Origin of the sequence: Pseudoalteromonas sp. 3D05, from assembly GCF_002723455.1 — a bacterium.
GTDB lineage: Bacteria > Pseudomonadota > Gammaproteobacteria > Enterobacterales > Alteromonadaceae > Pseudoalteromonas.
On the sequence record NZ_PDUS01000026.1, the window covers coordinates 1 to 40,622 of the forward strand.

Annotated in this window: 33 protein-coding genes and 2 pseudogenes; 23 read left to right on the forward strand and 12 right to left on the reverse strand. The window is 38.6% G+C overall.

What is annotated here, in order from left to right:
* Nucleotides 1-132 precede the first annotated feature (132 nt).
* The 3 genes and pseudogenes from CSC79_RS18525 to CSC79_RS18535 form a co-directional block, all read left to right on the forward strand.
* Nucleotides 133-418: pseudogene (locus CSC79_RS18525) on the forward strand (helix-turn-helix transcriptional regulator); the annotation flags it as partial.
* 233 nt (nt 419-651) lie between these two features.
* Nucleotides 652-1,455: an alpha/beta hydrolase gene (locus CSC79_RS18530; protein WP_099297400.1), complete on the forward strand. Its 804-nt coding sequence runs from the start codon at nt 652-654 to the stop codon at nt 1,453-1,455.
* A gap of 43 nt (nt 1,456-1,498) precedes the next feature.
* Nucleotides 1,499-2,353: a GGDEF domain-containing protein gene (locus CSC79_RS18535; RefSeq protein WP_180270456.1), complete on the forward strand. Its 855-nt coding sequence runs from the start codon at nt 1,499-1,501 to the stop codon at nt 2,351-2,353.
* A gap of 62 nt (nt 2,354-2,415) precedes the next feature.
* On the opposite strand, the gene CSC79_RS18540 is transcribed toward CSC79_RS18535, so the two are convergent.
* The 4 genes from CSC79_RS18540 to CSC79_RS18555 all read right to left on the reverse strand — a co-directional run bounded on the left by CSC79_RS18540 (nt 2,416) and on the right by CSC79_RS18555 (nt 5,924).
* Complete coding sequence (locus tag CSC79_RS18540; protein WP_099297404.1) at nt 2,416-2,739, reverse strand: hypothetical protein; 324 nt, start codon at nt 2,737-2,739, stop codon at nt 2,416-2,418.
* A 545-nt stretch (nt 2,740-3,284) separates the two neighbouring features.
* Nucleotides 3,285-3,806 (reverse strand): DUF6436 domain-containing protein, encoded by a 522-nt coding sequence (locus CSC79_RS18545; protein ID WP_099297406.1) that lies wholly within the window; start codon nt 3,804-3,806, stop codon nt 3,285-3,287.
* Nucleotides 3,790-5,256: a methyl-accepting chemotaxis protein gene (locus tag CSC79_RS18550; protein WP_099297408.1), complete on the reverse strand. Its 1,467-nt coding sequence runs from the start codon at nt 5,254-5,256 to the stop codon at nt 3,790-3,792. The genes CSC79_RS18545 and CSC79_RS18550 overlap by 17 nt, the downstream gene beginning before the upstream one ends.
* Nucleotides 5,257-5,369: 113 nt before the next feature.
* Entirely contained in the window at nt 5,370-5,924 is a 555-nt protein-coding gene (locus CSC79_RS18555) for an isochorismatase family protein (RefSeq protein WP_099297410.1), read from the reverse strand.
* 161 nt (nt 5,925-6,085) lie between these two features.
* Between CSC79_RS18555 and CSC79_RS18560 the strand changes: the two genes are divergently transcribed.
* Complete coding sequence (locus CSC79_RS18560; protein ID WP_237114061.1) at nt 6,086-10,594, forward strand: EAL domain-containing protein; 4,509 nt, start codon at nt 6,086-6,088, stop codon at nt 10,592-10,594.
* On the opposite strand, the gene CSC79_RS18565 is transcribed toward CSC79_RS18560, so the two are convergent.
* Complete coding sequence (locus CSC79_RS18565) at nt 10,591-13,122, reverse strand: response regulator (protein ID WP_237114062.1); 2,532 nt, start codon at nt 13,120-13,122, stop codon at nt 10,591-10,593. The two genes, CSC79_RS18560 and CSC79_RS18565, sit on opposite strands and share 4 nt — an antisense overlap.
* A gap of 334 nt (nt 13,123-13,456) precedes the next feature.
* The gene (locus CSC79_RS18570; RefSeq protein WP_099297414.1) at nt 13,457-14,344 is read right to left on the reverse strand and encodes a cation diffusion facilitator family transporter; all 888 of its coding nucleotides are present in this window, start codon (nt 14,342-14,344) and stop codon (nt 13,457-13,459) included.
* Nucleotides 14,345-14,627: 283 nt separating this feature from the next.
* Here CSC79_RS18570 and CSC79_RS18575 point away from each other — a divergent pair, with 283 nt between their 5' ends.
* The 9 genes from CSC79_RS18575 to CSC79_RS18615 all read left to right on the forward strand — a co-directional run bounded on the left by CSC79_RS18575 (nt 14,628) and on the right by CSC79_RS18615 (nt 23,650).
* Nucleotides 14,628-16,022: a diguanylate cyclase gene (locus CSC79_RS18575; protein WP_237114063.1), complete on the forward strand. Its 1,395-nt coding sequence runs from the start codon at nt 14,628-14,630 to the stop codon at nt 16,020-16,022.
* A gap of 140 nt (nt 16,023-16,162) precedes the next feature.
* Nucleotides 16,163-17,116 carry a slipin family protein gene (locus CSC79_RS18580; RefSeq protein WP_099297416.1) on the forward strand — a complete coding sequence of 318 codons (954 nt, stop codon included), beginning with the start codon at nt 16,163-16,165 and terminating at the stop codon, nt 17,114-17,116.
* A gap of 16 nt (nt 17,117-17,132) precedes the next feature.
* Nucleotides 17,133-17,585: an activity regulator of membrane protease YbbK gene (locus CSC79_RS18585; RefSeq protein WP_099297418.1), complete on the forward strand. Its 453-nt coding sequence runs from the start codon at nt 17,133-17,135 to the stop codon at nt 17,583-17,585.
* Between the two features lie 257 nt (nt 17,586-17,842).
* Nucleotides 17,843-18,517, forward strand: coding sequence for an ABC transporter ATP-binding protein (locus CSC79_RS18590; RefSeq protein ID WP_099297420.1), 675 nt, complete (start codon nt 17,843-17,845; stop codon nt 18,515-18,517).
* Nucleotides 18,511-19,479 carry an HlyD family secretion protein gene (locus tag CSC79_RS18595; protein WP_099297422.1) on the forward strand — a complete coding sequence of 323 codons (969 nt, stop codon included), beginning with the start codon at nt 18,511-18,513 and terminating at the stop codon, nt 19,477-19,479. The genes CSC79_RS18590 and CSC79_RS18595 overlap by 7 nt, the downstream gene beginning before the upstream one ends.
* Nucleotides 19,472-20,644 (forward strand): HlyD family efflux transporter periplasmic adaptor subunit, encoded by a 1,173-nt coding sequence (locus CSC79_RS18600; RefSeq protein WP_099297424.1) that lies wholly within the window; start codon nt 19,472-19,474, stop codon nt 20,642-20,644. The genes CSC79_RS18595 and CSC79_RS18600 overlap by 8 nt, the downstream gene beginning before the upstream one ends.
* Entirely contained in the window at nt 20,641-21,840 is a 1,200-nt protein-coding gene (locus CSC79_RS18605; protein ID WP_099297426.1) for an efflux RND transporter periplasmic adaptor subunit, read from the forward strand. Before CSC79_RS18600 ends, CSC79_RS18605 begins: the two co-directional genes overlap by 4 nt.
* A complete protein-coding gene (locus tag CSC79_RS18610; RefSeq protein ID WP_099297428.1) occupies nt 21,837-23,072 on the forward strand; it encodes an ABC transporter permease in 1,236 nt (411 codons plus the stop codon). The genes CSC79_RS18605 and CSC79_RS18610 overlap by 4 nt, the downstream gene beginning before the upstream one ends.
* Nucleotides 23,073-23,224: 152 nt before the next feature.
* On the forward strand, nt 23,225-23,650 hold the full coding sequence (locus CSC79_RS18615) for a GNAT family N-acetyltransferase (RefSeq protein WP_099297430.1): 426 nt from the start codon (nt 23,225-23,227) through the stop codon (nt 23,648-23,650).
* Between the two features lie 8 nt (nt 23,651-23,658).
* On the opposite strand, the gene CSC79_RS18620 is transcribed toward CSC79_RS18615, so the two are convergent.
* Nucleotides 23,659-25,284, reverse strand: coding sequence for a methyl-accepting chemotaxis protein (locus CSC79_RS18620; RefSeq protein ID WP_099297432.1), 1,626 nt, complete (start codon nt 25,282-25,284; stop codon nt 23,659-23,661).
* 137 nt (nt 25,285-25,421) lie between these two features.
* On the opposite strand from CSC79_RS18620, the gene CSC79_RS18625 reads away from it, so the two are divergent.
* Nucleotides 25,422-26,228, forward strand: coding sequence for a transporter substrate-binding domain-containing protein (locus CSC79_RS18625; protein ID WP_099297434.1), 807 nt, complete (start codon nt 25,422-25,424; stop codon nt 26,226-26,228).
* A 10-nt stretch (nt 26,229-26,238) separates the two neighbouring features.
* Nucleotides 26,239-26,706 carry a DM13 domain-containing protein gene (locus CSC79_RS18630; RefSeq protein WP_099297436.1) on the forward strand — a complete coding sequence of 156 codons (468 nt, stop codon included), beginning with the start codon at nt 26,239-26,241 and terminating at the stop codon, nt 26,704-26,706.
* A gap of 2 nt (nt 26,707-26,708) precedes the next feature.
* Here CSC79_RS18630 and CSC79_RS18635 read toward each other — a convergent pair whose 3' ends face one another.
* From CSC79_RS18635 to ahpC, 3 genes are all read right to left on the reverse strand, one after another.
* Entirely contained in the window at nt 26,709-27,113 is a 405-nt protein-coding gene (locus tag CSC79_RS18635; RefSeq protein ID WP_099297438.1) for a GFA family protein, read from the reverse strand.
* 138 nt (nt 27,114-27,251) lie between these two features.
* Nucleotides 27,252-28,826 carry an alkyl hydroperoxide reductase subunit F gene (ahpF, locus tag CSC79_RS18640; RefSeq protein WP_099297440.1) on the reverse strand — a complete coding sequence of 525 codons (1,575 nt, stop codon included), beginning with the start codon at nt 28,824-28,826 and terminating at the stop codon, nt 27,252-27,254.
* Nucleotides 28,827-28,979: 153 nt separating this feature from the next.
* The gene (gene ahpC / locus CSC79_RS18645; protein WP_099297442.1) at nt 28,980-29,549 is read right to left on the reverse strand and encodes an alkyl hydroperoxide reductase subunit C; all 570 of its coding nucleotides are present in this window, start codon (nt 29,547-29,549) and stop codon (nt 28,980-28,982) included.
* Between the two features lie 240 nt (nt 29,550-29,789).
* Here ahpC and CSC79_RS18650 point away from each other — a divergent pair, with 240 nt between their 5' ends.
* The 7 genes from CSC79_RS18650 to CSC79_RS18685 all read left to right on the forward strand — a co-directional run bounded on the left by CSC79_RS18650 (nt 29,790) and on the right by CSC79_RS18685 (nt 36,537).
* The gene (locus CSC79_RS18650) at nt 29,790-30,209 is read left to right on the forward strand and encodes a DUF3429 domain-containing protein (protein ID WP_099297444.1); all 420 of its coding nucleotides are present in this window, start codon (nt 29,790-29,792) and stop codon (nt 30,207-30,209) included.
* A gap of 64 nt (nt 30,210-30,273) precedes the next feature.
* Nucleotides 30,274-30,636: a hypothetical protein gene (locus CSC79_RS18655; RefSeq protein ID WP_099297446.1), complete on the forward strand. Its 363-nt coding sequence runs from the start codon at nt 30,274-30,276 to the stop codon at nt 30,634-30,636.
* A gap of 55 nt (nt 30,637-30,691) precedes the next feature.
* On the forward strand, nt 30,692-31,531 hold the full coding sequence (locus tag CSC79_RS18660) for a GGDEF domain-containing protein (RefSeq protein WP_099297448.1): 840 nt from the start codon (nt 30,692-30,694) through the stop codon (nt 31,529-31,531).
* Between the two features lie 37 nt (nt 31,532-31,568).
* On the forward strand, nt 31,569-32,378 hold the full coding sequence (locus tag CSC79_RS18665) for a class I SAM-dependent methyltransferase (RefSeq protein ID WP_099297450.1): 810 nt from the start codon (nt 31,569-31,571) through the stop codon (nt 32,376-32,378).
* On the forward strand, nt 32,375-33,364 hold the full coding sequence (locus CSC79_RS18670) for a Gfo/Idh/MocA family oxidoreductase (RefSeq protein ID WP_099297452.1): 990 nt from the start codon (nt 32,375-32,377) through the stop codon (nt 33,362-33,364). Before CSC79_RS18665 ends, CSC79_RS18670 begins: the two co-directional genes overlap by 4 nt.
* A 167-nt stretch (nt 33,365-33,531) precedes the next feature.
* Nucleotides 33,532-35,193 (forward strand): methyl-accepting chemotaxis protein, encoded by a 1,662-nt coding sequence (locus CSC79_RS18675; protein WP_099297454.1) that lies wholly within the window; start codon nt 33,532-33,534, stop codon nt 35,191-35,193.
* Between the two features lie 483 nt (nt 35,194-35,676).
* Nucleotides 35,677-36,537: a DMT family transporter gene (locus CSC79_RS18685; protein ID WP_099297458.1), complete on the forward strand. Its 861-nt coding sequence runs from the start codon at nt 35,677-35,679 to the stop codon at nt 36,535-36,537.
* Nucleotides 36,538-37,011: 474 nt separating this feature from the next.
* Here CSC79_RS18685 and CSC79_RS18690 read toward each other — a convergent pair whose 3' ends face one another.
* Nucleotides 37,012-39,036 (reverse strand): ATP-binding protein, encoded by a 2,025-nt coding sequence (locus tag CSC79_RS18690; protein WP_099297460.1) that lies wholly within the window; start codon nt 39,034-39,036, stop codon nt 37,012-37,014.
* 439 nt (nt 39,037-39,475) lie between these two features.
* Between CSC79_RS18690 and CSC79_RS18695 the strand changes: the two genes are divergently transcribed.
* Complete coding sequence (locus tag CSC79_RS18695; protein ID WP_099297462.1) at nt 39,476-40,165, forward strand: VC0807 family protein; 690 nt, start codon at nt 39,476-39,478, stop codon at nt 40,163-40,165.
* A 102-nt stretch (nt 40,166-40,267) separates the two neighbouring features.
* Here CSC79_RS18695 and CSC79_RS18700 read toward each other — a convergent pair.
* Nucleotides 40,268-40,471: pseudogene (locus tag CSC79_RS18700) on the reverse strand (hypothetical protein); the annotation flags it as partial.
* Nucleotides 40,472-40,622 lie beyond the last annotated feature (151 nt).

The window sequence follows — 40,622 nt, forward strand, 5'->3', positions numbered from 1 at the left end:
ACGTTTTCTTGCAGTAGCCACATTTCACCCTGATTAATTTTCATACTAATTAAACGTTAGTAAAAAATTGGCGAAATACAAACTTTATGATGGGTGTCTACGTTATTGTGTTTAAGGCAAGAGTTGCTCATCTCTGACGATAAACTAAAAAATATTTCAGCCGAAATGAAAATAGCGCGTCATACATACAGTGCAATGATCCACTCTCAATTTACACAATGGTCACTCACTCCCAGTGAGCAAGAGGTCGCCCATGCTGTTATTAAAGGGATTAAGCTTTAAAGAAATAAGTGCAATAAGGCATACCAAGGAAAAAACTGTTCGCCAGCAAGCATCGGTCATTTACAGCAAAGCAAACGTTGAGGGGCGCCATGAATTTGCAGCTTGGTTTTTAGAGGACTTTATTGAAGTTGTGTGATCCTCAATTTTTAGTTAACTAGTTGCACTATCATTTAATATTACTGTTTACGTAGGCAGCTGTGCCTTCTTGGCCTATACTTTAAGCATCGCGACTTTTACGATCATGCGCGTTCCTTTTACTTAACCAATTGAATAGGCAGATTTTATAGAATTTGGTTGGATTATTTTTTTACTTGCAGTGGTGACTTAAAATGCACATCATACCCACACATTTTGTACTGGATTTAATTTATGCCTAAAGACATATTAGCTCGTAACAACGTCAAAATAATTGGCGATGGTGATACAACAATTATGCTCGCGCATGGGTTTGGCTGTGACCAAAATATGTGGCGATTTATCCAGCCTATGTTAGCCCCAAACTATAAATTGGTGCTATTTGATTATGTAGGGTGCGGTCAATCAGACACATCTGCTTTTAGTAAACAACGCTATCAATCACTAAACGGTTATACACACGATGTAATCGAGATTTGTGAAGCATTAAAACTCAAAGATATTGTCTTCATTGGTCACTCTGTTAGCAGCATTATAGGAATGCTCGCAGCTATTGAATCACCGAGTTTGTTTAAAAAAATTATAATGGTTTGCCCCTCCCCTTGCTTTCTTAACTTACCACCAAACTATTTTGGAGGCTTTGACAAAAGCGACTTAGAAGAACTAATTGATTTAATGGATAAAAACTACATTGGCTGGGCTAATTATTTGGCACCTCTCGTAATGGGGCAAAATAATAAAACTGAGTTAATTAACGAATTATCTGAAAGCTTTTGCTCAACCGATCCTAATTATGCCAAACCTTTTGCCAAAGCCACTTTCTTCTCTGATGACAGAGCAGCACTTGAAAAGCTCACACTGCCCACTTTGATATTACAAAGCAAAGAAGACAATTTAGCATCTGTTGAAATAGGCCAATATATGCATGAGAAAATAACAGACTCAACTTTAGAGATCATAAACGCCCATGGCCATTGTTTACATATGACGGACCCTGAAACCGTATTTAGTTTAATTAATCAATTTTTAGATGAATAAACCGACGCTTGACTCGTTTCCTTGCTTATTGATTGTAACTGACATGGAAACTAATAAACTCGAATATAGCAATCAATATGCAAACGATCTGCTTGGGTTAAATGTGAATGCTGAAAATAACTTATTTGATATTCTTTCAAAGGCTAGTTCTATTTTATTTGAAAGCTATATTAGACCCGCTATTTTTAGTGTCGGCTCTTGCGAAGAAATACAGATATCTTTACTTTTAAGTGATAAAAAGAAAGCACCAGCAGTTGCTCATATCAAGCTTTTGGATTCAAAACTATACTGGTCAATTTACGTTGCGGCGGCTCGTGATAAGCTCTATCAAGAGCTGCTGGCCGCAAGGGAACACCTAGAAAGTAAAACTGAAAAGCTAACGCTTCTTACCAGAATAGACCCGCTGACTAGTTTACATAACCGACGAGCTGCTACAGACGATTTAGCTAAAATCATTAATCAGCTAAAAAGGCAGTTTATGCCGGTGTCGTTTTTAACCATTGATATTGATTGGTTTAAAAAAATTAATGATCGCTTTGGCCATAACCGAGGGGATGAAGTGTTAACTGAACTATCATGTATTTTAAAACGGGTTACACGTGCTAGTGATATTGTTGCACGCTGGGGTGGAGAGGAGTTTTTAGTTGTACTATATAAAGCAAACCTTGAAGATACTCGCGCTTTTTGCAAACGCTTGCACGAAGAAGCCAGAAAAGTGAAACCAAGCTCAGACAGTACATTGTCTATTTGCATTGGTGTATCCGTTTTACAACCTGAGGATTTAGTTTATCCGGACGTAATCGACATGCAGATCAATAAAGCTGACGAAGCGTTATATAGAGCTAAAAATAGTGGCCGTAATAGAACTGAATTTTATGAAGAGGTAGTCCCTGATTGACTGTAACGTTTTATAAATACCTTTATCGGCACACGATCCGAAATTATTAAAAATAATGAAAGTTACATTGATGGTTGCTTTTTTCCCAGCTGTGCCTGCAATTTTTTTGCTCTAATAATAATTTGCTTGTCATATTGTGAGGGGGAAAGCCAAATCGAAGCCTCACTTTCATCAGCTAAGTATATATACCGTTCTAATGAAGATGCTATTGAAGCTTGCGTTAGCGCTGATTGGCCCTTTTCTATTTGCTGATAAAAAATTGTATTATCAGCCAACTTACTAATAACTGTTTGATACCCAAGTTCCATCATGAGCTTAAACCCGATAAATCCACTCACAGTTGCACCAAGTAAAAATGCAATAACCGCTATACTTGCTTTGTTCATTTTTACCCCGAGATATTTCAAGCTTTTGTGATGGATGCATCAGCCCTAAAATGTATTATATAAAGTAGACTAAACTATTTTACTTTTTAAACTCTCCATACAACCAGCTAAAAAACTTAATAAATGGGTAATAGAGTAAACTAAACATAATCAAATGCATTAATAAAGGGATTACATTATAAGTCCCTATATGAAAGCGATAAGTCACCTCAAGCCTATCTATAACAAACGATGCCAATAGAATGACACATACACTGGTTATGAATCTTACAAAATTGTATTCTTTTTCCCTACTCAATTCCAATAATCCTTTAATAACACCAAATAGTGCTTTGTTTTTTGAATTAATTGTACATATTATAGTTAAAACTAATTGTATTAACTACACACCACGCTAACAAAGAAAGTCAAGGTTGAAGGTCGATAATTAAGCAAAAAGAGCATTTTAAAGGGAATCAACATCTCGTTATGGTTTGAAGGGTAAACGGTTTGCTGATCATATTTAATCAATGCTTAAGCAACGGTTCTAAGCATTGAAACAATTATTAACTTCCTCGACAATAACACCCCTGCGCTTGTGTAATGGTTAAGCGTGAATTAAACCCCGCTTGCAAATTATTCATTACAAGTTCCACAAAACCATTGGAAGATGAGCAAGCAACACCTTCTGAAAGTGGTCCCGCATAGGCAAGTTCTCCTGCAGAATCGACAAGTACAGCACCAGGCCTATTTGGCAACAGTTCTTTGCTCATTTTAGCGGCATCTAATACCTTTACTTTAACATCGTAATTATTTGCTAATGAGGTTAACTGCTCTACATGGTCAGCTGAACGTTTAGAACAACCACATTCGGAATCAATAACAATAGTTAAAATAGCATCGCTTGGGTTTTGCCATTGAGTTTGTTTTTTAAAGTCATCAAGCCAACCATTTTTTAACAGTTTCTGTTGCGGATCAAAAGTACTGATTGATGAAAATTGAAAATAGACAAGCCCTGCTACAACGCTGATGAACCATATAAGAATAATGGCGTAAAGCTTGATGTTTTTCTTACTTGAATTTTGCAATGCTTTGCTCTAGAACATCGATGCTTACATCAATCATTTGCACTTTAGCCGTTAGCTTAGCAACAATCGCTGAATCTTGCTCCTGACTCATACGTAACGCGTCTGCACTCGCTGATATCTGTTCTGTATTACCTACTTGCTCAGCGACAACTTTCGCCACAGAGGTCGTACTGCTAGCAACCGTTTCAATTTGCTGCGACATGCCTAAAATATTCTCTTTCATAGTGAAGCTAATATCTGTTAGCTCTTCTACCACACTCATACATTGGTTCATCGACTGAGTTGATGTTTGACTATTACTTACTAAATCTTTAAGTGTATTTGAAATTTTATCTGTAATTTTTTTGCTGCTATTTGCGAGCGAGCGCACTTCATCCGCAACGACCGCGAAACCTCTCCCCTGTTCCCCGGCTCTAGCCGCTTCGATCGCTGCATTTAAAGCAAGTAAATTAGTTTGCTCTGCAATGCCTGATATCTCATTGAGGAGGTTAGATATTACATCCCCAGCTGCAACAAGTAATTTTATTTGTTCATCTGTATGATTTAAGTGACCACGTAATTCTTGGCTTTTGTCATCTGTTTTTTCAACATCACTTAACGTGTCTCCTGCGGCCAATGTAATTGCGTCAACCTGTTGTTTCAATACATTGCTTTCGTGCTCTACCGACGTAAAACCATGAGCAACGGAACTGCCTGAATGCGCTATATCATTAGTTTGCTGGGCACGTTTATCGGCAGCAGCGGCAAGTTCATCATGGACCTCAACCAATTCTTTGGAATTACTCTTCAACGAAAAAGACTGCATCTTAACTTGTTCAATCACTGTATTTAAAGACTCCAAAAGCGAGTTAAACCCTTGAACTGTAGTATTTTTTGTTTCATCGGCGCGGGTTGAAAGTAGAACATGCTCAGGATCATTCATTATTTTATCAGTGGCTGCGGTAAGTGATAGTCCTGCACGGCGCTCTCTTTGCAAAGTGATAGCAATATAGCCAGCAACTAAAGCCTCAACAATAGCGTAGGCAGCATGAATGATAACCGTGCTAAACGCTAAACGGTCTGGATCAAAAACGTAAAAGCCTGAGTTTTGAGTCTGCAAGAAATAAAATGAAAGGTGATGAATGGCTACTAATACAATGGCAGTTATGAATACCTGCCATTGCACAAACATAATTAAGACAGCCATTAAAATAAATATTTCAAAGTGCACCTCAATTAAGCCAAACGATTGTTGAATGTGCAAAAATGAAAACATAATAAGCGCAGCGCTTGCTACATGTGCCGTTAACTTGCGTTCAGGGTGTGTCCTTAGCAACCAAATAGGCAATATACACAGGGGAAGACCTATTAAAAAAGCAGGCATCAGAGTTGAAAAATAAATGCCTAGAGCGACTGACTCAACAAAAAGCAAAACAAATAAAACTGTAAAAAGACGGCTTCTATCAGTCATGTATACCCCTAAAAATAGTAGTTTAAACGTTTATTACATTCTGTTAGATCATTTGATGATAAAAAATTCGAGGTACCCTACTGCGCACAGCAAAGTTACTTTAGTATTATAGGTTACTTTACGATATTAAGTATTTTTTTAAAGGTTGCAGAATTTGCCACTTCTGCCCATTGAAAAATAATACTTTCTGCACTTGTAATCACCGCACCAGCACTTTGCATTTGATTGAGCGCAATATCACGATGGATTTCTTTGCGTGAACAAATACCGTCAGCAATCACAAACACCCTGTAGTCATGAGCAAGTAAATCTAAACATGTCTGGAGTACACACACATGTGCTTCCATTCCAACAACAATAATCTGGGGTTTATTGTAATCTGCAAGAAGCTGTTTAAATCCATTTTCTTTAAAAGCACTAAAATGCGTTTTATCAAAATAAGTTGCCCCCTTTAACACTGCTTTTAATGCCTCATCCGTGGTGCCTAACCCTTGTTTGTACTGCTCTGTTACAAGCTGTGGAATATCATACAGCTTAGCAGCGCTAGCAAGCTGTTCGGTCACATGTTTAATTTGCTCAAACTGAGCCATCACAGGACTTAACTTACTTTGAATATCAATTACTAACAGAAGGCTTTGTGAACAACTTACTGAGAATGTTTTTTTCATGTTAGTTCCTTATTATAAGCGTAATTTATTGACGCATTTTTTTTACACTTGTTAAAAATACACTTATAATTCACTCATTAATACACTATCGCTATGCTATATTAGTCTGTAGTAACGAATTGAGCAGGGTCAACTTATACGTGCGCTTCAGTACTTTTTTTATGCTAATCTTAGCTATGATGTATGCTATTTGTTGCCAAAAGGCATATGCTAACAACTATGCCCAACAATTGCAGCGCTTGTCGCCTGATGAAGGCCTTTCACAAGGTTATGTCACTGATATTATTCAAGATGATTTAGGCTACATTTGGGTTGGCACTCGCCAAGGGCTTAATCGTTTTGATGGCTACAAAGTCAATATCCTCCCTGCTTTTGATCAATACTCTATCGTTTTACTTAAGAAAACACGCGATAACAAGATTCTTGTATCTACAGAATTTTCTGGTGCCTTTATAATAGATCCAATCACATTGGCCGCAGAACAGATTTATTCAGGTAAATTAAATAAGGAAGATAAAGCGTTTTCACCTATCCTAGCGGTGACTCAAGACGAAAATGCATTTTACTTTGCAATTAATCACCACGTTTATTTTTATAACACGACCACAAAGTCAATGTCCCGCGAGTTCTCAATTAACAAAGAAGATCATATTGTAAGAGCGCTCACTGTTAATAAAAATTATCTGTACATAGGCACAACTAACGGTCTTTACTCTAAATCAATCATTGATGATTACACAACAAAAATCCCATTTCTGCCCGAATCAAAACAAAATGATTACAACACAAACGTTAAATATCTATCCATCGATGAACAGCTTAGTTTGATAATCGGAACTGTTGAAGGACTTTACTCCATCGACTTAATCCAAGGTACAAAGCTTGACTTAGCAAACGTTAAAACACTGGTGAACGACAATAACATTTGGGACTATACAACAACACAATACGGCGACTTCATTGCAACTGAAGCAGGCCTTTACCAATACCACAGCCAAAGCGGCCAAAAAGAGCTAATCCTTAAATTTGACCAAAGTAAGTTTCACTTTACAGATAACACAATACTTAAAGTATTAGTCGATAAATCTGGGGGTATGTGGTTAGCATCACGCTCTCAGGGTGTTTTTACGTGGCCAACACTCGCTCGACGCTTCAGTAATATTCAAATAACCCATAATGGGAAGTTACACAACAACGTTATTTATAGCGTGTTTCAAGATGAACAGAATTCAATTTGGTTAGGTACAGAAAATGGGATATCTCATCTTGATAGTGATTATAAAAGCACTACTTTTTTAGATACCCTAGATGAGAAAGCATTCTATGGTGAGTTTAGTGTGTATGGCATTACAAACGCAGATCTAGGTGAACCTACTCGCTATTTATGGCTGCTGTTGTATGAAGGCCTAGCTCTTTTTGATAAACAAACTAAACAGCTTGTGCCTCTTCCCTCACAAGGACTAACAAAAGATGTTATTAATCAACCGGGTGTATATGGTTTTCATCAAATAACAGCTGACACTTTCGCATTCTTCAACAGTGATAATTATTACCTATATGATGGAAAAACAGGGAAAACTCGCATTATTAAAGGTCTTCGAGACCTACTTGACCCTGAAACTTCTTATGCATTTTTAAAGCCCCTTTCAAATAAGCCTGATGAGTTACTTATAAGTGTTTCCGGTGCGCTATACCGCTATAACGTGACAACACAAAAACTGACCTTAATCTATGAAGTTGAGAACTATAACCCCCTTTCATATGTTGTCACCTACGACACGGTTATCGACTACAACAATACACTATGGCTTGCCTCTTCGCATGAAGGACTCATTGCATTAGATGCAACAACATATGAAGAAAAAACTCGCATTAATTTTGCCCAAGGTATTAATACTAAGTCTATTTTTGCATTACAAATAGATCAGTTTGGCTTTCTATGGGCAAGTAGCCAGAATGGTTTATATCGCGTAAATCTAAACACACTGCAAATAAACGCTTATTCCGTTAAAGATGGGTTAACAGTTAATGAGTTTAACCTTGATTCACATTCTTTACTTAATGATGGCCGCATTGCTTTTGGCACTACTTTGGGATTGTTGACATTAGCACCGCAGGATTTTTTAAGTGTGCCATATTCTGAAGAAAATTTAAAAACACAGATCACTGCAATTGAATTATTTTCGAGGGATCTTAATTATCACCCTGAACAATATAAAAACGACGTATTACAATTAAGTGCTGACGATATGGGCTTGGAAGTTAGCTTCTCTAACTTTGATTTTTTAAATATCGACAAAACAAGCTACAAGGTAACTTTGAAAGGCCCTACTTCGTTTACTTATGATAAGTACAAAAAGAATAAAGTCTTTTTTACAAAGCTTGCACCAGGAAACTATCAACTCTCTATTGCTGCTTACCTTAACAATAGCAATGGTATGAGCAAACCCACAAAGCTTAATTTTAATGTTGCCTATGCACCATGGCGTTCCCCATTGGCATTATTTGTATATGGATTAATTTCTTTATCTATTGTTTTTATTATTGTTTGGCAATACAGAACAAAACGCAACACAATCGAAAACTCCCACAAGCGAGTTTTACTATCTCAACAACAAACAGACTTGGCACTAAACAGTAGTAATAGTGGGGTATGGGAGGTCAATTTAAGCACAAGTTCAGGCTCACAAAACCGTTTAACCCAAGAGCTTGGCTATCAGGTGACTAGTCATGAAGTCGGTGTTAAAGAATTTGGTCAACTAATACATCCAGATGATAAAGCACATTTAATAAAAGCATGGAACGAATTCGTCTCTAATAATAGTAATAATCAATGGCAAGCTACATACAGGCTTAAACATGCAAAAGGGCATTGGCTTTGGTATCAAGATACAGGCCGTGTATCACAAAGAAACGAACAGGGCGAAATAACCAAGGTCTCTGGTATTTACACCAACATTACCCAACACAGAGCCAACGCCCAACTTGCTGCAGTTTTAGGTGAGGCCTTTAGCCAAATAAATGATTGGCTACTCATTTTAGATAATAATTATCAGCCTATTTCTGTTAATAACAGCTTTTCAGATGCATTTTCTATTAATTCAGATGCAGATAAGCTCAATATAAAACGATTTTTATCCGCTTTAGGTAAACGTCAATATGTTGAATATATCAATGTACTACGAACCTTAAAGGCAAAAGAAAACTGGCGTGGTGATGCATATATAAAAAGTAAAACAAACCCGTCACACCCTATCCATATCAGTATTACTGCTATTGCAAAGGAAACCAAAGCGATCAGTTATTACGTGATTGTTATTTCAGACTTAACAGAGCAAAAGCAAGCAGAGAACGAGTTACGCTATTTAGCGAATTACGACCCTTTAACAAAGTTACCTAACCGTACTTTGATGTACCAGAAAATCAATGAAGCCATTCAAGATGCCAATAAGAATGAAACTCTAGCAGCCTTACTATTTATCGATTTAGATAAATTTAAGCCTGTAAATGACTCCTTTGGGCATGCAGTAGGAGATCAGCTTCTTTGTAATATAACCCAGCGTATAAATAATATGTTGAGTAAAAACTCTGTCTTAGGCCGACAAAGCGGCGATGAGTTTTTATTATTGATACAAAACTTAAAATCACCTCAATCATTGAGTACTTTGGTTAAATCCGTTTCCGAAGAATTAGGAAAAAGGGTCGAAATTAATGACTTTGCTATTAATATTTCAGCAAGTATAGGTGTTGCTCTCTACCCTTTTGATGCCGACTCTGCGGATATGTTAATTCGCCACTCTGATATTGCCATGATGCATGCTAAGCAAGCAGGTAGAAATGGCTTTAAGTTTTTCACAGAGCAAATGAATGACAAAATCACCCAAAAACTCCTGTTAGAAAATGCTTTGAAGGATGCGTTTAAAGATGATTTATTATTCAACTATTATCAACCCATAGTTAATAATAAAACTAAAAAAATCAATGCGGTTGAGTTATTGATGCGTTGGAAACACGAGGACAACTTTGTATCTCCCGCTAAGTTTATTCCTATCGCAGAGGAGGCAGGCTTAATTGATGTGTTGACTGAACAAGCGTTAGACAGAGCTTTAAGTGAGCTCTCTTCGTTACTGCGCTCAAATCCTCGATTTTATCTTTCGCTAAATTTATCACCGGTACACATTTTGAAATCTAATCTAAGTGAGCGACTGCTTCTAATTTTAGCCCGTCATCATATTAAGCCATCTCAACTGCGGTTAGAGATCACTGAAAACACCTTGCTAGAAGACAAAGAAAAAGCATCAAAACAATTACATTCACTGAGAAATGCAGGGTTTAAGTTATTACTTGATGATTTTGGTACTGGCTACTCTTCATTGACTTATTTAAGTCAATTTCCAATTGATGTTATTAAGATAGACCAGAGTTTTGTCAGAAATATCGGCTCTGACGCTTCAAATGAATCAATTATCAAAACAATTTACTTGCTTGCTGAGAACTTGGGGCTTTATTGTATTGCTGAAGGTGTTGAGACGCTTGAGCAGATAGAGTTTCTAAACAAACTTGGCTGTCACGATTTTCAAGGTTATTACTTTGCCAAACCGATGCCAGCAACTGAACTCTTAAAAGAGTCGACGCTAAATCAAGTAATAAAGCAATTAGACTGCATTTAATTGTTCGCCCACTTAACTAAGCAATTATATAATTGAGCTCTATCAACGGGTTTTGATATGAAGTCGTTCATACCTACCTGTAAGCATTTTTTCTTATCTTCTTCAAAGGCATTAGCAGTGATAGCAATAATTGTGACTGGGCCGAACTGTTGCGCATTTTTGCGTATTTCTCTGGTACATTGATAACCGTCCATATTCGGCATCTGACAATCCATCAATATCAGATCAAATTCGTGCTTGCGCATACACGAAAGCGCTAATTCACCATCCCCAGCAGTTTGCAAAGAACACCGAGTGTCTGCCAGCATTTTCGATATTACAATTTGATTAATAGGGTTATCCTCTACTAACAGAATACGAAAATTGGACAAGTCAGGTATTGCCATCTGCTTTTCTTCAATTTCAGCTGACTGCGCAAGCTCAATTGGTAATGATAAAGAAAAACAGCTCCCCTCGCCTACCACACTGCTTACCTCAAGCTTACCACCCATCAAGGTTAAAATACGCTGACAAATGGCTAACCCTAGCCCTGTGCCACCATAGTGCCGAGTTGTTGATATATCAGCCTGAGTAAACTCCTTAAACAAGGAAGCTTGTTGCGATTGCGAAATACCTATACCAGTATCTTGAACTGCGACTAGTAAATTCCCGTCTTTATGATCAACCTGTAATTTAATTTTACCTTTAGCTGTAAACTTACCTGCGTTGCTTAATAGGTTGTTGATGACTTGGCTTAAACGCAACCCATCAACCAATATAACTTTGGGAACATTAGGCGCAATAAGTAACTCAAAAGTCACGCCTTCTTTAACGCCTGTATTACTAAACACTTGTCCAGCTTGATTAAGTAATTGACGCACGTTCACACTTTGGTCATCAAGCTTCAGCGCACCCGCCTCTATCTTAGAAAAGTCCAAAATGTCGTTTAATATCAATAATAGATTGTTTGCGCTCTGCTGGATCATTTGCAGTTGCTCGCAACTTTCATTTTCAAGCGTATTTTCGGTCAATAGAATATCCGTTAAACCAATAATGCCATTGAGAGGTGTTCGAATTTCATGACTCATATTGGCCAAAAATTGTGACTTAGCCTGACTTGCCTTATTAGCAAGAGCCACCGCTTTTATTAATTCGTTTGTTTTCTCGTTTACCTGCTCTTCCAGTTTATAATTGAAGTCTTTTAGCTTTGAATTGAGGGCTTTGTTTTCAATGTTTGCTTGTTCAAGTTCATTAAAACTATTACTGAGCTTAATCGCCATTACGCCAAATTGTTGTTGAAGATTGTGCACTTCTAGCCATGAGCGATTGTCATGAGGCAAGGTAACTGTAGACTCCTTAGGATCAAACTCATCAATCTGTGTACTTAAATCTTCTATCGGCCTTACTAACCACCTAGACAAACGCGTGATAAATATACCTATGAGGACAATAATAACAAAGGCTAAAAACAGCGATTGAAGCCATGCGCCAGCTGCAACCAAATTAGCATGCTTTCTATTGAATAAAGTAATGACATACCACTGCTGCTCTGGAGATTTAAATAATTGAGCATAATATTGCTCACCATCAATTGTCTGCTCCATAATAGCTCGTTCATTGCCTTTAAGCTGCGCCAAGTCTGAGTTACTAATTGGGGTTAGTACAGGGTACTGCTTAGCTAATGTACTAAAAACAATTTGCTGACTAGCATCCAAAACAATAAGCTCGCCTTCATTATCAAAAAAGCTTGGTCTAAATTGCAATAATGTGCCAAATACCAGTGACCCTTCAACGATGCCTTGAAACTCACCATTTTTTACAATTGGTGCAGAAACTCCCACAATAGGAACATCGCCCAACCCACGACTCTCAAATATATTTGAGATATAACCGTTTGGTCTTTCTTTGCCAATAATGTAGTAATCCCTATCAGCAATGGATGGTGCGTCATCATTTAAACTTTCTTTAAGACTAATGGGATTAAATACACGAGCAATCGCATTTGCATCACTAATTATTGACGAGCGTAAATTTGGGTATTGCGCCATTAAGTTTTCAAGTGCAACCTCTTCATCCATTCCATGTTCAATTGCTTTTGCCGTTAACACTACCCCACGACGAAAATCATTTAAGTAAAGATCTATCTTGGCGGCAATATCTTTTGATTTATCCAGCAGCTGTGATTTAACCTCGTATTCGATACGAGTATAGTGGTTGTTTGTTAACAAAATGGTGGTTAACAACACGACGAGTACGACCAACAAACTCACTATATAGTTAAGAATTTGATACAAGGATAAGCCACTGCGTTGCCAAGTTTGCCTGATAAAGAAGAAGCTTATTAAATCAATAACGATTAATGTGATTGCAGCATTTAAAAAGTATTTAACTAAGGCTGTAAATACACCCAACAGGTGAATATCTACAACAAAAACGCCAATTAAACCAAGCAGCGGTAAACCTATAGTTAACCAATAGGCTATGCCTATAAAAAATAGTGGCTTAGCGCGGCAGTAGCAGAAATAATAGAGCCAAAAAACTTCCCCCATGAAAACGATTGAAGGCCAGCAATGTCCCCAGCGATAAAATATGAAAGCCGCACTAACACAACAAGCAAACAAGGCATAGCGCAAACCAAAGAACAAAAGGGAGAGTAAAACAAAAAGCTGGCCGAACAAAAACTCTGAACTGTCTAAAAACCAAAATGGTAATAGATTTGCAAAACCAGCTAGCACCGCCAGTATAATGGAGCAAAAAAGTACAAAATAACGATGCTGAAATATAACCAAGAACATGTCCTAATTATTAATAACTACCACTAAAAGTAAGGGAAAAAACCTTCTTTGCCAAGTTAAAGTTATTAAAAACTGTCCAATTTCATAGTTAATGAAGGCATCCGTTACTTTCAATCTGTAAAACGCTTTCTGCGATATTAAACCGCTTAGCCAACAGCTGCTCTACTTTCAATCGACAAGCTTCATCATGCTTTTCTTTAGTGCAATGTTGTTTCAATACGACATGGGCACCTACAACTAGCTTCTTTTCGCGACGCGTTACTGTCACATTGTGGACATTTTCCACATGTTCAACTTGGCTGATCGATGATTCAATATCATTGACGTCTGGTAATTTGGCGTTACTTTGCGATAACCCTTTAACACAAGAGATTATCACTTTAATTCCAGTGAAAAATACAAATAATGCGATAAGCATACTTGATAATATATCTATAACTGTCCAACCGGTGAGATAAATAAGGACACCTGCAATAAAAGTCGAAACAGTTGATATAAGATCAAAGAATGAATGAAGAAATACAGCATATACGTTAATGCTTGCTTTACGCCCTTTATATAATACCCATGCAGCAGCGCCATGAAATAAGAATCCAATCGCAGCGATTACAGACATTAAATAACTATTTACAGCAACACCTTCTCCCTCATGGTGATGAAGTAATCTCTCACCTCCCTCAAACAAAATAACCAAGCTGATCGCTAAATAAAGACAACCATTGATTAAGCCGCCCGTTAACTCAGCTTTTTGATAACCATCGTTATATGTTTTGGCTAAATGAATTGCTAAGCTAGATGCTAATAAAGCAATAAAAAGTGAGCTATTATGTACAAATAGATGGCCTGCATCTGCTAGCACGGCAAGAGAGTTTGCATAATAAGCACCCACGACTTGGATAATCATAAAAGAGCAAGTGATTGCAAGTGCAATTAAAAGGCGTCGCCGAGAAGCTTTATGCGTCGTAATATCGGTCATGAAGGTGTGGTTTACCTGTATAAAATAGAAGGAAATAGCATCATTTATGAAAGAATCAAACAGTAATGATATACAATATCAATTATAATACTTCCCGAGCTCAAACGCACTAAAAAAGTCCCGCGCATAATACAGTGTGTAATATATTAATCAATTGCGGTCAAAAAATACCATTTTTCAGTAATTGATTGTAAACTAACTATGTTAATAGGAAGTTATAGGGTTATTTACCATCGTGTCGTCAGCCAAAACGCAACTGGACTCCAAAACAATATGGTGTACTTTGCAAGCACTCCCTTATGCTATAGTAATGCGCGATGCCTCGTCCTCGGTGCACTCTAACGCACTTGCTAGAAATATGTTCAACCTTCCTGAGCAAATCGAAATTACTTCTGAAAAATTAAAGCGCATTACTATTACATCAAACTTATCACGCAATACAACTACACTGGCGACCTTCTTGTCTGCTGAACATGCATTAGCGGATGATGATTTTTTAATAAGCCCTTTACACAATAGAGTCCGTGTTAAACTTACAAATATAGATAACCGCACAAGCATTTATATTTTTGACCAATTGAATAATACCACTAAGTCCGATAACTTTGACGAAGTCATCGCTAAAATATCAAGCCAACTCATTGATATACAATCAGACAGTGTTGATAAGAAAATAGAAGATGTGCTACAAACAATTGGCACATTTTGTGATGCCGATCGGAGTTATTTGTTTCAATTTAGCCAAGATGGGATGCTGATGAGTAATACTCATGAGTGGGTCAATCACACCATAATTCCCTTTAAACAACGCTTACAGAATATTCCTCAAGAGGCTCTTCCGTACTTTTTTAGAAAGCTAAAAAGCGAGGGCGTTTTTATTGTCTCTGATGTGAATAAACTGCCTCATGAAGCCGCTCCAGAAAAAGCAGAATTTCAAGCTGAAGGTATAAAGTCCCTATTATGCATAGCATTACACTCTGAAAACGCCTTATTTGGATTTATAGGGTGTGACTGTGTGAGCAATGCACACGATTGGACAGAAACGGATTTAATTAGAATAAAATTAGTTGGTGAAATACTTACTAGCGCATTGAAAAATGCATCCTACAAGCTGCATATTGAACAAATGCAACAACAATTACTTAAAGTAAATAAAGAGCTAGAAACACAAGCCAATATTGATAGCTTGACTTCAATAGCAAACCGGCGCAGGTTTGATCAAACCTTAAAAACTGAAATTCTTCGAGCTGCGCGTGCCAACCAACCTCTCAGCTTAATAATTTGTGATATTGACTACTTTAAACTCTACAACGATAACTATGGCCACCAACAAGGTGATCAGGTTCTTAAAAAGGTAGCTAAAGCACTCCATCGACTATGTAAGCGCGAAGGAGATTTAGCAGCGCGTTACGGAGGTGAAGAGTTTGCAATTATTTTACCTTGCTTAGATAAAGAGCAATGCAGTCAATTTGCGCAGTTATTGCAAAAATGTATTAGCGAGTTGCAAATAGCCCACCCTTTTTCAAGTATATCCAAAAACCTGACTCTAAGTATTGGTTGTTATACCTGTATTCCTGATAAAGCAACCACAGAGGACTCGATGATCCTCGCAGCAGACAGCGCTTTGTACATCGCTAAAAACTCAGGACGTAACACCATCAGCATATTTGATAAATAGCTTGTAGAGCCTTTTTATATGTCAGGCTGCTTAAACAACTTTTACTAGTTGAATTAATACACTAGTGGTAATCTGAAGTTAATTGCAATTGGACACATTTCAAAAACAAGCATCGTTGCTTGATTCTAAGGAGAGCACTTATGGACCCCATTACGCAAATTCTCAACATGGTTTTCACTGTTGAAGCGTTTTTACTTATCTTTGTTTTAGTGCTGCTTAAAAGTAGCGTTAAATTTGTTCCACAAAATCGCGCATGGCTAATAGAGCGCTTTGGTAAATACCAATCAACCAAAGAAGCGGGGCTGAATTTCATTGTACCATTTGTAGATCGCATTGCCGCCGATAGAAGCCTTAAAGAACAGGCACAAGATGTTCCTTCTCAATCAGCTATAACCAAAGACAACATTTCACTTATTGTAGATGGCGTGCTTTATTTTCGCGTACTAGACCCGTACAAAGCAACTTACGGTGTTGATGACTACGTTTTTGCAGTTACACAGTTATCACAAACCACTATGCGTTCTGAGCTTGGTAAAATGGAATTAGATAAAACCTTTGAAGAGCGAGATCTGTTAAATACAAATATCGTCACTGCAATTAACCAAGCGGCTGAGCCTTGGGGCATTCAAGTATTGCGCTATGAAATTAAAGACATTGTACCGCCACAATCTGTAATGGAAGCGATGGAAGCGCAAATGAAAGCGGAGCGTGTAAAACGAGCACAAATCTTAGAGTCAGAGGGTGATCGCCAAGCTAACATCAATGTCGCAGAAGGTAAGAAGCAAGCGCAAGTATTAGCTGCTGAAGCTGACAAAGCTGAACAAATACTGCAAGCAGAAGGTGAGGCAAAAGCAATCATAGCTGTCGCTGAAGCGCAAGCTGATGCACTGCGTAAAGTAGGTGAAGCAGCAGACACTGAAGAAGGTCAAAAAGCGATACAACTCGATTTAGCAACAAAGGCGATTGCCGCAAAAGAAGCCATTGCGCGTGAATCATCCGTTGTTTTGTTGCCTGATAACGGCACCGATGCAAGCTCATTAGTCGCGCAAGGCATGTCAATTATCAACTCATTAAACCAAAAGCAAAAAAGCTAACACAGTGGAGTAACCGATGGAGTATATTGTTAATAATTTACCCGAAGCCTTAATGATCTTAGGTGTAATAGCTCTAATTATCGAAGTGGCTGTGCTTGGGCTATCGACATTTATACTGCTTTTTTTAGGCATCTCATTATTTTCAACCGGCCTAATGATGAACGTAGGCCTGCTTGAAACATCACTAACGACAGCTCTTTGGAGTAATACACTGATCACCTCAGCGTGTGCTGTCTTATTGTGGAAACCGCTAAAGCGCATGCAAAACAACGTAGACAGCAAAGACATAAATAGCGACTTTGCTGAGCTAAATTTTATAATTAAAAATGATGTTGATGATTTAGGTTTAACTACGCATGCGTACTCTGGCATTAATTGGAAATTAAAAAGCCACCAACCATTACCTGCCGGAACCCATGTAAAAGTAATAAAAAAAGAAGTAGGCGTACTTTGGGTTGAAGCAATCTAACACCGACTCTTCAAGCTCGGTAACACAAGTAGCGTGGTTTTAAATACACGCTACTTAACCACACATTTATGACCCCTTATTAATACCCACCTAGGCGCTTATATTATTCTCAAAAAAGCAACAAAACAAAATATTAACAATTGATTTTATTGAAAAATAAATACTTTATAATTTCACTTACTGTGCAATTTTAGCTTGTTTATTGTCATATTTATCGATAGTTTATAAATCCAAAGCTATAATAAAAAAGTAACAATATGATCAGGGTTGAAAACCTTTACCGTACTTACGGTGCCGGTGAAACAAAAGTGATGGCATTAAAAAATGTCTCATTACACATCAAGGAAGGTGAGTTTGTTGCTGTTATGGGCGCGTCCGGCTCAGGTAAATCCACCCTAATGAATATTTTAGGCTGCTTAGATACTCCTTCATCTGGTAACTACCTACTTTCTGGGGAAAGTATAAAAGAAATTGATGATATAAGTCTTTCATCAATTCGTAACAAAAAAATTGGGTTCATTTTTCAAACCTTTCATTTGCTAACCCGTTTAAGCGCACAAGACAACGTTTCTCTTCCACTTCGTTATACTGACATACCCAAACATCAAGCCAACGAGAGAGCCATGGCCATGTTAGACAAAGTGGGTCTTGAGACACGAGCACATCATAAGCCTTTTGAAATGTCCGGTGGTCAACGCCAGCGCGTTGCCATAGCAAGAGCGCTTATAAACGAGCCTAACGTCATATTTGCCGATGAGCCCACAGGAAACCTCGATAGCAAAACATCACATGAAATTATGGAATTACTCTGTACGCTTCATCAACAAGGCCATACCTTAGTCATGGTTACGCACGAAGAAGATATTGCAGCTTACGCAAAGCGTATTATCAGGATGAAAGACGGCGTCGTTATTGAGGACAGCGGATGTTAATTAAACAATACATTAAAACCAGTTTAGTATTCTTGCTGTGCTGCGTTACATATTCAACCCTTGCACAGCCTCTGCTATTAAGTGGTGAGTTAAAAGCAAGTGAACAACAAACTTTTTATGCTCCTAAATCTGATAACTGGCGAGTACAAGTTCAGTGGATGATGGAAGAAGGAGACATTGCTCAACAAGGTGAAATTGTCGTTGTATTCGACAGTGGCTCTATCGCGACCAACATTGAACAAGATGAAGTAAGCTTGGAAGCGGCAAAAGAAGAGTTAGTCCGTATAACCACCAGCAATGAAGAAAAGCAAATTGAAGCTGAGTTTAACTATAAACGCACTGAACTATTAGTTCAACGAGCGCGCATTGATGCTGCCATTCCGCAAGATAACCTGAGCACATATGATTATCAAAAAAATCAACTTGAATTAGAAAAAGCATTAATTAATCGACAAAAATCATCTGAAGAACTTATTCAAGTCAAAACTGAAAACATCGTCGCACATAACAAGCAACAGCTTATCATTGAGCAGCTAAAAACCGACCTGCAGTACAATAAAACTCAACTAGAAAGTATGACTATTTCAGCACTGCGCACAGGGCCTGTGCTCTATGCTAATCACCCATGGAACGGTGAAAAAGCGTTTGTAGGAATGACTGCGCAACCGGGTTGGCAAATTGCTGAAATTCCTGCCATGAGCGAGCTGTATATTGAAGCTTGGATCCACGAAATTGATTATAAAGACCTTAAAGTCGGGCAACAGGCTGACCTTCTCTTTGATGCTTATTTGAAACACCCATTACAGGCCACACTTACTGAAATATCCACTCAACCAGAAGAGCGCTTACAATGGGGTAAAGATGCCTATTTTAGAGCACGTTTTAACTTTACCGCACCAGGTTTAAATCTGTTACCTGGCATGAGTGCAAAATTAACAATGGGAGCTACTGGGCATGAATAAACAGGCCAATTATTTTAAACCGCTACTCATTGTGACCGCGCTATTTCTATCAGCCTGTAGTGAACCCGACAACCAGCACTTTAATGTAAAAAGCAACGATGTTGTGCTCACTGTAAAAGCTAATGGAGAATTAGAGTCATCTTCAAGTGCAATGATTGCCCCGCCCTCTGTGGCTCGTATGTGGCAATATCAAATAAAAACCATGCAACCAGAAAACAGCCATGTGAAAAAAGGCCAAGTAGTTATCTCATTCGATGATAAACCTGTTAGAGACAGGCTAATCGACAAGCAAGGCAAACTGGAAAGAGCAAAAAAACAACTCGAAAATGCGCAAAACAAAGAGTTAATAAAAGAACAAGAGCTGGCTCTTAAAGTTGCTGAAATGAAAATGAATTACGATAGAGCTAAGCGCAGAGCCCAAATAGTTGATAACTCTCGCTCAGAGGTTGATCGTAAAAAATCTCAGATTGATTTTACCATTGCGGACAATGACCTCACTCTTGCCAAGAGTAAACAAGCGTATCAACTACAAAGCAAAAAGCTCAATTTAAAAACTGCAGAAAGTAAGGTTGCGCGCCTTCAAAGCGAAGTTAACGGTTTCTTAAAGGATATTGAACGACTTAAAGTCAAGGCGCCTATTGATGGTTTAGTCACTTATAAAACTAATTATGAGGGCGAAAAGTCATCAATTGGCGAAAGCGTCCAGTTTGGTCAACCTGTTATTGAACTTGCAGTATTACAAGACATGCAAATTAAAGCGCAAATAGATGAACCTGACAGCGGTAAAATAGCGCCTGGCCAAATTGTAAAAATAACGATTGATGGCAGCTCTGAAATCGTTGTCTCAGGTAAAGTTAAACGTTTAGGCCGTGTTTTCACTGAAAAATCGCCTCAAGATAAGCGCCGTATTATTGATGCCATAGTGAGCATTGACGATCTTGATACCAGCATTATTCGTCCTGGATTGACTGCACGACTCGAAATAACAACCGCGGAACTTTCGCAGGTACTTAGTATTCCATTAGCGAGTATTCGATACGACCAAACAGGCCCTTATGTAACAACTACTGAAAACGATAAACAGTTTATTACGATAAGTCATTTTTCAGATAATATTGCTGTCGTTACAAGCGGTTTAAAAGTCGGTGATGAGGTGAAATTATGAAGATATATTTTACATTAGTTGTTTTTTCATCAGTATTGTTAATTGCAGGATGTTCAAAAGAAAATATCGCATCAAGCGCATTGACTTACACGGTTGAGCGACAAGAGTTTTTAACCGAAGTACAAGCTAAGGGTCACCTGATTGCGGCAAATGAGACCATTATTAGTACGCCAGCGTCATCAAAAGGACCACAAACAATAGCTTGGCTCATGCCTGAATACAGCCAAGTTAAAAAAGGGGATGTTATTGCCCGTTTTGACGGCGAGTTAATGCGCCGCCAAAGCCAAAAGCACAACAATAAAGCGGCTCAAACAGCACAAGATTTAACGCAAAAATCAGGGGCTATTGGTAAAGATAGAGCCATCCTAAATCACGATATTGTAATGGTAAATCAAGAAAAGCAATTTGCTGAAGATTATTCTATAGAAGATGAGCGCATTCGTTCAAAACTAGATATCTTAGAAACCCAACAAAACGTTGAATTTTTAAATGCTAAACACGATTATTTCGAATGGCAAACTAAGCGGTTTGAGCAAAGTGCTGCGGGGGAGATCATGCTATTAAAAATGCAGGAAGATCAATACACGCAAAAATTAGCCATGCTTAATACTAACCTGTCTCAACTTGAAATCATTGCCCCCCATGATGGACTGTTAACCCACAATACTAATTGGCGTGGTGAAAAGCCTCGTGCTGGCGAGACTTTATGGCCGGGTCAAAAAATTGCAGCCCTACCTGATATCAGCCAGATGCAATTAAAGCTGTATGTTCCTGAGCGAGAAGCAATCGATTTAGCGCCAGGACAATCACTGCAATTTCAACTGATTGCTTTGCCTGAAAAGCAATTTAACGGCGAGGTCATTAACGTCTCCCCTTTTCCTAAGTCAATAAAGCGCGGCGATCCACAAAAATATTACGAACTAAAGGCTAGCATTACAAAGCAGACGCCTATTTTGCGCCCAGGCTTAAAGCTTGATGCCCGTATTCTCGTTACTCCGCGGAGTGAACGCTTGGTTGTACCTAAGCAAAGTGTATTTACTGAACAAAATGCACATTATGTCTACCTTGAACAATCTGGAGAGTTTGTAAAAACAACGGTTAAGTTGGGTAAACATAACTTAAGTCATGTTGAAATACTAGATGGTTTAACAAGCAAAGATGTTATTTCACTGATAGATATAAAGGACATCCAATGAAGTATCTCAGTTTATTTATCGACACAACCATGGAGCTTGCACAGCATAAATTACGCACGCTGTTAACCTTGTTAGGAATGATCTTTGGTGTTGGGGCCGTTATAGCTATGCTGAATATTGGTGAAGGCGCTGAACGAGAAGCAATGAAAATGATTGACTCCATGGGCTTATATAACTTAATTGTAAATACCAAGGAATTTAATGAAGAAGAGTTAAAGGAGCAACGTAAGCATTCGGCAGGTTTGAGCTTGCGAGACGCACAAGTTGCCCATGAGTCACTCCCATTTATAACCGATTTTGCATCACAAAAGAATGTTAAAACTTACCATATATTTAGTCAGTACACTGACAGCGATAGCCGAGCTATTGGGGTCAGTGCAAATTATTTTGCGTTGTCTCATTTTGAGCTATTTCAAGGTCGTTCGCTAAATCAAGCCGACAATAAGCACTTCGCACAAGTTGCATTACTTGGCGCAAACACGGCTAAACAGCTTTTTCCACTTGGCGATGCACTTGGTCAACAAATAAAGATTAATCACCTGTGGTTCGAAGTTGTAGGGATTTTGCAGGCGCCATATTTGAAAAAGAAAGAATTCCAAGGCATTAAATTGGGCAGTGAACAAAACCAAGTATTTATCCCATTAAGCACCGCATTACACCGCTTTGAAAATGGCTTACTTGAAAGCGAATTAAGCAGTTTGAAATTTGCAATTGATAAGTCTGTAGATCCAATAGTCGCGGCTCAAGCACTTAATCACTTACTCAAAAACCGCCACAGTGATATTGATGATTATGAATTAGTGATACCCGCAGCATTACTTGCACAACAAAAACAAACTCAACAAATTTTTAATATTGTGATGTCGTGTGTAGCTGGCATCTCTTTATTAGTTGGCGGTATTGGGATCATGAACATTATGTTAGCAACCGTTCTAGAGCGCACCAAAGAAATTGGTCTGCTTCGTGCTGTTGGTGCCACGCAAAAAGATATTCGAATACAATTTATTGCCGAGAGCTTTACCATTTCTATCTTCGGGGGCTTACTCGGCGTTGTATTTGGGATTGCTTTATCTGAGATTATTTCTATTTATTCGCAATGGGCTGTATCGTGGTCTATAACTGCCATTTTATTATCATTTAGTATTTGCGCGCTAGTAGGCTTAACTTTCGGTGTTTATCCTGCAATTAAGGCTTCACAGCTTGATCCCATTGAGGCATTGCAAAGTGATTGATAGTTACTTTAAAAAGATACCTAAATAACCTAAACGCTAAAGACGAATAAACACATTTGTTATTTAATATCAGCACATAGCAGTACATTTCTTAACCAGGCTTTAGGTTGTATACGCTCGCAGAGAATATGAAATAGTAGAGGCCGGACATAATGAACTACCAAATAAGCTGTAATCAATCACGTTTAAATATTGATCTCATACATGCGTTCATTTGTGGCACGTATTGGGCGAAAGGGATTCCCATTGAGATTATGCGTAAGGCTATACAAAATTCTTTGTGTTTTGGCGTGTATCATGAGCAAGATGGGCAAGTTGGTTTTGCCAGAGTCATCTCAGATTGCGCAACTTTTGGCTATTTAGCAGACGTATTCATTCTAAAAGAACACCGAGGCAAAGGTTTAAGCAAAATATTACTAACGGAAATTATGGCTCACCCTGATCTACAAAACCTACGTCGCTTTTGTTTAGCGACAGCGGATGCCCATACATTGTATCAGCAGTTTGGTTTTACACCTTTAACTGCCCCTGAAACAATGATGGAAATTCGTGTCGCAGATGTATACCAGCAACTCTAATCAGTAAATCAGATCTTAAACGCTCCTACTTGCTCTTGTAGTCTTGATGCAAGTTCAGCAAGTTCTTGTGAAGCTTGAGCATTTTGCTGTGAGCTCTCACTTACCGACGTAATACTTGAACTAAATTCATTGATATTGCTACTTAATTCATTTGCGACTAATTGCTGTTCTTGGGTTGCAGTTGATACCTGCGTGTTCATATCAGATATTTCAGTAACTTCATGATTAATCTCACTTAACACTTGAGACGAGTACTGAGCATGATCAACACTTTCTTTTGCACTACTTTCAGCATTTTCCATTGCACCAACTGCTTGTTGCGCCATGGTTTGCAATTTAGTGATCATTTCATTGATACTGGCTGTCGCTTTTTGGGTATTGTGGGCGAGCTGCCTGACTTCATCTGCTACAACAGCAAAACCGCGGCCAGAGTCACCAGCTCGTGCAGCTTCTATCGCCGCATTCAGAGCAAGCAAGTTAGTTTGCTCAGCAACCCCTTGAATCATCATTACTACTTGGTTTATCTCATTTGTTTGGGCGTTTAAATCCGTTATTAACACGGTATTTTGATTGACCAATGCAGACAAGGTATTAATCGACTCAATATTATCTGCTACGGCTTGCTGCCCTTGTTGCGCTTTTGTGTCGGCATTGGCTGCTTTCTCTGATGTAGCACAGGCATTGTGCGCAACTTGCTCTATGGCGCTGCTCATTTGGGTAATTGCTGTTGCAATCATAGCTGACTGCTGCTCTTGCTCAGTTGCTGTGCTGGCAACTTGTATACTTATAGAGTTCATTTGTTCAGCAGCCGATGAAAGCGTTAAAGTCGCCCCTGCCATATCGGTTACTAGCGTATGAATTCGCGATAGCATAGCATTAAAATTCTGTGCAGTATCTGCTATCTCATCGCTTCCTTTTACCTCTGCTCGAAGCGTCAAATCGGCGCCACTCGCTATTTGAGTAATAGTTTGACGCAAACACATTACAGGGTTTTGTATTGACCGATAAATAAAATAAGCCACAACTAATAAAAGTAAAATGAGTATTACAATGGCTGCTATCATGGCGAATCTAATTAGTTGATAGTTCTCATCTGCTTGTTGTTTAAAGCTATTTGCCTCTTTAAGCTGTAAATCTATTAAATCTTGGTAACTGCTGCTGAGGGGATCAAAAAGCGCATAAAGATCTGCAACGAATTGCTTTTGCGATAATGACGAAAATTCGCCGTTGTTAATCGCCTCTAACAAAGCACTTATATGGCCTTGTACTGGTAAAAGTTTATTTTCGACACTAGACACAAGCCGCAATTCTTCACTTGTCAGCGTTGTTTGTAAGTAGGCTTGCCATTGTTGCTCTGCTGTACTTTTAGCGTCGTTTACTGCAGATATAAGCGAAGTACGCTCAATAGTCCCTGCACGGTATTTATGCAACAAATCAACAATATTTACAGCATAATTATCTGATACCGATTTTATCTGTTTAAGCGGAACAATACGGTCATCATATAAACTATCAATCCCTGATACTAATCGCCCCATGGTGCTTATTGAATAAATAGACACAATGGAAAATACTATTAAAGGCAGTAATGCTAATACAGCCAGGCGAGTACGAACTGAATAGTTATTTAACATCTCTATCTCGCAATACTTAATTGATAAGCTTAGTATAATAGCAATTCTTAGTTTGCGTTATTTTTTATGCAATAAATTACACCTGTTAGGCTAAAGTGGTTATAGTTAATGTATTTAAACAAGGTAGGTATAGCATTATGCGCTTGCGTTCATTCACAAAGTTTGTTGGTTTTGTATTGCTATGTCATGTGTTTAGTTTGTGTGCGCAAGAAAACGTGATTAACCTTCACTTAGCAACGCCGAGTGATATCAATTCGCCAAAAAATGATTACATGCATGCATTGCTGCGTGCAAGCCTGAAAAAAGAAAACTTTGAGGTTAAATTTACTTACTCAACCATCCCGATGAATCGTAAACGAGCCATTGAAGAGCTAAGCCACGAAGGCAGCATTAATTTAGCCTGGTTTTCTATGTCTAAAAGCGCACATTCAAACCTTGTTCACACCACACTCCCGCTGTACAAAGGCCTTCATGGAAAGCGATTGCTAATGATCAATCAGTCGCAACAACACCGCTTTGCAAATATCAATTCACTCGATGAGCTAAAACCACTCGTCGCTTTGCAAAAGCATACTTGGTCTGATTACGATGTCTTAATAAGGAATGGCCTAACAGTGAATGGCGAACATGACTATGATGTAATGCTTAAGTTATTAGCCACAGGATTGGCTGATTACTTTCCTCGTTCAGTCTCAGCAATTGCAACTGAAATAGCAAAACAACCTTACAAGCAGCTTGTGATAGAACCTACAATAATGTTGCAATACGATAATTTCTATCACTTCTATGCCCATAAAAAAGACCAGTTGCTCGTAACAAGACTACAAAGTGGTTTATTAAAACTGCAACAAAGCGGTGAGTTCGACGAACTCTATCAACGTTATATTAACCGCTCATACAGTGCTTTGAACTTACCTTCTAGAAAGGTATTTAACTTAAAATAAGGCAATTACGATGGCTCTTTTAATTCGTCTACTCAGCTACATCATTGTGTTTGGAATTGGTTTTGCAGCAGGCATGTATGCCTTGCCAATTCTCACAGCACCCGCATCACCCAGTAAACTAGAGCTTGTCAATCATGCGCAAAAAGCGATGTATACAGGAGAGTTTAAGGCCGAATTACCGGGCTCTGATTTTCTGCATTTCGCACAAGGTCAGGTAAAATTAAGCAATAGCCACATTTCGTTTGAAGGGGAAATTAGCCCTGGCCCAGACTATCAAATTTATTTGGCTGATCGCTTTGTAGACAATGAAACTGAGTTCCTTGCATTTAAAGGAACATTCACAAGAGTGGCAAGCATCAAAACGTTCAACAGCTTTATAGTCAAGATACCGCAAGACATTAATATTGCAGATTTTAATACAGTAATCATTTGGTGCGAAAGCTTTGACGAATTTATTAGTGCAGCCAAATACCAATAAACTTACCGTGTTGGTTCAAACCCGTCATAATGAGCGAGCTTTGCATCAAAGTCTTCCCAATTTGCTTTAGAGCTGCAAAAGTTATGACTGAGTGGGCGCTCATTAATATCACTGTCTAAAATACCTAATCGTAATCTCAAGCGCGTTGGGTCATCGAGATTCTCACTGTAAACTGGACTGCCGCAAGCTGTACAAAAGTGACGAATACGACCCGGTTTAAATTCAAAAGCCGTTAAACTTTCTTGGCCTTTAACAACTTTAAAATCAGCACGTTGAACAAAACCATTCGTAGCAAAGGCTGTGCCGCTAGACTTTCTGCATAATGAGCAATGGCAATGGATAATACTGCTTATTGGGCCATTGACCTCAATCGCTACTTTTTTACACAAACAACTTCCTTGGTACATGCATTTTCCAATAAATCTCTCCAATTATTTTAAAACATACCACAAGCGCCTATTTTAAGACACGAAAAAAGTCGCCTTTGGAGAGGGCGACTTTGGAGAATAACAGTCATGGGTGTATGGCTGTTAAATCAAGAGTTTTTAAGCAGCGTCACTGTTTTGCTCAGTGTGACGAATTAAGTAATCAAATGCACCAAGGCTTGCTGTTGCTCCACTGCCCATTGCAATGATAATTTGCTTAAATGGTGTATTAGTTGCGTCACCTGCACCATACACACCCGGTAATGAGGTAGCACCTTTAGCGTCTACTAAAATCTCGCCAAATTGACTGAGTTCCAACTCTGAGTCTTTCAACCATTCAGTATTAGGAATTAAGCCAATTTGGACAAAAATACCGGCTAAGCTCAGGTTTCTACTTTCACCTGTTACACGGTCTTTGTAAGCTAGCCCAGTGACTTTGTTACCATCACCTACCACCTCTGTGGTTTGAGCATTTTTAATAATAGTAATATTATTTAAGCTGTTTGCTTTGCGGATCAGAACCTCATCAGCGCGTAATGTATCTGCAAATTCAAGTACCGTTACATGCTCTACAATATTTGCTAAATCAATTGCGGCTTCAATACCGGAGTTACCCCCCCCAATTACAGCTACTGGTTTACCTTTGAATAGAGGACCATCACAATGTGGGCAATACGCTACACCATGGCCACGATATTCTTGCTCTCCTGGCACATTCATTTCACGCCAGCGAGCCCCGGTTGCAAGCACTAATGATTTGGCTTTTAAGGTAGCACCGTTTTCTAGGGTAATTTCGTACTGATTATTGACGCGTTCAAGCCCTGCAGCACGTTGGTTATGCATTACATCTACATCGTATTCTTTAACATGCTCTTCAAGCTGTGCTACAAGCTTTGGTCCTTCAGTGGCTTTAACAGAGATAAAGTTTTCAATACCAAGTGTATCTGCAACTTGCCCACCAAACCGCTCTGCAACAATACCGGTATTTAAACCTTTACGCGCAGAGTAAATAGCTGCGGACGCACCTGCTGGGCCGCCGCCTACAACCAGTACGTCAAATTTATCTTTTTTGCTAAGTGCCGCAGCTTGGCGAGCCGCCCCTTTACTATCTACTTTGTTTAATATATCAGTTAGGCTCAATGCACCTTGGCTAAATGGTTCGCCATTTAAATAAACAGCCGGTACTGCTAAAATGTTGCGCTCTTCTACTTCCTCTTGAAATAGCGCGCCATCAATCATTGTTGCTTTAATATTGCTATTAGTAGCCGCCATCGTGTTTAGCGCCTGAACTACTTGTGGGCACGTTTGGCAACTCAAGCTGATGTAAATCTCAAAATTAAGTTCTTGCTCAAGTGATTGTATTTGTTCAATGTCTTCACTTTTTGCTTTATTTTCGTGTCCGCCGGTATGCAAAAGTGCCAACACTAAACTTGTAAATTCGTGTCCCATCGGTACGCCAGCAAACGTAATATGGGTATTTTTAGCCGATGAGTGAACAACCATAGACGGGCGGCGGGCGCGAGTGTCGGGGTTGTTAATCACCGTAAATTTATCGCTTAGTGATGCTAAATCATTTGCTAAGCTTTCGACTTCTGCTGATTTTTTGCTGTCATCCAAGGCAATAAGCAGCTCAACAGGTTGTGTAAGCGATTCAAAATGACTTTTTAACTGGTTCTTTATGTTGTTATCTAACATGGCTTAATCCTTACGTGGAAATTTGAGCAGCAAACCTCCCACACCAAGTTTCGGATGTGCTTAATAAACGATATTAATATGGGAGGAGCCAACAGCGATCACTGCTGGCTTGAGGGCAGTTGCCTGCCCTTTTATTACAGGTAAAAACTATATTTAGATTTTACCAACTAGGTCTAGTGAAGGGGCAAGTGTGTCTTCACCTGGCTGCCAAGATGCAGGACAAACTTCACCGTCGTGAGTGGCTATGTATTGAGCAGCTTGTACTTTACGTACTAACTCTTTGGCACTTCGACCAATACCTAAATCGTGAGTTTCGATAACCTTAATTTCACCTTCTGGGTTCATTACAAATGTACCACGAAGCGCTAAGCCATCATCTTCAATCATGACACCAAAGCTACGTGTAATACGGCCAGTTGGGTCACCAATCATAGGGTAAGTAATTTTACCGATTGTGTCTGACGTGTCATGCCATGCTTTATGGGTAAAATGTGTATCAGTTGATACTGAGTAAACTTCTACGCCCATCTCTTGAAGCTGTGCATAATGATCTGCAAGGTCACCTAACTCAGTTGGACATACAAATGTGAAATCTGCAGGGTAAAAGAAGAAGATTGACCACTTACCAAGTACATCTTTTTCAGATACTTCTACAAAATCACCATTGTGGTATGCCGTTGCGTTGAAAGGTTGAATTTTTGTGTTAATTAATGAAGTGCTCATAGTATTCCTCATTGATATTTAAGATTAAAGTTGCCCAACGCAAGCAATATGTTTGGCCTATCGCGTTGGCTTGATTAATACAATAAGCCCATTCATAAATTAAATAAAATTGATTGTTTAGATTAAAACAATCAACTTTTCAGATTGAACTTTTATAATCCACATTACGTATTTACTTTGTTGAGTGTATTGCTGCTACAATAGCGGCGCTATGAAACTGTATTTTAAGGGTCTGCTGTAATGGAAAAATTTATCAATCACATCCAACTTGGTTATTTAGGCTTATTGCCCTTTCTTGGTTGTGTGGGGTGGCCATTAATTACTGGCAGCAATAGTGTTAACCTGGAGTTTTTTACCTTTTACAGTATCGCTATCTTAGCGTTTATGGCCGGTAACCAATGGCATGCTGGCAATCAAAGTTACAGCGGCGCAATCAAAGCTGTCGCCCCTGTTATACCAATTCCTTTTCTTACATTTTTACCTATTGAATGGATGCTTGCATGGCTGGGCACGAGTTTTTGGCTTGTATTATTTTTTGAAAAGTCGACATTAGCGTGGAAAACATATCACCCTGACTACCAAAAAATGCGATTTATTCTGACATCCGTTGTTTTTGTATGCCATATATTAATGATTGGCATGAGTGTCTACCCAGAGTAAACGCCGCTGTGGTGCTCAAGGGTTGAATGTTGTAGTATCTGCCTCCTTATATTAAGGAGCTTGCATGATAGACCAATTGCGCCAACAACTCGATCAACTCGGTGAAAATTATGTTGAAAAAAATGGCTTGTTCAAGATTAAAGTACTGCCATTTTTTTGTGCTATACATATAAAAAAGGATCGCAAAGGAGAAGGACGTTTATCGTTTTATTCAAACCAGTTAATCGAAATATTCTTAGTGGTACTTTTCCTGTTATTTGGTGTCATGATTTTTGATCCCACAGCAGGTTTTACGCATGGACCAGTGCATATTGTGTTTGCTGTTTTGATTACATTTAACCTGATTCTAAAGCAAATCGCCATCGAAGGGCTGAAAACCCGAATAGCTTTGTTGGCTGTGGCTCACAAACGAGCAACTGAAAACTAACTTGCTGTGGTTTTTTCTGCTATACCTTAAATAACGACTTAGCATAAGGTATGTGATGAAGCACCCCTATTGGATAGTAATAATTTGGCTGTTTGTTCTAGTGTGTAGCTTGCAGCTTTTCTACAGTGAACTGTTTGATATTGATATTATAGAGGAGCTTTTTTGGGCTGCGCTATCAGTATCGTTGACATTACAAGTATATGCATACATTAGTAACAAACTCTTAGTTTCTGCATGGCTTATCTATTGCACAGGGCTTGTATTAGATTTGCTTGATGATCTAATCGATACAGAAATTTTTCCTGTTTTGCTTTTCGATACTGCCCTTAAAAATATTGGCTTTTTATTAACTTGTATGGGTTTATATCTATTAATTATAGAAAAGCGCAAGACGATTAGAAAATTAAACCACGAAATACAACTTAGCCAAGCCCTTCAGCAACAATTAGAATTAGAAGCAAACCAAGACCAATTGACTAGCTTAGGTAATCGTCGCGCGTGCTTCACTCGCTTTGAACAACTGAAAAACCATTACCAGCGTGTTTATTATTTTGACCTAGATAACTTTAAATTCGCAAATGATAAATATGGCCACCAATGTGGCGACCTCATTTTAACCAGCTTTGCCAAACGATTGTCTAATAAGTTTAAACAACACAATTGCTTTCGGCTTGGCGGCGATGAATTCATTGCATTTTGTAATGACGACAGCCCTAATTTGAATGAGCTTCGTGAATACTTAACGGCAGATATGAGGGAATTTCAGGTGAGTGTAAGCATTGGCATTGCTCCAATTTGCGCAGAGCAAGACCCTGATACCATTTTACATAATGCAGATCAAAATATGTATATTGATAAATCACATAAAGCGGAACGCAGCAAAGCATCTTTTTGATATAATTATTGTATGAATGAATCTAATGAATAATTAAATGTATTTAAACCCTAAATGGCGCATCCTCACTGTGGGTGATGGCGATCTGTCTTTTTCATATGCTCTGTTTAATGCAATTAAACCCAGCACCCTTGTTGCATCAACCTACGACAGTAAAAAAACTCTTTGCGATAAATACAGTGATAACGCATTCGAATTATTAGAAAAAGCCGCGGTTAGTGTACTGACTCAGTTTGACGTAACCTGCCAATCTGATTGGCAACGCCTAGGCGAGCAAAAGTTTGATCTGGTGATATTTCAATTTCCTCTCATTCCTGCTTTTAAAAGTGAGCATGTTTTTAAATCACAAACTCAATCAACAAGTGCCAACACACTCAATCGGGCTCTATTACATCAATTTATAAAGAACGCCTGCCAGTTCGCTCTTGATAAAGCTGGAGCTCAACTTTGCTATATTACTTCTAAAGATGTGAAACCGTACTTACATTGGAACATTGAAGGTAGCTTAGTCCAAAATCTTGATGCACATTACCTCGGCCAAATGAACTTTGACATAACACAATTCCCTGGCTATAAAATCCGCAACGTCGATAGAGACAAGCACGTCAAAGATACTAGTGGAATTACCTATGTATTTAGCCCAGAGCAAAACAATGCGCTATGTAATGTGTTTAGCTACCCAAGCTATTTAACCAAAAATCATTGTGGCCTGTGCCGAGCAGGTCCGTTTTGCTTTGACGAAGATAAACAAAAGCACTTTAAAGCAAAAAAGCATCAACAAATGTTAAAATTAGAAGCCGACTGGCAGCAATGGCTTACACAATTTTATAAAAGGGACAATGCATGAACTTTGTAATCGTTGGGACAAACTTTATTAGTGATACTTTATTAAAAGCAGCACTCACAGTCAGCGAATTTACCCTTTATGGCGTATGCTCACGTGAGGTATCAACCGGTGAAGCTTTTTTAGCAAAGCATAATCAACTCGACGCCAAAGTATTTACTAACATTGAGCAAGTGTGTGCTGACAAACAGGTAGATGCCGTTTACATTGCCGCACCAAATAGCTTACACATGAACTATGCAATTTGTTGTTTAGAAGCAAAAAAGCATGTGCTTGGTGAAAAGCCCTCTGCCGCTAACAGTGCTGAACTAACAAAAATAATTAAAGCAGCAAAGCAAAACCAGTGCCTCTATATGGAAGCGATGATGACCACACTTCTTCCAAACTTTGAACGATTAAAATTAGCGATTAATAAAATTGGTACGCCAAGAAAATATATCGGTCAATTTAGTCAATATTCTTCGCGCTATGACAAATATAAAAATGGTGAACAACCCAATACCTTTTTACCTGAATTTGCCAATGGCGCATTAGTCGATTTAGGCATATACCCATTATACATTATAATCGCATTGTGGGGACCACCAAATAGCGTACAAGCAAGTGGCATTTTGCTTGATACCGGTGTTGACGGTGCCGGCGATATATTACTTAATTATGATACCAAGCAAGCGGTCATTAATTACTCAAAAATATCACAAGGCGATAACTTTACTGAAATCCAAGGTGAGAAAGGTCGTATTCGAATAGAGTCAGTGTCATTACTTAAAAATATCACCTTTATCGCAAACAACGGTTCTGTAGAAAACTTATCGTCTGAGTTTGATGAAAACTATATGCGTCATGAAATCGTGCATTTTATTTCAACAATAAATGCAAAATCCAGCGAATCTTCAGTAAATACCCATAAATTATCTCAGCATGTAATGGCTGTTCTTGATCAAGCAAGACAACAACTCGGGGTTGTTTACCCCAACGACTTAACTTAATGCAAACAATAGGGCTGCCAAGCTGCAGCCCCAAATCCTGTACCCTAATATAGGCATTGCACACAGTATAAAAACCTCTTTATCTTTTTTACATTTTATTTTTTATTGCACTATATTTATTAATAACAACAACAAGCTCATCGGTGGCTATCTTGTCTATTAGGTATATGTTACGCGCAGTTTTCGCAGCAACCATCAGCCTCGCAGTCGGCTTATTGGTTATTATACTTTTACTCAAAGAAGGCTTAGAGGAGAGTCAATATTCTGCTCAACAACGCTACTCTTTAAGTCATCTAGCTAAGTTATCGTCGTCTAATTCAATCAAATTAACAGAGCTTGCACGCCAGCATGTTGTGACACTAGAGCAAAGTTATAAAGATGATTATTTTGAACTCGTAGGGCAAATTCAAGGTGATATTGCTTGGTTGGATGGTACAAAAAGAAGCTATGTGACACGTCTAAAACAATACAATGTGGCAGCTTCCGACCTTGCATTACTCGAAAAATCTAACAGCCTGTCTCTGGATTTAATAAACACTGAAGAAAAAGCATTTGCGATGATCGCAAACCTTATTGGTAAATCACCCAACCAATTAAATGACCAAGAAACAAACAACTGGATTGCGGCTATTTCTCTTTTAACTGATGCAGCATATATGGCCGAGGTAGAAAAAATTCAACAACCTGTGCAGGCCTTTTTATCCTCAATTAAAGTAAAAAGCGCAGCACTTGTGAGTGAAAACAACAGCCGGGTGACTACGTTAAGTTTTACCAGCACACTAGTTGTACTTGCCATTATCGTCACATTAATTTTATGCTACTTGCAGCTTGAGAAAAAAGTTATTAAAACAACACAACGACTCATTAAAGAGGCAAATAGAATCTCTCAAGGCGATTTATCACGCTATATTGAGCATTCTGGGAATGATGAAATTGCAAAACTTGCCGATAGCTTTAATGTAATGATTGATAAGCTTTCAAACTTGCTTAAAGAAATAAATAGTCAATCAGAACAAGCGCAAATTTCTGCAAACAACCTTGATGAGGTTTCTCAACAAGCTAAAGTATTAAATGATAAACAAAGCCATGCCATTGAAATCATTTCAAGTTCGGTATACGAGAACTCAACAGCCGTAAAAGAAGTGTCGCAAAACTGTGCTGAAGCGGCGCAAAGTGCAACATCTGCAAATGAAAAAACCCAACAAGGTTTAAGTGTTGTCGTTCAAGGAATAAAATCGGTCGAATCAGTTGCAACAACATTAACTGAATCTTTAGGAGATCTTAACAACCTTGAAAACTCAGTCAACGAAGTGACTGTTATACTTAGTGTAATCAGTAATATTGCCGAGCAAACTAATTTATTGGCACTCAATGCAGCTATCGAAGCTGCTCGGGCGGGCGAACAAGGCCGAGGGTTTGCTGTAGTCGCAGACGAAGTAAGAACTTTAGCAAGCAGAACGCAAAGTTCAACCATCGAGATACAAGAAAAAATTACCTCACTCCAGTCTGCTAGTAGTGCTGTTACTGAGCGAATACGCGCTAGTGATAACCAGATTAAGGAGGCAGTAATCAATTCAGAAAAAGTGGGGGATATGCTCAAAGAGATCAGCATTCAAGCAAATTCAATCTCTGATGCAAACTTGACTATTGCGTCGGCATCTGAGGAGCAATCACAGGTAACGGAAGACATTGCGCAACGGCTCAATGATGTGCAAGACACAAGTCGACAAACTCAAATGCAGACGGAGAAAATTTCGCAATCATCCAGTGAGCTTGCCGACTTAGCGAATAACTTGAATACGCAAATTAACCGATTTAAACTCAATTGACCATTTACTTGTATACCCAAACCACCTCAAGACGTGAGTGTTAGTTGCAGTTAACAGTGATTTAGCAAGGCATTGATTGCAAGTTAGTTGTTCTATTGTAAAAATCGATAACGCAGTATAAATCGCTTATAAACCAGCCGTTTGGGCATTTCACAAGTACTTATTCTTATGGTTGTTACTTTCTAAGAGGGTCTGCCATTGTGGCAAAGTAATGCCTCGATATTTAGCCACTGTGAAACGCTGAATTGTGTATCCTGATGTGGCTTTGGCATAGACTACTTGGTCTGCCGTGCATTTAGCCATGGCAATTTTGAATAGCTGATTAAAAATCATTTTAAAGCAAGTGCTTATGCGGCAAATCAAGATCAAGTTGGTTACAGGCGTCTATAACAATCATGGTATTTATCGAAAAACATTTCTTAAAAGCCAAAAGGTAAGTAGAATCGCCGCAAATTTAGCTTCACCATTTTCAAAAGGACAGTGATGCTGCGCTCTATCCATCCATTTTTTATTGCGGTTATTTGTGTATTGCTGGCTATGGTCACTATTCAATCTGGCGCGTCAGTTGCAAAACAACTGTTTCCTTTGATTGGCCCTGAAGGCACCACCGCCTTACGTTTAGGTTTTTCTGCTGCTATTTTATGCCTTGTCTTTAAACCTTGGAAAACGTTTCCTCCTTTAGGTCAGCGCGTACCTGTCATTGTCTATGGTTTAAGCCTAGGAGGCATGAATATTTTGTTTTACTATGCCATTGAGCTTATCCCTCTTGGCATTGCTGTTGCCCTTGAGTTCACAGGCCCCTTGGCTGTGGCCTTATTATCTTCACGAAAAAAACGCGATTTATTTTGGGTTGCATGTGCAATAACTGGCATAGTTTTACTGCTTCCAGATATGAATGGTGAAGAACGCTTAGACCCTTTAGGTGTAATTTTAGCCTTAGGTGCGGGTGCCTGCTGGGCCTTTTATATTTTGTTTGGCAAAAAAACCGGAAATCAGGGTTCAGGCGGAATGACGGTTGCATTGGGAATGAGCGTTGCTGCCATTGTGCTAGTGCCTTATGGCGCATTTCACCAAGGTTTAGCTTTACTGAGTTGGGAAGTTATTCCGCTTGGGTTTTTAGTAGCAATCATGTCAAGTGCACTCCCCTACACGCTAGAAATGGTTGCACTTCGCAATATGCCGGCACAAGGTTTTAGCATTATGATGAGTTTGGAGCCAGCTGTTGCTGCTTTAGCTGGTTTTATAATTCTTGCAGAACTGTTGAGTATGTGGCAGTGGCTCGCAATTTTGCTGGTAATTGTTGCTTCTATTGGTAGCTCTATGTCCAATTCAAAAAGTAACTAATTTTTAGTTTAATGCAATATGATTTCAGTCAAATGCTTTATGCATTGCTTACTCTGCTTATTGAATGAGCTGCTCAGAATTGGTGTTACCTTTAAAAATAGTCACTCCAATACAGGCCGAAACATTACGATTCGGCTCTTTAATAGGCAACAGCTATGAACACAACTTTCTCTATTAAGACGCTTGAAACAGCGAAGTAAAGGTGAATACCCAAGCCACCTCTATATACAGAATTCAGCGTTACACGGGTGCTTAATCTCAAGACGTTACGTTGCAATAGTGGCAGTACCTGTGAAACGCTCAAATAGCTGATCTAAAAACGATTTATACTGTGTTATTGATTTTAACAATAGAACCAATATAACTTGCAATCAGTGCCCTGCCTAAATCGCTTTTAGTTCCAACTGAAGCTAGTACCTTGCGGTAGTTTGGGTAAGTTCATCGCATTTATCACATTAAATAGACATGTGTCGTTTACGATTTGTTTGATGCTCGCTTTTCTATCACTCTTTTTACCGCTTCTTCTATTGCATGCAACTTAAATGGCTTTGATATAAACATATCCATGCCAGCTTCCGTACATGCCAGTTTATCGGTTGCAGACGTATTGGCTGTTAAAGCTACAATGAGCGTGTCTTCAACAGTGCTGATATTTTGTTCTCTCAATATTTGAGTAGCTTCAAGGCCATCTAACACAGGCATCACGCAATCCATAAATATGAGGTCATACTTATGCTGTTTACATTTAAACACCGCATCTTGACCATCAACGGCCATATCAGCTTTTATATTAAGTTTTTCTAATGATGCATCTAAAACGAGCCGATTGATTTGATTATCATCAACCACCAGCACAGATAAACAACTGGTATCTATTGTGCCATCACTTGCTTGTAACGTCTCGTCCTGCCTTTTGCCTACCTTTAAGGGGATATGCAAAGAAAAAGTAGTGCCTTGGAGGTAAGTACTGTCCACAATAATGGAGCCACTCATGTATTCAACAAGCTCTTTGACTATCGCTAAACCTAGGCCACTGCCCCCTACGCTTTTTTGTCTATCTACTTCTTGCGTGAACGGAGAAAAAAGTGATTCTAGAAATGCTTCAGTCATTCCTCTTCCAGTGTCACTAACTTTGATATCAAGTGATAAATCGTTATTCGATTTCACTGCAATCACTGAAAATTCAACACAGCCAGCTTCGGTAAATTTAAGCGCATTACTTAATAAATTAGAAACAATTTGACTCAATCTCGTGTTATCGCAGTATGCCCAACAATCATCAGCAACATTAATATTGGTTTTAAATTCAACTTTTGCTGCCTTAAATAATGGGATGTATAAGGAGATCAAATCAACAAAAATAGTTTTTAATAGAAAATGATTAGGCTCGAGCTTTAATTCACCGTGATTTATTTTTGAAAAATCCATTACTTCATTAATGATATTCAATAGAATATCTGCACTTCTTAGCGCTACTTTTAATTTTTCTACGCGACGGGTTTCATCTTTCTCGCCTAACAAAGTTGTCAGCATTCCAGTTATACCATTTAACGGTGTGCGAAGTTCATGGCTTATTTTAGCTAATAGCATACTTCGGTCTTCTAGCATCCTTTGCGCTAAAGCTTGTTTATTTTTTAACGCAAGTCTCAATTCAACTGACTCTGTAACCTCTTGAAGTGTCCCAAATAACCTAACACATTTGCCATCAACCATTTCAGCCTCGCCAAAGGATGATACCCAAATATGCTTGCCCTTCGCAGTCAACAACTCAAGCTCTAAGTGCCATTTTTCACCCGATTTTATTGCTTTTTCAACGGCTTTGTTTATGTCCTCTTGGCTTTTTCCTGCTTTAAAGAACTCAGTCGTTGACTTAAGGTCTGGTTGAAATGACATAGGAACTTGATATATTCGTCTTACTTGATCACTGCACGTTACTTTTCTATTTAATAAATCCACCTCCCACGTTCCAATATTAGCTACACTCTCAAGTTTGAGCAGTGTGTTGTTATTTTTTATTAACTGCTTGGATGCCATTCGCCTTGCAAACTCAGCCCCTAGCCACTGTGCAAATAGCTCGACGTAGTCGTAAGCTTGTTCTGTAAAAGGTTTGGATGCTTTAGATGCAGAAAAGTTAACTGTGCCATAGGTCTCTGCGCCCACCTTTATAGGTGCACCAATATACGACTCCAACTGAAAATTTATATAACAGGGATGGTTTGCAATTCGGCTGGTGGATGCTTGATGAAACGCCAGTGCACCGTCAGCCGCTAATGTGTGAAGGCAATAAGTTCCTGATAATTCAAAACTTGTGTTAACAGGCAATGAGTCATCGGGTGTGATTACATACTTAACGAGGTAAGATTCTTCGGCTATTTTACTCACAATCGCAATATCGAGATTGAATACTTCGAGCCCAAAACTCAATAAACTATAAATTTTTTCATCAAAACTTTGAGTTTGATCCGATACAATATCGTGAAATCTTCGTAGGAATTTCAACCGTTTCCTTCCTTGTTTACAAAACAAAATGAACCGTTTTTAACAATAAGATACCCTCTGTTAAAGGTCAATTAATCTTATGCTTTTATTGTACTTAACTGAGCTTTAAACACTCTTTACAAACTTTGGGGTCTGTTTATCTTTGCGGATTAAAATTTATTCAAGCCAGGGGCGTTTTAGTCGCGGCGCGAGGTTTGCAACCTAGTGGGCTAAGTAAAAACCAAGCAAAGCTTACGCGTCCTGCTCATGCCCCTTACCACCATCCATGTAAGCAACAAAAAGTAAATCGTCCCTAGGCAGAACCCCAAGGGCAGCGCCTGTATAGCATTGAAAGATAAACAGACCCTAGTACGTATAATAAGAATGTCGAATTAGAAATATGTATCTTACTAGCAGATATGTATATACTAAATCCAATTGAAGTAAGAAAAATAAACCTATGACAACTCAAAAAAAGAAAAGTAATTTTTTCAGTAACCTTATTTTTAATATTATTTTACCTGCGGTTATCCTAAGTCGTTTTAGTACACCGGACACACTTGGTCCTGTCTGGGCGGTTGTTGTTGCACTCGCATTTCCGTTATTTTTTGGCTTATGGGAACTCAAGCAATCTGGGAAAGTTAATTTTTTCTCTATATTAGGGATTATAAGTGTCTTACTCACTGGGGGAATAAGTTTATTTGAACTTGACCCTAAGTACATCGCCATTAAGGAAGCGATGGTGCCAGCCATTATTGGCATCATCGTACTTATTAGCCAATACACCCCCTACCCACTGATCAGAAAGTTATTAATTAACCCTGAACTGTTAGATATTGAAAAGCTTACTCAAGCCCTTGATGATCAAAATAATACAGCTGTTTTTGATAAAAAAATGCGGTTAGCGGGATTTATTGTTGCTAGTGCGTTCTTTTTATCAGCAACATTAAATTATTTTTTGGCTAAAGCCATTGTGGTTAGTATGCCTGGTACAACTGAGTACGCAGAAGAGTTAGGTCGCATGACATGGCTCAGTTACCCGGTCATTGTTGCCCCTACAATGGTGTTGTTGGTTGGTGCGATTATCTTTACCTTTATGCAAATAGGTAAGCTGACAAAGCAACCTATTGATGACTTTATATTGCAATAATATGTTCAATGTTAGTGAACCATTTGCATTGTTTAAAACAACATAAAACAAGCGCGGCGCTTCAAATTTACTTCATTTACCGCGCTTATTTTCATTAATACACTATTGCGCTTGAGAAACTTCAACAGGTGTTTTATCCGCTAACAAGTATTTATCAAGCCATTGTTCTTGCTCCCAAAGCACATGTAATAAGCTCTTGCGCGCTTTATAGCCATGTGCTTCGTATGGCAGCATAACCAAGCGAGCTTCTTTACCTAATCCTTTGAGGGCAGCGTACATACGCTCACTTTGCATAGGGAAAGTGCCGTGAGATTAAGAGTGGGTCTTCTTGTGCTCACGGCCTCGATTAAAGTAATCGTTATTCACCCTTTACTTGTGTATCACTTTCATTTAGCAAGTATTTATCAAGCCATTGTTCTTGCTCCCAAAGCACATGTAATAAGCTCTTGCGCGCTTT

What these genes read in the sequence shown, in the direction of transcription:
- CSC79_RS18530 (WP_099297400.1), top strand. Translation starts at nt 652, where the DNA reads ATGCCTAAAGACATATTAGCTCGTAACAACGTCAAAATAATTGGCGAT.
- CSC79_RS18535 (WP_180270456.1), top strand. Translation starts at nt 1,499, where the DNA reads ATGGAAACTAATAAACTCGAATATAGCAATCAATATGCAAACGATCTG.
- CSC79_RS18540 (WP_099297404.1), bottom strand. Translation starts at nt 2,739, where the DNA reads ATGAACAAAGCAAGTATAGCGGTTATTGCATTTTTACTTGGTGCAACT.
- CSC79_RS18550 (WP_099297408.1), bottom strand. Translation starts at nt 5,256, where the DNA reads ATGACTGATAGAAGCCGTCTTTTTACAGTTTTATTTGTTTTGCTTTTT.
- CSC79_RS18555 (WP_099297410.1), bottom strand. Translation starts at nt 5,924, where the DNA reads ATGAAAAAAACATTCTCAGTAAGTTGTTCACAAAGCCTTCTGTTAGTA.
- CSC79_RS18560 (WP_237114061.1), top strand. Translation starts at nt 6,086, where the DNA reads ATGCTAATCTTAGCTATGATGTATGCTATTTGTTGCCAAAAGGCATAT.
- CSC79_RS18565 (WP_237114062.1), bottom strand. Translation starts at nt 13,122, where the DNA reads ATGGGGGAAGTTTTTTGGCTCTATTATTTCTGCTACTGCCGCGCTAAG.
- CSC79_RS18570 (WP_099297414.1), bottom strand. Translation starts at nt 14,344, where the DNA reads ATGACCGATATTACGACGCATAAAGCTTCTCGGCGACGCCTTTTAATT.
- CSC79_RS18580 (WP_099297416.1), top strand. Translation starts at nt 16,163, where the DNA reads ATGGACCCCATTACGCAAATTCTCAACATGGTTTTCACTGTTGAAGCG.
- CSC79_RS18585 (WP_099297418.1), top strand. Translation starts at nt 17,133, where the DNA reads ATGGAGTATATTGTTAATAATTTACCCGAAGCCTTAATGATCTTAGGT.
- CSC79_RS18590 (WP_099297420.1), top strand. Translation starts at nt 17,843, where the DNA reads ATGATCAGGGTTGAAAACCTTTACCGTACTTACGGTGCCGGTGAAACA.
- CSC79_RS18595 (WP_099297422.1), top strand. Translation starts at nt 18,511, where the DNA reads ATGTTAATTAAACAATACATTAAAACCAGTTTAGTATTCTTGCTGTGC.
- CSC79_RS18600 (WP_099297424.1), top strand. Translation starts at nt 19,472, where the DNA reads ATGAATAAACAGGCCAATTATTTTAAACCGCTACTCATTGTGACCGCG.
- CSC79_RS18605 (WP_099297426.1), top strand. Translation starts at nt 20,641, where the DNA reads ATGAAGATATATTTTACATTAGTTGTTTTTTCATCAGTATTGTTAATT.
- CSC79_RS18610 (WP_099297428.1), top strand. Translation starts at nt 21,837, where the DNA reads ATGAAGTATCTCAGTTTATTTATCGACACAACCATGGAGCTTGCACAG.
- CSC79_RS18615 (WP_099297430.1), top strand. Translation starts at nt 23,225, where the DNA reads ATGAACTACCAAATAAGCTGTAATCAATCACGTTTAAATATTGATCTC.
- CSC79_RS18620 (WP_099297432.1), bottom strand. Translation starts at nt 25,284, where the DNA reads ATGTTAAATAACTATTCAGTTCGTACTCGCCTGGCTGTATTAGCATTA.
- CSC79_RS18625 (WP_099297434.1), top strand. Translation starts at nt 25,422, where the DNA reads ATGCGCTTGCGTTCATTCACAAAGTTTGTTGGTTTTGTATTGCTATGT.
- CSC79_RS18630 (WP_099297436.1), top strand. Translation starts at nt 26,239, where the DNA reads ATGGCTCTTTTAATTCGTCTACTCAGCTACATCATTGTGTTTGGAATT.
- CSC79_RS18635 (WP_099297438.1), bottom strand. Translation starts at nt 27,113, where the DNA reads ATGTACCAAGGAAGTTGTTTGTGTAAAAAAGTAGCGATTGAGGTCAAT.
- ahpF (WP_099297440.1), bottom strand. Translation starts at nt 28,826, where the DNA reads ATGTTAGATAACAACATAAAGAACCAGTTAAAAAGTCATTTTGAATCG.
- ahpC (WP_099297442.1), bottom strand. Translation starts at nt 29,549, where the DNA reads ATGAGCACTTCATTAATTAACACAAAAATTCAACCTTTCAACGCAACG.
- CSC79_RS18650 (WP_099297444.1), top strand. Translation starts at nt 29,790, where the DNA reads ATGGAAAAATTTATCAATCACATCCAACTTGGTTATTTAGGCTTATTG.
- CSC79_RS18655 (WP_099297446.1), top strand. Translation starts at nt 30,274, where the DNA reads ATGATAGACCAATTGCGCCAACAACTCGATCAACTCGGTGAAAATTAT.
- CSC79_RS18660 (WP_099297448.1), top strand. Translation starts at nt 30,692, where the DNA reads ATGAAGCACCCCTATTGGATAGTAATAATTTGGCTGTTTGTTCTAGTG.
- CSC79_RS18665 (WP_099297450.1), top strand. Translation starts at nt 31,569, where the DNA reads ATGTATTTAAACCCTAAATGGCGCATCCTCACTGTGGGTGATGGCGAT.
- CSC79_RS18670 (WP_099297452.1), top strand. Translation starts at nt 32,375, where the DNA reads ATGAACTTTGTAATCGTTGGGACAAACTTTATTAGTGATACTTTATTA.
- CSC79_RS18675 (WP_099297454.1), top strand. Translation starts at nt 33,532, where the DNA reads ATGTTACGCGCAGTTTTCGCAGCAACCATCAGCCTCGCAGTCGGCTTA.
- CSC79_RS18685 (WP_099297458.1), top strand. Translation starts at nt 35,677, where the DNA reads ATGCTGCGCTCTATCCATCCATTTTTTATTGCGGTTATTTGTGTATTG.
- CSC79_RS18695 (WP_099297462.1), top strand. Translation starts at nt 39,476, where the DNA reads ATGACAACTCAAAAAAAGAAAAGTAATTTTTTCAGTAACCTTATTTTT.